Genomic DNA, 57671 nt, shown 5'->3' with positions numbered 1-57671 from the left:
CAGGAAGTGAGCACGGTTCAGGCGTTGCTGAAAGCTACAGGGGGACAGGCGGGAGTCGATTCATCCGTCTTAGTCACGTGGCATCATCTAGTGAGCGAATGTTGGCAAGTCAGTCTCAAACTGCGATCGCAGCAATCGAGTTGAGTTTTGCAAACTCTCTCTTTTTTGGGATACCAGGAATCAGAAAAATCTGAGAAACTGTTAGATAATTAGAAAACGATTTTTCATAATTGCAAACCGGGAGCCGCAGCGCTTCCGGTAAATTCTCTTTTGTCAATCTCTATTGGCGCGAGGCGTATGATTCTGCACCTACTTTATATTCTGGCTTTCACAGCATTGGCTTTCTTGGCAGTTGGCAATTTAATCCGGAATTTAATGACGTTGGGGGTTGAGTCGCAGCGTCAGTATCCTCCCGTCAAACAGAATCGTCCGACCCCTCATCCAGAGCTACTCGATGAGCATGGTCGCATGATTGACGAACCGCTGCTGGTCATGCGATCGATGAGTGTGGAAGATGCCCGTGAACAGCTAGATGCCATCTATAAGTCCTCGCCAGGGGGGGAATCCGCACAGTCGGGTGATGAATAGCTAAATTGAGAAACGCCATAATTATCAGTAAAGGTGCGGTTACGATCGCGCCTTTTCTATTCTGATGAGGAAGGAGCGATGAAGTGGGATAGTTCCTGGTTGAATCAAATTCGGGATGGGATGGCAGAAGCGACGAAGCGCGTCTCGATTGAACCTATGGCAAAGACGCTACAGAATTGGTTCAAGGTCGATGAAGCAGAAGTCGAAGAGATTTTGAAGAAAGTCAGATCGGAACTACCGACGACTGAAGCATTGCTGGTGGGCAAACCGCAATCAGGAAAATCTTCGATCGTTCGTGGTTTAACAGGCGTTTCGGCTGAAATCATTGGTCAAGGCTTTCGTCCGCATACCCAGTACACTCAACAATATTGCTATCCCACTGAGGATTTACCGCTTGTCATTTTTACAGATACGGTCGGCTTGGGAGATGGAACGCAAGCAACATCGGAAGTGATTCGCGAATTAGTCGGTGAATTGCAGCCGAGTGAATCTGAGACGAATGCCAAAATTTTACTACTGACCGTTAAGATTAACGATTTTGCAACAGATACGCTCAAACAGATTGCAGGTCGAATTCGGCAAAAACGCCCAGAAGTGCCTGTTTTACTGGTTGTCACTTGTCTGCATGAACTCTATCCACCGGATGTGAGCGATCATCCTGAGTATCCACCGAATTTTGCGGAAGTCGATCGTGCGTTTACACGCATTCAAGAAGACTTTAAGGGCTTGTTCGATCGTGCTGTCTTGATCGATTTTACGTTGGAGGAAGATGAGTTTAATCCAACCTTTTATGGATTAGAGCCTTTGATGGATACGATCGCGGAATTGCTGCCAGAAGCTGAAGCAAGAACCATTTCGCAACTCTTGAACGATCGAGATGCAGGTCAGCAAATTAGCGGTTTGTATCGAGATGCTGCGCGACGTTATATCTTGCCGTTTTCCGTAATGGCAGGGGCAGCAGCAGCGATTCCTTTACCGTTAGCCACAATGCCCGTGTTGACTGCGCTACAAGTTTCGATGGTGGGAGCATTGGGACAGTTGTATGGACAGACATTAAGCCCTTCACAGGCAGGTGGGGTCGTTAGTGCGATCGCGGGTGGATTTGTAGCACAAGCGATCGGGCGCGAATTGATTAAATTTGTGCCGGGGTTTGGCAGTGTGATTGCGGCTTCGTGGGCGAGTGCCTATACTTGGGCGTTAGGCGAAGCAGCATGCGTGTATTTTGGGGATTTGATGGGTGGTAAAACGCCTGACCCGAAAAGGATTCAAGCTGCAATGCGGGAAGCTTTCAGCGATGCGAGACATCGATTTAAGACATCGAAGGGATAAGTCAAGTGAGTTAAAGATCAGTAGTTTGCAGGCGTTCGACTTCTGAAAGTCTCGGTTAGAATTTTCGTATCTGTCACGTTATCGACGAATGCATCTTCGCTTCTCGCAAGACATTGAATCTCTAATTAAGCGGCTATCCGAAGAACCGTTAACGATCGCGGCTATTCTCTCCGAAACTTCAGAACGCGGATTTGGTCTCGTCATTGGACTAATGGTGATTCCTTTTCTCTTTCCTGTGCCGCCCGGGCTAACGGGAATTCCGGGTACGGCTTGTGTTTTGCTAGGTGTTCAAATGGCATTAGGAAGGCGTACCCCTTGGTTGCCCAAAAAAGTCGCCCGGTTTCGATTTCCGACGAGCTTTGCTAAACAGCTATTGCAGAATGTGCGACGAGTCACGCGCATTTTAGAGAAAATTACTCGTCCTCGGATGCGTCGAATTGCAGCGAATCCAAAAATTTGGCAATTCAATGGAATGTGCATCACTTGGCTTTCTATTTTATTAATTGCACCAATTCCTTTGACCAATCCATTTCCCACGATCGGGATATTACTCCTCGTTGTCGCCATGCTCGAATCAGATGGATTGTTAATGTGCGTGGCTTATGGACTGACGACTGTGATTACAGGAATTTGTGCCACGATCGTTTACTTACTTTGGCGATCGCCAGAATTCATTCAGCAATGGCTATAAATTCAGCTTCAAGCAATGTTGATCATTGAGTTGTAGAGGGTTGAGAGCTAGACAGTCTAGCACTGGAGAATTGAGAGTCCAACACAGTCACTCTCACCCTCTACTCGTATCAGCAAACCTAGTAAAATTCATCCTTCCAGATGAAACAACCAGAAGCTAAGATACGAGGTAAGTGTAGCCGCTTAAACTGCGTTCATAGTTCTGAAGCAGCAATTGTGACTCTTGCAAGGTAATTCGATTGTCTGCTAATGCGAGTTCAGTCTGAAGTCGAATACTTTCGATCATGTCTTCAGGATCATATTGCACATAACCCAGCACTTCTTTCATCGTGTCGCCGCGTACCACATGCTGAATTTGGTAGCCTTTGGGCGTGAGTTGGATGTGAACAGTGTTTGTGTCACCAAACAAGTTGTGCAAGTTGCCCATAATCTCTTGGTACGCTCCATTTAGGAACATGCCTAAGTAGTAAGGTTCACCAGGCTTTAAAGTATGCAACTCTAGCACAGGTTTCACATCCCGCAGATCAATGAATTGATCAATCTTGCCATCACTGTCACAGGTGAGATCGGCGAGCGTTACACGGCGCGTCGGTTCCTCGTTCAAGCGATGAATCGGCATGATCGGGAAGAGTTGATCGATCGCCCAACTATCGGGAGCCGATTGGAAGACTGAGAGATTCATGTAGTACATGGATGCCATGATCTGCTCTAGGTCTGCCAAGTCGTCAGGAATATAGTCAAGCTGCCGCGAAAAAGTAACAATTTTATGGCAGCACGACCAATACAACCGCTCGGCTCTAGCGCGTTCAGTCAGACTCAGATAACCGAATCCGAATAGATTAACCGCTTCGTCTTTGAACTGCGTGGCATCGTGATACATCTCTAAGAAATTATCAGAGTTGATCGACGTGTAAGTTTCATAGAGATTTTGCACGATTACATGTTCATTCTCCTTCGCAGGTTCTGGAATCTCAGACGAGACATCGCTGGTTCCCAGAATGTTGAAGACTAAAACGGATTGATGCGATGCGATCGCTCTGCCACTTTCGCTAATCAAAGTCGGAACGGGAAGATTCGCGATCGTACAAGCATCTTTCACGGCTGCCACGACATCATTGGCATAGTTTTGAGTCGTGTAATTTTTGGATGCGTGGAAATTCGTTTGCGACCCGTCATAGTCCACACCCAATCCACCCCCAACATCCATGTATTGCATGTTGGCTCCCAGTTTGCAGAGTTCCACATAAATTTGACTCGCTTCTCGCATCGCTTCTTTCAAGACGCTAATCGCTGAGATTTGAGAGCCAATGTGAAAATGCAGCAGTTGCAGGCAGCCAAGCATATCGGCTTCTTTTAACCGATTGACGGCATGAATAATTTCAGGAATGGTTAAGCCAAACTTAGCGCGATCACCTGCCGAAGTGCCCCAACGCCCAATCCCTTTGGCATTCAACTTGGCACGCACGCCCAAAATCGGTTCGACTCCAAGTTTTTTGCTCGCTTCGATCGCAAATTCAACTTCTTCGACTTGTTCAAGAACAATGATCGGCGTTTGTCCTAATCGTCGCGCCAACATTGCGGTTTCAATGTATTCGCGATCTTTATAGCCATTGCAAATGAGCAGAGCTCCCGGCGTTTTGAGCGATGCCAATGCAATCATCAGTTCAGGCTTTGAGCCAGCTTCTAATCCAAACTGATGCGGTTGTCCGAATCGCACCAGATCTTCGACCAAATGGCGTTGTTGATTGCATTTCACAGGAAACACGCCCCGGTAGACACCGGGATAGCTGTATCTTGCGATCGCTTTCGCAAATGCCGAATTAATCCGCTCAATTCGATCTTCCAAAATGTCTGAAAATCGAATCAGCAAAGGCAAGCCTAGATTTCGCTGTTTCAATGCGTTGACCAAATCGAACAAGTCTAACGATCCGCCACGATTCCCTTTCGGCGAGACGGTGACGTGTCCTGCTGCGTTAATTGAGAAATACGGATCGCCCCATCCTTGAATGCGATAAAGCTCTTCGCTATCTTCGATCGTCCATTGTTTCTTCGGTTGAGGCGGTTCAACGGGGCGCGATTTACCGTTCGATTTGCCGTTCGGCTTGCCCTTTGAGTGATTGCTTGACGCTTCCAACTTCTCTTCAGGCTGTAGATTTTCCGGTTTGGCAGTAGCTGCGCGCTCTCCCATCGTGGCTGCTCCTCACTTTGCGATTCTTAAGCATTCAGTGTATCGCGGAGTTTACGAAATCGAGGTCTTTCGCACTACGTAATTTGGGGAGTGGGGGGAGTGGGGAGATTGACTCCTACTCCCTACTTCCCAATTTCATCCCAAACCCCCAATCTGGGCTAATCTAGGTTTGGTAAATTTCACGTCATTCTTGGGAGTCCAGCTTGGAACGCACATTTTTAGCCATTAAGCCTGATGGCGTACAACGTAAATTGGTTGGTGAAATCATTCGCCGCTTTGAAACAAAGGGCTTTACTCTCGTCGGATTGAAATTCATGAACGTTAGCCGTGAGTTGGCGGAGAGCCACTACGGTGTTCACCGTGAGCGTCCGTTTTTCGGCAGCTTGGTGGAATTTATTACATCCGGCCCTGTGGTCGCGATGGTTTGGGAAGGTGACGGTGTGATTGCAGGCGCACGGAAAGTCATTGGTGCGACAAATCCGCTGACGGCTGAACCTGGCACGATTCGGGGAGACTTTGGTGCAAACATTGGACGGAATTTGATTCACGGTTCAGATGCACCCGAAACGGCTCAAAGCGAAATTGCGCTGTGGTTCAAAGACGAAGAATTAGTGAATTGGTCGCCGACGATCATCGGTTGGATTCACGAATAATCTCGGCTTGACTTGAGAAGTCCAACTTGTTCAAAAAGTTGGACTTCTGTAGATTTTGACGATCGCGCTAACTCACTAAATCCGGAAACACTTCTTGCACTGCCGGGTGAATCAAATGATGGTTCTGGACATTTAGCCCCTTCGCTAAGGCAGGATCGCGATCGAGAGCTTCCATCCGATGATTTGCCAATTTCAACACATACGGCAGCGTACTATTATTCAAAGCCTGGGTCGCCGTCCAAGGAACCGCACCCGGCATGTTGGGGACACCATAATGCAAAACGCCTTCTTCAACATAGGTTGGAGCCGTGTGTGAGGTCGGATGCAGCGTTTCGATACAGCCACCTTGATCAACAGCAACATCGACAATGACCGAACCCGATCGCATTTTTTTCACTAATTCTCGCGACACTAAGATCGGCGCTTTCCGTCCTGGAATCAGCACTGAACCAATCAGTAGATCCGCTTGAGGAACTAATTCTTCGATATGACTCGAATTACTGTAAAGCAGTTCAATTCGCGATCCAAAGACGGATTCTAAATACGACAAGCGATCGACATTCACATCTAAAATTGTCACCTGCGCGCCCATTCCCGTTGCCATCCGCGCTGCTTCGGTTCCAACAATTCCTCCACCTAAAATCACCACTCGTCCCGGTTTAACGCCGGGAACGCCTCCAAGCAAGACACCTCGCCCACCTTGCTGTCGTTCCAGATATCGCGCTCCAAATTGCACCGATAAGCGACCCGCAATGATACTCATAGGGGTCAACAGCGGCAGTCGGCGATCGCTCAGTTCCACGGTTTCATACGCGATCGCACTCACACCTGAATTCAGCAAATGTTCGGTTAATTCGTGACTAGCTGCCAAGTGCAGGTAGGTGAATAGAATTTGTCCTTTCTGTAAATAGTCATATTCCGCTTTCAAAGGTTCTTTGACCTTAATCACGAGTTCACGATCCCAGGCTGCTTTGGCGCTATTGACGATCGTGGCACCGACTTGCACATAATCTGCATCACTAAAGCCCGAACCCTCACCTGCCTTTGACTCGATCGCGACCGAGTGCCCCTGTTCGATCAGCACCCTCACACTACTCGGACTCAAACCAACTCGAAACTCTTGATCCTTGGTTTCTTTAGGGACACCGATTTCCATAGCCATTCTCCAGTCGTACTTCTAGTGTAGTCTTCCAACCTAGAGTCAACGGTTGTTTAACATGCAGATCCCATTTATGCAATTCGCTCGCTAAAATACAGATAAAGAATTGTTAAGCGATTCAACCGCTTTGACTCGTAACAATTTTTACCCCTAAATCTAGGATAGGTTTTGTTTACCATGACGCAGATTCAACCGACCGTAACCCCCAAGCTTGAAAATCCGAAATTTGGCTTCAATCAGTATGCAGAACGCTTAAATGGACGTGCCGCAATGATCGGATTTGTGGCAGCGCTGATTGTAGAATTTGTCACGGGACAAGGCGTTTTGACCTGGCTCGGCTTGCTCTAAGATGTGAATCTTGACTCGATTTGGTTTTGTCCCGCCACTCGATCGAATCGATGAGAGAGCGGGACTTTTGCTAGTTAGATTTACCCAAATCTGAGAACCAAAAATTTTGAGTCCCCTAGAATTGCGGATTTATGAGTAAAATAAGCTTACAAGCCGTAAAAAAACTTAACCTATAGCCTCTGAGTCGGCAACTACATGACCTCAGCAACATCCCTATTTTCTCCGGTAGAAGCGGATCTACGTTTACTCACCGAGAATCTTCAAAACCTCATTGGTGCGCGTCATCCGATTCTGTACGCTGCCGCAGAGCATCTATTTAGCGCTGGCGGGAAACGCATCCGACCCGCGATCGTGCTCTTAGTCGCTCGCGCCACGATGCATGGGCAGGAGATTACTCAACGCCATCGCCGCTTAGCTGAAATCACTGAAATGATTCACACGGCAAGCTTGGTGCATGACGATGTGATCGACGAATCCGCAACCCGACGCGGTATTCCAGCGGTTCATAGCCGATTTAGCAATCAAGTTGCAGTACTTGCTGGAGATTTTCTTTTTGCCCAGTCTTCTTGGTACTTGGCGAATTTAGAAAACATCGAAGTGATCAAGCTGCTCTCTGAGGTGATCAAGGATTTTGCAGAAGGCGAAATTCAGCAGGGATTATTTCGGTTTGATATGGGAATTACGATCGAGTCTTATCTCGAAAAGAGCTATTACAAAACCGCATCTTTAATTGCCAATAGTTCAAAAGCCGCCGCAATTCTCAGCGATGCTTCTGAAGTCGAGGCACAAAATCTCTATCACTACGGGCGTAATCTCGGTTTAGCGTTCCAAATTGTCGATGACATTCTCGATTTCACAGGCTCAACCGAATCTCTTGGCAAACCTGCTGGCTCAGATCTCAGAAGCGGCAATCTCACGGCTCCAGTTCTGTATGCCTTAGAAGAAAAGCCTTATCTAGAAGATTTAATCGATCGAGAATTTGAACAAGAAGATGATCTCGAACAAGCTTTAGCACTGGTTCGGGATAGCCAAGGGATTCAGAGAGCGAGAGAACTGGCATCGCATCATGCTAAATCCGCGATCGAACATCTGGCAGACTTGCCAATGTCTGAATCTCGACAGGCTTTGATCAAACTTGCTGACTATGTATTAAGCCGCTTGTATTAATTCACACAATCGAAATGCAGGTACAGGGTAGAGCTATCTACCCTTTTTTTGTGCTGAAAATCTTACTTTTGATAGATTCTAACTTTTTAGTATTTTGTCTAGCCCAGATATTATCTTGTTTGATTTCTAACCCCTGAAAGATGAAAACGAAGTGAAATGTTACTAACCTAAACACAAGCGAATATGAAAATTCACATTCTGTTTCTGTTTATCGTGTTTTGGTAAAAGAACTATGGCTATTTCAGGACAGCGCCCTCGGATTGCATTAATTTCGGTTCATGGCGATCCTGCGATCGAGATTGGCAAAGAGGAAGCGGGCGGTCAAAACGTCTATGTGCGGAACGTTGGAGAAGCGCTGTCCCGGCAGGGATGGCAAGTCGATATGTTTACTCGTCGATCGGATGCCGACCAGCCTGAGATTGTGCAACACACTCCCCATTGCCGCACGATTCGATTAACGGCTGGGCCGCAAAAATTTATTCCTCGTGATGAATTGTTTGGCTACTTGCCTGAATTTGTCGAAGCTCTGCAACAATTTCAGGCTGACTCAGGATTTCAATATGATTTAGTTCATACTAACTACTGGCTGTCTTCCTGGGTCGGTATGACCTTGAAAAAGCTGCAAGGCGTGAAGCAGATTCATACCTATCACTCTTTAGGTGCAGTGAAATATCAGTCAATTTCAGCGATTCCTATGATTGCGAAGACTCGCTTAGCGACTGAGAAATTATGTTTAGAAACGGCTGAGCGGATTGTCGCAACGAGTCCACAAGAGAAAGACCACATGCGATCGCTCGTTTCGACGCACGGCAGCATTGATATTATTCCTTGTGGCACGGATACTCGACGCTTTGGTCATATTTCTCGAATTGAAGCGCGGCGCGCGTTGGGATTAGAGCAAGATGCCAAGATTGTGTTGTATGTGGGTCGCTTCGATCGCCGAAAAGGAATTGAAACCTTAGTTCGTGCGGTGGGCCAGTCTAAACTGAAAGACCAGAATTTGAAATTGATCATCGGCGGGGGCAGTCGTCCTGGACAGAGTGATGGCGCGGAACGAGAGCGTATTGAAGGCATCGTCAATGAACTCGGCTTGCAAGATATCACGATGTTTCCGGGTCGTTTAGGAGTTGAAAATCTGCACTTGTATTATGCTGCTGCCGATGTTTCGGTAGTGCCGAGTCATTATGAGCCGTTTGGATTAGTAGCAATTGAGGCGATGGCAAGTGGAACGCCTGTTGTCGCTTCGGATGTGGGCGGATTGCAGTTTACCGTCATTCCTGAAATCACAGGCTTGTTAGCTCCGGCAAAAGATGATGCGGCATTTGCCAAGGCGATCGATCGAATTTTGGCAGATCCAAACTGGCGTGATCAGTTAGGTCAGGCAGGGCGAGATCGAGTTGAGAAGATGTTTAGCTGGGATGGTGTTGCTGCTCAGTTAGGCAAGGTGTATCAACAGGTGCTCAAAGTTCCGACAAAAGCACCAGCAGCAGCGATCGCATAGCTCAGAAATCCGAGTGTTTTGAGAAACACAATGGCTAAAGTGGGCGGCGGCGGTAGATAAGCCTGAAGCGAAGCACAAAAGCTCTCTACCGTCTGCTCCAACCATGTTGTTCGACCGTGCCTTATTAACTATTACTGATTTACCAAACCTTGCAATTCGTTAATGTTGATATCAATTCCTTGACGCTTCAGATATTGACCCAAATTAATCTGGATGAATAAATCTTTGAGTTCTTCCGCAATCTCTGGGGGCGGACTGCCAGATAATGCGGTGGCAATTAGTCGTTCTGCGGCTCGTAATTCGCCACACTCGATCGCTAAAGATGCAGCGCTACGGTGGAGGACAGATCGAGTCGGTTCGGCATCGAGAACGCTAGCAATTAAATTAGCAGCCTGGGTTTCTTGTTCAAACGCTTGTCGGGTCAACTGTGTTGCCTGTTCGATCTCGCCTCTCAAGCGGGCGACTGCGGCTGCTTCGGCTAAATCCATTGCTTGTTGATGGAGCGTTTGAATCTGGTTCATTGGAGTAAGGCTCCTTCGGGATTCCGTTTCGCGCTAACGACAGAAAGCGGGCGGCTGAATTCTACTACTATGATATAAGCTGGCAACCCTTCTGCATCAGATGCGCCAGTTTGTTCGATTTTCTGCTTGACTCTGGCATTGATTTGACTCCGATTGCCCTTACGAATCCCAGACACTTCAAGCCGAGCCATGCGCTGAAACGGCAGTGTTGCGGTTGAATCTTGGCTTCCCAACCAGTAGTCAAATCCAGTGCCCTTACGAGAACGTTCAATCACCGTCAGATTGGTTAATTGCAAAATTAATAGAAATGCAATGCCATAAGCCGCTTGCTCGGTTGTATATTCCTCATCATTCCAGCATCGCCTTGCTTGTTCTGTAACGGGTTGCCAATTCAACTGGAACTGAGTGGAAAATTCTCCTTCAACTTCGAGAGTTACTCCTGGCTCATGGGCTTCATCCGTTAGACAAATTGCTCCTGCTTCTGCGATCGCTGCTCCGAAAGCGGGTGTAATTGCGGGAAGTCCTTGGTGAAGGATCTGCAAGTTTAAGACTTGAATTTGGCTCAAAACGCTGTTGTCCCATAAAAGCTAGAGGCTCAATTTTACTTTCAATCGATAGAGTTTGTGTCGCTGCCTTTGGCTCACACTTTTCACGTTTGCCACAATTTTGCCCTGGTTTCCCGGTTCGACTTGCTGCCGAATACCAGGCTCATAGGGTCTGCTGATTGGCGGAAACACTCGAAGCATGGGCAGGTTAAAGAATGTACTGATAACAGATTTACTTCTTTCTGTCCGATACAGTTTGTCCCCAAGCTTCATGTCCCTCCGACCATATTTCCATGACTTGATTTGAGAAATGACAAACTTTCTCTTCCTCACTCATTAGTGAATAACTACCAGAGGTTTGAAGATAGAGGAATTTTTCAACTTGTAGTCTTTGCTGAACATTACGAGAATTGATCCAAGTTTTTTGAGAAGTTGTTTGACTGAGCAAAGTTGTAGAAAGTGCAGCAAGACCACTCACGGCAGGCACAATCCATTCCCAATCACCGAGCCTTTTACTAGCAGCTAAAGCGGAGAGTAAAGTGACCATAAGTGTAAGAGAGATGCTGAATTGTTTAAGAAGCGTGAAACGACGCTTATCCTTATCAGCGATGTATTTGAACCGCTGGATTAACCGATCGCACTCTATTAAGGCTTCTTCATGTTTTTGCTTCAGCGATCGCATAATTGCTCAGAAATCCGAGGTTTTTGAGAGACATAACAATCACACTCATCGAACGCAGATTACCTCTGCAGTCCCATCAACTGTTCGTACGTTTCGATGCAGTGTGATTGTTAGTTGTCGTGCCGCAATTCGCCATCTCTATCAAGGTTTGCAAGCTTTAGAATGAGCCGCATTAAGTTACCTGTTAGGTAAATCATAAACTCTACTTCATCAAGGGAAAAAGCTTCATTATGCTTGACAGCATCATTCTGATATTGATGATATGGGTTTAGGAGTCCCTCATACAAATTAACTACTTGGGGATGCAGACCTTTGCTTCTGAACCAAGTCTTAAGCTCCTTCTTTTGCTTCTCCAAAGGAATCTGGTTCTTGAGAACTTTTTTTAGAAGTTGTTCAAGTGCAAATCGTAACTCATCAAGCAAATTTCTGTATTGGCTTGTTTCACCACGCAAATAAAGTTTCAACGCTCTCTCAAAAGACTCCGCAACCTCTGGATAGTTCTCAAGCTCAGAAAGAGTAGAGTCAATAATTCCTCGATCTAAAAACTGATCGCCGCTAGGATAAACAATAAACTGTTTACCTCTTTTATGAACTGCAAAACCAGCACTAGGGGTTAGCGCCGATAATCTCTTGATCTCTTCTACTATCTTTGAAGCTCTAGCTTGTGTTTCATCAAAATTTTCTTCTAACGCCCAAAAAATAAATTGAAGTACCTTAGCTAAATCTTGTAGAGTTTCGCAGCTATCAACACATTTGTATACATATGTATCTCCAAATCCTTTTTCTGTGTAAGAAACAGACTGCAAGCGTTGAATTACACCTTGTAGTATAAGCGGTTCTACTAAAGAGTCGTGATATCTCGCTTGTGCTTTTTTTACATAAGGCTTGTCCGCTTTATCGAGATTGAATATTTCAAAAAAGCGTTTATCGACATCTTGCCTTTCAGTCAGGTAATCACCCATCGACTTATCGATAACACCAATCAACCTATTCTTGAACTTCAGAAACTCCTCTTCATAATTCAAGTTGATATTCCAGCGTCTATAATGATTTCTCAGTCGCTTTTCAATTTGCATACTGATTCAGCCTAGTATTGCTTAACTTCAAACTTTAGACTCTTTGATATTAACGCAAGAGAATAAATTACTCCTCCCATAGCTCAGGAGAAGAATTTGACAACTGACGACCACGATAAGCGGCTACAAGTGAACTAGAACGAAGTGCAGAGTGTTCAAATCGCCGTTTCATCGACCTGTTAGCTTGCGTCACGGGTAGCTAGTACAGTCACGTTCAGGAATTCTGTTGGTTAACGCTCTTTTCGAGCATACAACTTACGAACTCTAGTGTTGATGAACGAATTTAGTCCATTTCCTTTTGCTGCAAGGATCTTCATCTGCTCTATGTTCGCTGATCCAGCACTGCTATTAGTGTACAAGTAAATTGCGCCAGTACTAAACTGAACACGAATAAAATCTACCCCAATTTCGTATGCGCTGACTCCAGAATCACCATCAATGTCTCTGTAACGTTCCATAAAACTGACTCCTTACACTTTTAATACAGAGCGCAACAACGCAAAATAGAATGCTGATTGCCCTTCAAAAACTAAGGCTTTAGCTGAAACAAAACGAATGTAAGATCTATATCTATATATCTAGTGTATGAGTCCATCGTGGAACGCCGCTATGTGATAGGTAATTGACTAGATTTTGGTCGCCATAAAACTGAATGCGGCCGTGTTGTGCGAAGGCAAGTGCTGATTGATCAACCTTTAAGCCCGCTGCTCTGGCTTTACTTGTTAGTTGAGGCAACAGTATACTGTTGCCTGAGTTAGTACCCGATGTAGATTTTGCTTCAAACACAGCAAAATTGATCCAACCGCCTGATGTTGCCCGTTCTCGAAGATGCGCGAAATTTACCTGCATAGCTCACTCCTGAAACCCTATATGTAGCGTTCTAGACCGTACTCAAATTCATATGTTGCGTTATGCACGATGATAGCTCCTGCGACAGTTCATGAGAACTATATGGTAGTACGGATAACCGAATATATTTTGCAAGGCCACAAATCGCAGCTAATTTAGTTCAACAGATAGCTCTTGCTATTTTCTAAATTGGGATATCGAGTAGAAGAATTGCGAGGTTTCTCGCAGGAACGAAGTCGGCATAACATCCGCCCAGGGCGATTTAGACTGCCTAGAGTCGGGATAACATCTAAAACTGGCATATTAGACCGACTCTTTCTGCCTATTGCCAGGATTTGGAACATTAGACCGACTCATAATAATGCTGGAAAGAGTAGGGAGTAGGGAGCTACCCAAGAAACAACTCCCCACTTCCTACTTCGCAACGATTAAATCAACGAAACATGTGCCGCGACAACTCGCCAGCCATCTAGAGTTCGCATCCAAGTCTGGCTCTGACGCCCTGATTTACCCGATCGTACAAATTCCGTATTCGCCGTTGCAAAGTCCCGCCCGTACGTTGTAATCACCGTATTTTTCAACGCGCGATCGAGTCCGGCGGGCGATCGACCTGCGCGAAATTGTGCGATCGCATCATAGCCATACAGATTCTCAGTGGCTCCATATCGAATCGTATAGGGACTGTTCCAAAAAAGCTGATCCAGCACTTCTACATCATTCGTGATCAGTGCTTGCTCATATTGTTGAAACACCGCCGTTACTTCTGCCAAAACTTCAGGAATATCGATCTCCATTGTTCCTCCACCCTAAAGACTACGCTCTGCTGTAGATTTCATTGTGTCTTGAATTGGATACGGTTAAAGTAACGTATGCTATCCTCCCGTATGCAATTAGTCGTTGAAGAGCTTCCCAGTGACCCGATCGAGTCAGCCGAAGTCGTTGGCTTGAAGTATGTCACAGATGAAATGCCTGGAATTACGAGAAAGCGATCGGGGAAAAGCTTTGCATATTTTGATCTGGATGGCGATCGCATTCGCGATGAGAAAATCATTCAGCGCATTAATTCTCTAGCCATTCCGCCTGCCTATAAGAATGTCTGGATCTGCCCATTGGAAAATGGACATTTGCAAGCGACGGGACGAGATGCAAAGGGACGAAAGCAATATCGATATCATCCACTTTGGCGAGCAATTCGCGATCAAAATAAGTTTTCTCGCATGATTGCATTTAGTCAGGCTTTGCCAGACATTCGACGACGATTAGAGAAAGATTTAGCATTACCCGGATTACCAAAGCAAAAAGTACTCGCTACAGTTCTGAAGTTAATGGAGCTAACCCGGATTCGAGTCGGCAATGAGGAATATGCGAAAACCAATAACTCGTATGGGTTGACCACACTACAAGATGATCACGTGAATGTCGCTGGCTCGAAGATTCAGTTTCAATTTCGAGGGAAAAGCGGAGTTGAACATGAAATTGAAGTGAGCGATAAGCGGCTCGCAAAAGTTGTAAAACGATGTCAGGATTTGCCAGGTCAAGAGCTTTTTCAATATCTAGATGAGCATCAGCAAACCCAAGACATTACTTCAAGTGATGTAAATGATTATTTGAGAGAAATTACAGGTCAAGATTTTACTGCCAAAGATTTTCGGACTTGGGCAGGCACGGTTTTAGCTGCTTCTCATCTCGCTGAGATTGGCAAATTTACGTCTCAAACTGCGGCGAAGAAGAACATTACACAAGCCATTAAGTCGGTATCTGCTTACTTAGGCAATCGCCCTGAGACTTGTCGAAAATACTATATTCACCCAAATGTGTTGGAAGCTTATCTCGATGAATCGTTGCATGAAGTTGTAGCAGAATATCAATCGATCGTAGTTGACGATCGACATGCCCTGCAATGTGATGAATTGATTGTTGTAGCGCTATTAGAAGCAACTCAGCGAAAGAGCTAGATTGAAAGTGTACTGGTCAGCGGCATGAATTTTGCAAAGTGGAGAGATGGGGAGAGCCTAGACTAAAATTGCTCCCTATTTCCCTACTACATTGCGATCGCATTCTAAAATTTTGACAGTTCAGATACAGCTAACTAAAGCTGTCAATTCGCTTGCAAATGCTGTAGCCATGTTTCTAAATCCTTAGTTTCTTCAGCACTAAAGTTTCCTGTAATCATCGCAGTGCCGCCAGTAATTCCAGTCTGAGCGTATTGGGAGGAAACAGTCGGAGAGCTTATCAAACGATTGTTGAGAAAAATGCCTACTGTTCGCCCAGTTCCTGCTAATTTCTTCGTCAGCGCTGTAAAAGCCTTACTTCCCTTCGCATCAAAGGTCACGACGATAGACGGCGTTGAGTTCGGGCTTGAATCGAAATGGGCTTTCGTTACATTCTTTTCGGTTAGAGTCGGTTTCTCGAATAGCAAGGAAATTGCCTCATTACTGAGTTTGAGTGCAGCGGCATTGCTTGCGATCGCGGCTTGATTGCCGGATTTCTTCAGGTCAGTCTGTTTTTTGAGGAGTTCTTGCTGAACTTGCCGCTCGATTTGTAATTGTGCTTCAGTTCCTAGCTTCTGTTCGCGAAAGGCAAGCTGAACCTTACTCTGTTGAATCTCGGGTTGCGCTGCTGTCGCTGTGGGCGTGGAGGGTATCGTTGCTGAATTGTTAACCATACATGCAGACAGTTTAGATGCGGTGCCTAGCAACAAGGCAACAAGCAGAATTGATCTGAGGTTTGCCATAGAGCAAGAATTTGCAATGTTGAATATGGAGAAGTCACCCAATCATGAAGCGAGCAATCTTTTTGCCTGCTTATACTTTACTGTCTGGTGAGTAGGTTGCCTATTAGCTGAAGGGGTACCATTTTTTGATCGCCATCCATTGCCGTACTTTGAAACTGGCTCAACGATCGATCGAACTCGATTTCATTTCTAACGAAGGATTAACCCATTTTTTCATATCGATTGGAGGGGTTTGTTAGAGTCTCAATGAGATCGCGATCGCGCTTCCAGATTTGAAAACACAATCGCAATTAGGTCAATCTGTTCGCGGGGATGAGCAGTTACTTTCGTCCCGTTATGCTTTCTCAAAAATCATAATGTGCTGCTGTGGCAACCCATTGCGAGTCTCAACATACTTTAAGCCCGCAACACTCATTTCTTGTCTGACCTGCTTTTGAGTCATTTTGTGCAATCCCTTAATCATCACAAATGGATTCTCGCCTCGATACTCAACTAAAACCACGCGTCCTTGAGGTTTAAGCGATCGCGCAATCGCCAACATCATTTCCTGAGGAAACTCAAACTCATGATACGCATCCACCATTAATGCTAAATCCACACTGTTCTCAGGCAAATTCGGAGTCGTCTCGCTGCCTAAAATCGGTTCCACATTAGAAAGCTTTTTCTGATCTTTTAGATAATTTAGAATCTCTAACATCTCCGGCTGCACATCGACTGCATAAACTTTTCCCTGAGGAATAGCAGATGCAATTCGGAAACTAAAATACCCCGTTCCGGCTCCAATATCTGCTACAACACTGTTCGGTTTAAGCTGCAAAGCTGCAATCACCTTTTGCGGTTGTTCCTCGGTCTCGCGGCTCGATCGCTCTAACCATCCTGCGCCCTGATGCCCCATCACCTGAGCAATCTCACGCCCCATATAGATTTTGCCAATTCCATCCGGATCATGATTGGCGCGCACTTCATACGCATCCGCCCACACAGGCGAACTTAGACACATCCAAACCGCGAAAATTGCTGCCAATCTTCTCCAAAACATTGTCCTACCTCGATACGGATTCTCTCTTCTAGAGACTGTAAACTGTTGTCAGTTTTGTAGCAATCAAGAGTGCCGTGTTCCTGACTAAACGTTCCATCCTGCTCCAATTCGCGCTGGCAATGACGATCGCTGTATCGATCATCTTCTGCACTGCACCTTCTCGCGCCTTCCAAGCCCAACTCACACCGAAATCTCCGGCGCTTGGAGATACGATTTCACTGATTACCCAATCTCAGACTGCTCCGTCTGTTCGTTTTAACGGTAAGACCTATCCCTCGTTTGATCTGGGCAACAATCGCTATCGCACACTCTTACCGACCACTCCGCTCGATCGTCCAGGTCGGCTGTCGATTCAAGTGACTGCTGGAACAGATACACAAACGATTCCACTCACGTTGAGAAATCGATCGTTTCCGACCCAAAGCATCTGGCTTCCACCGGGTAAAGATAGCAATGGCGATGATGCTGAGTTCGATCGGGTTGATGCTTTTAAAGCGATCGTTTCTCCAGAAAAACTTTGGTCAGGTAAATTTTTACGCCCGAACCAAGGCGAGGTTAGCTCTGGCTATGGAATTCGCCGCTATTACAACGGAGTCTTTGCGAAAGATTACTATCATCGGGGAATTGACTATGCAGGCGGACAAGGATCAGCGATCGTTGCTCCTGCCGCAGGTCGTGTTGTGCTCATCGGACGCGAATCTCAAGGCTTTCGAGTGCATGGAAACTGCGTCGGACTCGACCACGGTCAAGGAGTCGAATCGATTTACATTCACATGAGTCGAATTGATGTTAAAGAAGGCGATTTCGTCAAACCTGGGCAGCGCATTGGTGCAGTCGGAGCAACTGGGTCTGCAACGGGTCCTCACTTGCATTGGGGCGTATTTGTCCATAGCTTAGCTGTAGATCCGACTCCTTGGCGAACTGGCACGTTTGAATAAGCAAACTGTACGACATCCAAAATTGCAGAATCTACCTTTTGACGATCGCTTGCTTCTAACTTGAGCCAGATTAGTCTTTCCTGTCCTTCCCGATAGAGTGCAATAGACCTCTAAACGGGAAGTTTTTATTATGTCTAAACTAGAAGATGCGATTGAAAATGCTAAAGAAGCACTGCCTAACATTACGCCAACTCCGCCTGGGTTAAAGGCAGAGTCTTCTGTTCACGATCTCAAGTCTCGTCTAGAGTGGGGAGAGCCTGCTTTGACGATTCTCGATGTTCGTCCTCGTGATGTTTACAATCACGGGCACATCATGGGTGCAATGGAATTTCCAATGGATCAGTTGGTCGAACTGTCCCAGAAGAATTTTGAATACAAGCGCGATATTTATGTCTATGGCGCAACTGATGAAGAAACAACTGAAGCAGCAAGAATGCTACGTCAAGCAGGCTTTGTGAACGTTGCAGAACTCAAAGGCGGACTGGAAGCTTGGAAAGCGGTTGGTGGCTCGACAGAAGGAATCGACGAAACTCGGGCTGAACCGGGTGCAAATGCTTACAACGTGGTGACGAATGTCAAGAACCATTTTGAGCGGCAAGAGATCGACTTTCAAAAGCCATAATTGCTAGGCTAGAACGAGAGCACTCTAGCTTTCTTGGAGGCTAGAGTGCTCTCATTTCTTTCAGCAGATCTCTCAAATTAGGGAGATTCAGGGCGTGAGAGATCAACATCTGTACCTGTGAAAATGAAGTCAGTCCTATGTGTGGAAGATTTACACAGACCCACTCTGCCGCCGAACTCGCAGCCATGTTCGACCTCGAAGAAACTCCCGATTGGCAGCCTCGCTACAATATTGCGCCGACTCAACCGATTCTCGCGATCGTTACACCGCATCATTCAAAATCTCTACACTGGGGCTTAATCCCATCCTGGTCAAAAGATCCAACGATCGGTTCTCGCCTGATCAATGCCCGTGCCGAAACGGTCAGCGAAAAACCTGCTTTCCGAACTGCCTTTAGGCGGCGACGTTGCCTGATTCCCGCCGATGGCTACTACGAATGGAAAAAGCAATCTGAGAAAAAGCAACCGTTCTATTTCAGACTCGAATCTGGTGAGCCTTTTGCTTTTGCTGGCTTGTGGGAGCACTGGAATTCTCCCGAGGGAGACGAGATCGAAACTTGTACGATCATCACAACTGAAGCAAACGAACTTGCTGCAACCGTTCACGATCGAATGCCCGTCATCTTGAGCGAAGATTTCTACGATCGCTGGCTCGATCCGGATTTCAAATCCCCGCAATCGCTGCTCCACCCCTATGTTAGCGACAAAATGATCAGCTATCCCGTTTCAACGGCAGTCAATCGCCCAACCCACGACACACCAGATTGCATTGCTCGATTGAATTGACGCTCGTAAATCTAAACCAGAAAATCATCCTCAAGAAGGCGAAGCAACTAGATGAGTTGAAGCATTAGAATTCTCGATCGCTTTCACCGGAATCAATTGCACGGCACAGGCCTTCAGTTCTGGCTGCTTAGAGTCGGGACAAGCAATCTCATGAGTCAGGGCGTTCGCTTCTGCGTTTTCTGCCCACAACGCCCCCCAATGCATCGGAACAAAGACAGTCTTAGGCGTAATCGCTTTCGTCACTTTAGCCGGAAATCGGGCTGTACCTCTTCTCGATCGTACTTCCACCCAATCATCCGATTGAATGCCCAACTTTTCAGCATCCCGCGGATGAATCTCAATGAATGGATTCGGATACATTTGTCGAATCTTCTCGATTCTTCCAGTACGACTCTGAGTATGCCAATGCCCATACAATCGACCCGTCGTAAGCACAAACGGATAGTTGTCATCGGGTGGCTCTGCAAGCCCACGTGAGTAGACCTGAGAAAAGCGCGCCTTCCCGTCTGGCGTATGGAATTTTAGATCGGTATAAAGCCGTTTTGCTTTTTCTACTTTTTGTTGCGTCGGTTCAGCTTTGCTTGAAAAAGGCCATTGTGTTGCACCCATTTCTCGTAAGTAAGTATGGCTCAATCCCGACTGATCACAAGGGCGATTGCGAGTAAGCTGCACAAACTCTGCATAAACTTCAGCCGCATAGTTAAAAGCAAACTGCTTGCGATAGCCTAATCTCCGTCCAACCTCTGCGAAAATCTCCCAATCCGATCGAGCTTCACCCGGCGCAACTCGAAACTGAGGGCACAACGTCACACGACGCTCGGAATTCGTCATCACGCCTGTCTTCTCACTCCATTGCGTCGTCGGTAACAACACATGAGCATAGTCCGCCATCTCAGTCGGATAGTAACACTCCTGATAGACCGTAAAAGGAGATTGACGTAATGCAGCTTTCGTTCGCTCAATGTCGGGCATACTCACTGCCGGATTCGTTGCTGCAACCCACAACATTCCAAGGTTACCTGTTTCGAGTCCAGTGATCATCTCCCAAGCTGTTAGGCCGGGATTAGACGAGATTGAGCCTGTTGGGAGTTGCCAGAATGTCTCAAGTTCAGCACGATGCCCTGGATTCGTAACCGATCGATAACCCGGCAACAGATGCGATAGTCCACCTGCTTCGCGTCCCCCCATCGCATTCGGTTGTCCTGTCAGCGAGAAAGGACCAGCCCCAGGTTTACCAATTTGCCCAGTCATTAAGTGAACATTGATAATCGCTCGAACTTTGGCGGTTCCTTCTGACGACTGATTCACTCCCATTGACCACATGGAGAGGACTCGCTTTGCGCTGCTCCAGTAGTGAGCCGCAGTCAAAAGCTCGGTTTCAGCAATGCCGCATCGAATCGCAACGACATCAGGTGGATAGTGGCGAATCACTTCCTTAAATTCTTCAAAACCATTCGTATGAGATTCAATAAAAGCTTTGTCTAAATCGCCCCATCTCAGTAAAAGATGAGCAATTCCATACATTAAATCAATATCTGTTCCTGGATTAATTGCGAGATGGAGATCAGCAGCAGCAGCAGTCTCAGTGCAACGAGGATCGACGACAATCAGCTTCACATCGGAGTTTTTCTTGTGGTAGCGACGAAAGCGATTAAACACGATCGGGTGACACTCTGCGGTATTTGTGCCAATCAGAAAAGCGCAATCAGTTTGTTCTAAATCCTCATAGCAACAAGGCGGTCCATCGGCTCCAAAGCTCTGAAGGTAGCCTGCAACAGCCGAAGACATACACAGGCGCGAATTTGCATCAAAGTTATTGGTGCCTAAACAGCCTTTCATCAGCTTTTGAGCGATGTAGTAATCTTCAGTTTGAAACTGTCCTGAAGCATACATGCCGATCGCATCGACTCCTTGGGTAAACTTTACTAGACGAATGCGATCGACAATTTTCGTCAACGCTTCTTCCCAAGTCACTCGACGAAAAGGCTGATCCAATGCATCCCGCATCATCGGAAAACGCAAGCGATCTTTGTGCAGGGATTCAGCGATCGTTGCACCCTTCACACAGACCATACCCTGGCTAGAAGGATGAGTGCGATCGCCTCGGACATTCCAGAGTGGCGTTCCGTCTTTATCTCGATTGACTGCTTTCCCCGGAATCGCAGGCGGCAGCACCTCCAAACCGCAGCCAACCCCGCAGTATGGACAGAGCGTTTTAGTTGGATCAGCCATTAGTCTATAACCCCTTAGTTCTCAAGTTCTGCCTTTCGTTCGCGATAAGACTTCAAGCTGCGAACAGGCAATCGATTGAAATAACTGCAACCCGTTTTCTGTGTAAGTATAAATCTCTAATCGTTCTTCTGGTAAGCTTTCAAACACAATTTTTTCACTGGGAAAAACCATACGATCGAGCGCAAGCTGAGTAGTATGTAATCGAATTTGCTGAATGCTATGAGAAGTATTGATGTAGTAGCAAAGAATCGAAGTCATGAATGTAATGGGGGGGATCACACCCGTAAAGAGGACAATCGAACAGAGTCAAATCACTGTGTACTGCTGTAAGCATGTTTCGGGCAGCCGTCTTTGAAGAAAAACTGTCAGATGCGTCTAGTCTGTTTCCGGTTGGGAGAATCAGGCTGTGTGAATAGTTACGGGTTGAGAATCTTAACCATTGTATTCAATCCATCACTCTAGCAATCTCTTGCAAGAAGATGCATCAATCTGAACAAGGCAGAAGAAGCTAGAATCTCTTATTGACAAAGAATTTAAAGAAATTGCTATCCTATACAGTCAAGCGTTTCTGATGTATAAATTTTAGCGATTCTAGTTTTATTTTAATTTGAGGTTTGACCGTACTGAGATCGGCTAGATGCCGTGGGGTTTTAGAATAAATTTTAGACTCTCAGTACGATCGCAAAAGTGTTGAGGAATTAATTCCTACTCGTCATCATGAGCGTATTTCCCAAACAGGAAGTCAAGTGCATAGTTTCGCAACGTGTAGTACTTTGGATCTTCCATTAAAGCAGCACGTTCGCGAGGACGCGGGAAGGGAACTTCCATGATTTCGCCAATTGTTGCCGCAGGACCATTGGTCATCATCACGACGCGATCGGCAAGAAACAACGCTTCATCAATATCGTGGGTAATCATCAAGACCGTCACTTTATGCTGTGACCAAATTTGGAGCAGTTCTTCTTGAAGTTCTTCTTTTGTAATCGCATCCAATGCTCCAAACGGCTCATCAAGAATCAGCACTTCTGGATAGATAGACAAAGCACGCGCGATCGAGACTCGTTGCTTCATTCCACCCGATAGCTGCTTGGGCTTTTTGTTGGCTGCTTCTTCGAGTCCGACCATCGCCAAATGTTTGTTGACGATATCAGTTTTCTCTGCCTTAGATTTGTCAGGATAAACGGCGTGAACTGCAAGATAAATGTTCTCGAATGCTGTTTTCCAAGGAAGTAATGCATAGTTCTGAAACACAACCATACGATCGGGACCTGGCTCAGAAACCCGCTTGCCCGCGACTCGGACTTCACCAGCAGTCGGCTGACGAAAGCCAGAAATCATATCTAGTAAAGTGGATTTGCCACAGCCAGAGTGACCAATGACGCAGATAAATTCGCCTTCATTAACGGTGAGATTGACATTCTCAAGAATGACTGCTTCTCCGCCGTCTTTTTTAGGATAAACCTTTGAAACTCCCTCAACTTCGACTAGGGGAGTGAGTGGATTTGCTTCAGTGTGTGGGTTTGGAGTTGAGAGAATTTGCATAAGGAGTGAGTGGGTGAGAGGTCAGAGAGATAGAGGGTGGGGAGTGGGGAGTGGGGAGAACTCCCCGTTCCTACTACGCTGCGATCGACGTTTTAATCGGTTCTGCAACATCGATGATCACCTCTTCGATGCGAATTTCACGATGAATCGTCAAGCTATTGAGATAGCCAATCGGATCATCTGGATTGAATTCGACACCATCAAAGAGTTGGAACGATCGACGATCGCCTTCGTGATCCGGCAGACCTAATTCACGTGCAGCTCGACCATAGAGATCGACTCGGCGGACTCGTTCTAGGACTTCGATCCAGTTTTTCGGGAAGACAGTAATGCCCCACCGTGCTAACTGAGTCAAGATCCATAAATCTTCTACACCATTTGGACAGTTCGCATTGTCCACATGGAACTGATTGAATCGTAGTAAGTTGACCGGAGGCTCACCCGTTCCGGTGTCATAGGCATCAATGAATCCAGGACGCGCAAAGTCCGCTGCGGCACCCACATATTGAGGACGGGCAAGTAAGGTAAGAATCTCTTCACGATTTCGACGATCGTCACAGTACTCGCAAGCTTCGAGCATAGCTTTCACCAGAGCATTGTGAGTTTCTGGATGCTGAGATGTCCAATCTTCACGGACTCCTAACACTTTTTCAGGGTGTCCTTGCCAAATATCTAAATCGGTGGCTACCACATAGCCTGCACCTTCTTGGATCGCACGAGAATTCCAAGGCTCGCCAGCACAGAATCCATCAATGTTCCCGGCAACTAAGTTCGACACCATTTGAGGCGGCGGAACCACCGTGAGATTGAGATCTTGATCTGGATCAATGCCTCCAGATGCCAGCCAGTAACGCAGCATCAAATTGTGCATCGAAGTTGGATAAACCACACCCAACGTATGAGTTTGATCCTGGGTTGCTTCTAGCACCTGTTTGAAGTCAGCGAGGGTGCGAACGCCTTTGTCTAAGAAAGCCTTGTTCAGGGTGATCGCATTCCCATTGCGAGACGTGACCATTGCGGTCACAATCGGAAGAGGGTCGTAACCACTGTTACCTAGCGTCATTGCAAGTGGCATCGCAGCGACCATTTGAGCCGCATCTAAGCGATTGCTGCGAATTCCTTCAGCGATCGCTTTCCAACTCGGTTCACGACTGAGCGTGACATCCTCAAGCCCATGCTTTTTGAAGAATCCTTTCTCTTTCGCCACAATCAGCGGCGCACAATCTGTGAGCGGAACAAACCCAATTTCGAGATTGACCTTCTCTAAGCCATTCTTGGCAACGGCAGCAACAGCTTGGCGTTTGCGTTTCTTGTCTCGTTTCTGCTGATTTAAGAAGTAGATCATTTCATTCCGTAGCGCATAGTAGCTCGGATGATTCACCACTTCCAGACGGTTGCGAGGACGAGGAATGGGAACGGTTAGAATTTGCCCAATATGGGCTTCTGGGCCGTTGGTGAGCATCACAATGCGATCGCTGAGCAACAACGCTTCATCGACATCGTGTGTCACCATTACACAGGTCAAATTGTTCTCCTGAGCAATGTTCATTAATTGCTGCTGGAGATTTCCTCGCGTCAGTGCGTCTAATGCCCCAAATGGTTCGTCTAACAACAAGAGCTTCGGGCGAATCGCTAACGCTCTCGCGATCGCCACACGTTGCTTCATCCCACCGGATAGTTCTTTCGGCTTTTTATCGGCTGCATGGCGCAGTCCCACCATATCAATGTGACGCTCGACCACCTCATGCCGCTCAGACTTAGATGCGTCTTTCATCACCTTGTTGACTGCTAGCGCAATGTTCTCGCGCACGGTCTTCCAAGGTAAGAGCGAATAGTTTTGAAACACCATCATGCGATCGGGACCAGGTTCGGTGACTTGCCGACCTTCGAGAATCACCCCTCCTGTCGAAGCATGATCTAATCCCGCAATGATATTCAGCAAGGTAGACTTGCCACAGCCAGAGTGACCAATAAATGAGATAAACTCACCTTGGTTAATCTTCAGTTCAATGTTTTTCAGAGCAATGTACTCGCCGCCATCTTTGAGCGGGAATACCTTATCCACGTGGTCAACTTCTAAGAAAACAGACATAGCAAAAATCAGGTGAGGGTTGAGTGATCAGTTTAGTTATCAGATGTAATCAGTGAACCGAGCCAGCCAACTAAGCGATCGAGCACTAATCCAACTAAGCCGACCAACAAGACACAGATGATGATTTGGCTCATGCTGTCCTCGTTGCCTGCGTTGTAAGCATCCCAAATCTTAAAGCCGATGCCGCCTTCTGCTTTCAGCATTTCTGCTGCCACAATTGCCAGCCATGCTAAACCAATCCCAATTTTCAGTCCACCAAATACATAAGGCACAGTGGACGGAACCAAAATACTCAAGAAATACTCTTTACCCGACAGCTTCAAGACTTTAGCAACGTTGTTATAGTCTTGCGGAATTTGCTGCACACCGACTGCGGTATTAATCACGATCGGCCAAATTGCTGTGACAAAAATGACGAAGATTGCGGCTGGATTGTTGTCTTGGAAGACTCCCAACGAGATCGGCAACCATGCGAGCGGAGGAACGGTTCTTAAAACTTGCACGATCGGGTCAAGTCCGTTCCGCATGAACTTACTGACACCGAGTAAAACGCCGAGTGCAATTCCTACGACAGCCGCAAGCGAGTACCCGATCGCGACTCGTTCCAAACTAATGAGAATTTGCAAGCCTAACCCTTTATCTGTCCCGCCATTGTCGTAGAACGGATCGAGAATCAATCTCCAAGTCTGTTCAATGACTTTGATCGGACCGGGCATCTTGGATTCTGGACTCAGACATAGCATCTGCCAGAGCACCAGCGCAATGCCGACGCAGACAATGACTGGAACGAGGGCACCACTATACTTTTTCAGAGTTTCTGAGAATTGGGACGGTCGAACGGGACGGAGAGTCGGGTTGATAGTCATAGGAGAGAGGAAAGAACGTTGTAGGACAGTCAGCAGCAATGAGGGAGAGGCGAGCAAGATGGCAAATCTGACTCGCCTCGTCTGAAGTTATGCTTTTTTGATTTTGAGGCTATCCAAGTAAGCTTTTGGATTTGCAGGATCAAAGGTCACTTTGTCGAAGAAGGTTTCTATGCCACGAGAATCGGCATCTTTGGGAATTGCTGCTTCTTGACCGATCGCTTTGGCTGCTGCTTGCCAAATATCCGAGCGATTCACTTTGTCAACTAACGCTTTGACATCGGTATCGGCTTCAAACTTGCCCCAACGCATATTTTCAGTGACGAACCAAGCGTCATGGCTCTTGAACGGATAAGCTGCATCCTCACGCCAGAATTTCATCAGCAGATCGCTGTTCTGCAACGTGCGACCATTGCCCATATCGAAGTTCCCTTTTGAACGTTCAACAATGTCTGCAGCAGGCGCTTTCACATACTTGTCAGCCGACAAGATCTTGCACATTTCTTCTTTGTTCTCGTCCTTGTCACACCACATTTGAGCTTCAAGGACTGCCATCATCAGGGCTTTTGTTGCTTTAGGATTCTTGTCTACCCAATCAGCCCGCATTGAGAACGATTTTTCTGGATGGTTCTTCCAGAATTCGCCTGTGGTAATCGCGGTGTAACCCAATTTCTTGCTAACTAAGCGCTCGTTCCAAGGTTCACCCACACAGAAGGCATCCATCGTTTTGGTTTCCATATTGGCAACCATTTGAGCGGGTGGAACAACCACAAGGTCAACATCTTTCTCAGGATCAATGCCACCTGCTGCGAGCCAGTAACGAATCCACAGATCGTGAGTTCCCCCTGGGAAAGTCATAGCACACTTGAATTTCTTACCTGCTGCTGCTGCTTCCGCGATTTTTGCTTTCAAAGGAGAGCTATCGACTGCAAGCTTGAGATCAGCATAGTCATTCGAGACTGAAATTCCTTGACCGTCAGTGTTCAAACGGCTCAAGATGTACATCGGCACAGGCGTATTACCCTTGGTAATTTTACCTGCGGACATAAAGTAAGGAATCGGAGTCAAAATGTGAGAACCATCAATTCCACCTCTCTCGGAACCCAATTCCAAGTTGTCACGCACCACTGCCCATGAGGTTTGCTTAGTAACGGTCACATCCTTCATGCCGTACTTCGCGAAGAATCCTTTCTCTAACGCAATGATCAATGGAGCCGAATCGGTCAGGGCGATAAAGCCTAATTTAGCCGTTGTGACTTCTGGTGCATCTGCCGCACTGATATTTGCAGCAGGAGAGGCAGCAGGAGAGGACGCACCGCTAGAAGCACTTTTATTTAGACCTGTGCTACAACCATTCACAATCACTGCGCCTGCTGCGGTTGCGCCTGCGGTCAAAATGAACTTACGTCTTGAAAGATTAGAAGACATGGATCGTCCTTTTTAGAGAATGTACTGAAGGAAAAGGAAGCACAGCAAAAAGCTGGCGCATGTGAGAACAATGAGCGGAGCGAACAAACTTAGGGATCAAGCATCGAGCAAGATACGACCGACAGGACGAGCAATACAGGTGAGAATCTGACCCGAAGCGCGATCGTGCTCATCGAGCACATCGGGTTCGCTGTCATAGCTGACTTCACCTTCGAGTAAGGTGCATTTACAACTTCCACACGTTCCTGATCGGCAAGAACTTTCGATCGCGACTTCGGCTTGGTCTGCAATGTCTAGAATCAAATCATCCTGGGTGCAGGTGATTTCTTTTCCTGACTGAGCAAAACGAATCGTTGCTGGAGCTGCGATTTCTGTTGGCGCTTTTACAACAGGTGGCGCACTCAGCACATAGTCAAACTCTTGTGCATTAAGCTCTTGCACGGTTGTTGATTTCCCGTTCGGTGTTTCCACCGTGGGACGATCGAGCGTGATCAAGGCGGTCGGATTTGGACGAGCGGATTCGGGCAGGTCTGACCAGAGACGCGCACCAAATTGCTCGATCAAAATCTCTTGCAGAATCGGTTTGAGATCTTCACAGGGAATGCTTTTTCTCACACAGGTTCCAAGTTCAGCATGTTTGCCAACTTTGCCCCCCATATAGAGATCCACGCCTTCGACTGTTTTGCCATCTTTGCGGACTTTTGTGCCCATCAGTCCGATATCTGCAACTTGAGGTTGTCCACAAGAGTTCGGGCAACCTGTCCAATGAATGCGCACTGGGCGAGGACAGTACAGGTCTTGTTCTAGCTCTTGCATTAAAGCAACCGCACGATTTTTAGTTTCAATCAGTGCAAAGTTACAAAACTGTGCACCAGTACAAGACACTAATGCCCGTGAAAGATTCTGAGGCTCGATCGAGAACCGTTTGACAATGGGTTCTCTGAGCAATGCAGAAACTCGTGAATCCGGAACATTCGGAATGATCACATTCTGCTCGACAGTTAAGCGAATTTCACCACTGCCGTAAACTTCAGCGATCCGAGCTAAATCAAACAAATCTTGCGCGTATAACCGTCCCACTGGAACATGCAAGCCCACATAGTTTAATCCAGGCTGTTTTTGGGCATGAATCCCAATGTGATCTCGCTTGTCCCAAAGGATCTCGTCTTTGGCAGCAGCAGGCGTAAAAGCATATCCCAATTGTTTTTCAACAGCTTCGCGGAACGGTTCCAAGCCCATCTCATCAATCAGCCACATTAAGCGAGCTTTTTGACGATTTGCTCTCAGTCCCAAGTTCCGATAGACCGTTAAAATTGCTTCGCAGACCGCAACGACATCGCGCGGGTCAACCCAAGCATTGAGTGGAATTGCAGCTTCGCAGCGTTTCCCAGAGAAGAATCCGCCAACTAGGATATTGAATCCTAATGTGCCATCTTTGAAAGCGGGAACGAAAGCAATGTCATTGATTTCAGCATGAACTGAGTTATCGCGGCACCCTGCGATCGCAATATTGAATTTCCGAGGCAAGTTACTAAAGCTCGAATTACCACGACCATTGTTCGTGATCATGTCTTGAACTTTGCGAACTAGCCCGCGAGTATCAATTAGCTCATCTGCATCAATGCCAGCAACAGGCGATCCGGTAATGTTACGAACGTTATCCATCCCGGATTGAATGCTCGTCAATCCAGCTTGGTCAAACTTACGAAAAATTTCGGGAAGGTCTTCAATCCGAATTCCTCGCAGTTGAAAGTTCTGGCGAGTCGTGATGTCTGCATTGCCATCATCTCCATAGCGCTGAAGGATTTCTCCGAGCACCCGAGTTTGTCCGCTCGTGATAATGCCATTCGGAACCCGCATTCTCAGCATAAATTTGCCAGGAGTTACGGGGCGAAAGAACACACCGAGCCATTTCAAGCGATGATCACGATCGGTTTCATCCATTGCTTCCCAGCCGAGCCGAGCAAAGTGCTCGAGTTCTGCTTTCACCGCAAGACCATCTTTCTCTGCTTTGAGTTTTTCAAACTTATTGAGGGTCGGTGCTGCAAGGGTGTCTGTCATGGATTGAGCCTATGAATATAAGGTGTTCCAGAGCGAACACAAATCGATATCAACTGCGGAACCGTTTGATGATTCGCGGTGATTACTGAGTAAAGGTAATCGGGATCACAGAGGACATTCGTATCTGTTGTTACAAAACTTTTCATAATATGACGTTTCTGCATAAAGTCGATTCGTTTTCGTCATCTGTCGGCGGGAAGAGGGGGAAGGGCGTACTTTAGAAATAGTTGTAATTTGGTGGGGAGCGGGGGAGGAGTGGGAGATAGAAAGGATTTACCCTACTCCCCACTCCCTACTCACTACTCCTCTATCGTTCTTTAGGAGAACCTCATGCGTCGGAGAACAGTTCTATCGTGGGCAAGCGTTGGATGGGTCATGAGTCGAGTTCCGGCAGTGTTGACTGCGTTTTTAGCAGCTTGTCAGGGGGGGCAGAAGAGTGCGAGTGGGATGCAGACTGTGGGCAAGGTGGCAGAGTTAGATCAAAAAGGCTTTTTACAGACTGAGTCACCCGCACCGATCGCTATTGTTCGTAATCCGGCTGATCCGAAATCTCTGTTAGCTGTGAATCCAACCTGTACCCATCAAGGGTGCTTAGTGGCATGGAAGGCTGAGCGTAAAGCGTTTGAATGTCCTTGTCATGGCTCAGCTTTTGCACCCGATGGCTCGGTACAGAAAGGTCCTGCAACCGCAGCTTTAGCCAAGTACGAGGCAAGCATCGATGGAGAAAATGTGGTTGTGAAACTGTAGTGAAACTTTAGGTAGAGGACGGCTCGATCGCTTTGTTCCACCGTTAGATCAGATCGAATGGAGATGTGATTATGACTCAAATGGCAGAAAAAAGCGGCAGCGCAATTAGCGATCTCGAATATGATTTGCTCACCGCCTTGCACAATAAAGCAGAAGCGGTCAAAGCTTATGAAACTTACATTCAAGATGCACAACAGATGAATTCTCAGCCCTGTGTGCAACTGTTTCAGAAGTTAAGAGAGCAAGATCAACAAACGGCTCAAGAGATTCGTCATCACCTTCAACAAGTGATGCAAAACGGCAAAATGTAAAACTCGCTTTCTTCTTCTAATTCTGGAAGCAGAAGCGAGCAGCTAGTCAATTTCAGCCGGATGGGAAGATAGAAAACAAGAATCATTTCCAGTTTTCCCTTATCTCCCCATCCCCCACTTCCCCATAAAACTCCGACCCTATGCACAATCCGAATCCTCCCGATGCTATTCTCGGAACCCCTACTTCTCGATCGCCCCTTTCTGTGGCAAAGTAAACATCGTGAGAACTGAGATGTGCTAGGGCGAATATTGTGCAGAAATTCAGCTACACCGAAATTTTGGAACGCGCTCAAACCTCGGCTCGTCGCGCGGACTGGGAGCAATTAAGCTTAGACTTACAACTGCTCCTTCTAGGAGATGAGTCTACTCAAGGAACAGCACTTTCTGACCCGAATGTGACACCTGCACTTCTGAATCTAGCCATGCAAGTTCTAGAATCCGGAAGTTTCCAAGAACGTTGGGACATCGCAAAAGTCTTTCCGAATTTCGGCATTGATGCACTTCGGCCCTTAATTGAACTGCTCAAAGATGAAGAAGCTGATCCGGAGTCTCAGTGGTTTGCGATCCGCATCTTAGGAAACTTTCATCACCCTCAAGTGGTTGAAACCTTGATTGAGGTCTTGAAGACTTCGCACAGTGAAGAACTCAATTCAATGGCAGTTTCAGTGCTCGCAACTTTAGGGAGTACGGCTGTGCATGTGATTGAAGAGTTATTGCATGAAGATTCGACTCGATTGTTTGCGACCCAAGCATTAGGACAAATTCGGCGATCGCAGACCGTGCCCTTGCTGATGCAAGTCGTGAATGACTCAGATGCTCAAGTGCGCGCGATCGCCATCGAAGCCCTCAGCAGCTTTCATTCTCCTGAAATCACTGCCCTCTTGATAACGGCGCTCAAAGATGTTGCGGCTCCGGTCAGAATTGCCGCAGTATCAGGACTGGGATTTTGTGAAGGGCGAGATTTAGTCAAGCATCTCCGCCCGTTATTGTTTGATCTGAATTTAGAAGTGTGTCGTCAGGCGGCGATCGCGTTAGGTCGCCTTGCGACTCCCGAAGCTGCAACTGCTCTGTATGAAGCTTTGAAGTCAGAGTATATGCCAGAAAATCTCGCGATCGACTTAGTTCGTGCTTTAGGATGGATGCCGATCGTGGATGCACTCATCTATTTAGAATGTGTTTTCATGACAACTTCTGATGAAGGAATTCAGCTTGAGATTGTTCAAACTTTAGGGCGAGTTGGAGAGAATTTACGATCGCAAGCGACTGCCATTTTATTAGCCTGTCCTACACGTACACCAACCGTTCGACAAGCCGTGGCGCTTTCTCTGGGGCAATTAGGCGATCCGAATGCGATCGATCCCCTGATCGCGATGCTAGCAGATGCTGATGAGGGCGTACGACTGCATGTGATTTCTGCTTTGAAAACATTAGATGCAGAAGTCGCGTATCAAAAATTAGGTCAGATCGAAGCACAAGAATCAGACTTGAAAACAGGAATTGCGATCGCCCTGCAAGAATGGAGCTACTGAGGTCGAGAGAACGCTAGAAACTACTGCTTTTGGCTCGACACAACTCATCAAAAGGGTGAGGAAGCCAGAGTCAGCGAACCTTATTGTGAAGACATATTCGTTCTTTACTAAGGATCGACAAAAGTACTATGGCGCTTCATAAGATTAAGGATTTTGACCCCGACTATCGGACGCATTTTGATAATGATGATGTAATTGGGCTTGATTTATATTCTGGCAACGACAAGATCGGTTCAGTTGAGGATGTTCTCGTTGATGATAATGGTGCATTCCGTTATCTCGTGATCAATACAGGTGTGTGGATTTTGGGTAAAAAAGTCCTGATGCCGATCGGACAAGCTCGAATTGTTTATGGCGAACGTCGAGTGTATGCCAACGGCTTAACCAAGGCTCAAGTCGAAGATTTACCCGAATACGACCCGGATCACTTGGTCGGCTACGACTACGAAGAACAAGTCCGCGATATCTATCGTCCGAATACAGTCGCAGCGGGCATGACTGCAACCGACATGACCTACGACCAAGACAGCTATCGCTACGAGCACGATCCAGCGTTGTACAATCTCACCGAAGATCACGACACTTTACGTCTGTATCAAGAGCGCTTAATTGCCAATAAAGCTCGTCGCAAAACAGGTGAAGTCGCAGTTGGTAAACATGTTGAAACTGAAACCGCACGGGTGGAAGTTCCAGTCGAGAGAGAGCGCGTTGTCATTGAGCGATCTCCTGTTACAGGTGAATCAACTGTGATGCCGGGTGAAGCAGATTTCCACGAAGGCGAAGTCGCACGGGTGGAAGTCTATGAAGAAGTGCCTGATATCCAGAAAGAGACATTTGTGCGCGAAGAAGTCCGCGTGAAAAAGGTCGTCGATCATGAAACAGTAACCGCAGAGGATCAGGTTCGCCGAGAAGAACTCGATCTCGACATTGATGGCAATCCGAATGTCGATCGACAAATCTAATTTTGGCTAAGTAACCTGAGTGTTGATGTGAAGAGTAGGGAGGAGGGAGAGATTTACCCCCATCTCCCCACTCCCCACTTAAGAACCCACAACCCCAACAGATCACTCCCTCTACCCAAATCATGACCTCTCAACCTCACAGCTTACTACCTAGCGAAGAAATCGATCTCACCCCTGAACAAGCCATTCGCCTGTTAGAAGAACGATTAATCGTTCGGTCTGATAAGCGGAAGGTTGGAGAAATCGTGGTGCGGAAAGAAGTTGAAGTCCGCATGGTCGAAGTTCCCGTCCGTCGCGAAAAGCTGATCGTTGAGCAAGTTCAGCCCAAGTATGAGCGACTTGCAGAAATTGATCTCGGACAAACAACTGAAACCGCAGGTTCAGGAGCCATCGTCTCTGGCGAATTCGACTCTCCCCGTGCGGTCAGCGATCTCTTAGATGCGATCGCAAGAACTCCGGATCACAGTTGTGCTGAAATTCGTGTCGAAATCAAGCTCAAAGATTCTAAGCATCAAGAGACTTATCAAACTTGGTTCGATCGCTGCCGTAAATCCTAGGAGACATCTATGACGACTGAACTTGAAGCACGTCCCGAAGTAATTGATCAAGAACTAATTGAAGCGCGTCGGCTGATGGCTTGGGAACGCGATCGCGCTCAGATTGAGGACTTTTTCAATGAACCCGGAAAATATGTTCGTGCATTCTGGCAAGAATATAAGCCGATTATTTATGTCTTAGGTGCTATCTTTACCGCTTTGGTTGCCCTGAAAGTTGTGCTCGGACTCATTGGATTTGTGACTGGGCTACCTCTGATCGGTGGACTGCTTGAACTGGTTGGAATTGGCTACTCTGTATGGTTTGCGAACCGCTACTTGCTCAACGCCGAAACTCGTCAAGAACTTTCCCAAAAAGTAGACGAACTCAAGCAAGAGGTAGTCGGTGCTGCAAGTTCGACTCAAGAAAAGATGCTCGATTCGATCGACACCCAAACCGTTGAATAATCTTATCCCCCTATTTTGAACATCACTATGCTGCTACAAGAGAAAGAAACAGGTAATTTAGTCGAAGTGCTCGATATCCAACTGCTGATTGACCCGAATGAAGAAACGATTTCAGCAAAAGATCAAGCGGGTCAAGAAGAACAAGACCCAGAAAAATTTGCGAAAACGAATTTAGTCTTTCCTTCGGGAGAAGCTCTGCCCCAATGTTGGGTTGATGCAAATTATCGCACTCGATAAAAGCTGTACAAATTCATAAACGTTTGAGAGAGGAGGAAATTGAGCGATCGCTCAATTTCCTCCTCTCTCATCGCATCAGCTACTGATCTAGCACTGCCTCAACAAATGCCCACTTATCTGCAACTTCTTCAATGATTTTTGCAGTCGGTTTTCCGGCTCCATGCCCTGCTTTCGTCTCAATCCGAATCAGCACAGGTTGCGTTCCCTGATGCGCCGCTTGCAGTGCCGCAGCAAACTTAAAGCTATGGGCTGGCACAACGCGATCGTCATGATCTGCTGTAGTAATTAAGGTTGCTGGATAGCTCGTTCCTGCTTTGAGTTGATGCAGCGGTGAGTAAGCATACAGTGCCTTGAATTCTTCTGGATCATCAGGAGAACCATAATCGCTTGTCCATGCCCACCCGATCGTAAATTTCGGAAACCGCAGCATATCTAATACACCAACCGCAGGAAGTGCCGCACCAAATAAGTCCGGACGTTGCGTCATACAAGCGCCGACCAGTAAACCGCCATTACTTCCGCCAGAAATTGCGAGCTTACTAGCAGACGTGTAGGCATGCTCGATTAACCATTCTGCTGCTGCAATAAAATCGTCAAACACATTCTGCTTATTGAGTTTTGTTCCTGCTTGATGCCAAGCTTCACCATACTCACCGCCTCCGCGCAGATTCGGGATTGCATAGACCCCTCCGCGCTCCATCCAAACGAGATTCGCGATCGAGAAACTCGGCGTCAGTGAAACATTAAAGCCACCATAGCCATACAGACAGGTGAGATTGTTTCCATTCAGTTCTAAGCCTTTTTTATGGGCAATGAACATCGGAACCTGAGTTCCATCTTTACTCTGATAAAAAACTTGTTGAACTTCGTAGTCGTGAGGATCGAACTCAACTTGCGGTTGTCGGAATAGCGTACTTTCTCCTGTCTCTAAGTTGTAGCGATAAATCGTTGTGGGTGTTGTAAAACTCGTAAAGCTATAGAACGTCTCAGTATGACTTCGCTTTCCACCAAATCCTCCCACTGAACCAATCCCAGGCAATTCGACGACTCGAATCAATTCACCCTGAAGATTCAGGATCTTAATTTGGCTACAAGCATCTTTGAGAGATGACACAACGAATTGATGACCAAAAAGGCTGACATTATCAAGCGTTTCCGAAGTTTCTGCAATCACTTCTTGCCATTGGTCACGCTGAGCATTTTCTAAGTCGATCGCAATCACTCGCCCGCGTGGTGCATCAAGATTAGTTTGAAACCAGCACAGACTTCCTTCAGAGTTGATCAAGTGATAGCTAGCTTCTAGCTGATCGATCAAAGCAACTACCGGAGCATAGGGAACAGTCAAATCTTTGTAATAGATCAAATTCTTCGGCTCTGATCCGAAGCGGACTGTGATGATCAAGTAATTCCCGTCCTCGGTCACCTCGCCATCTATCAACGCTTCTTTCTGCTCAGGAAGCTCAAACACTAGAACATCCTCAGCTTGGTCTGTTCCGAGTTGATGGTAGTAGAGTTTATGAAAATAGTTGATGTCTTCAAACTGTGTCGTTTCGCTCGGTTCAGGATAGCGAGAGTAGAAGAATCCTTGATGATCATGTGTCCAAGCAACACCGGAAAATTTCGCCCACTTGACTCGATCGCTTTGATCTTCTCCCGTCTCCACATCGCGTACATACCATTCTTTCCAATCAGATCCCGAAGTAGAAAGAGCATAAGCCATCCATTGACCGTCATCACTAATCGCAAGACCAGACAGCGCGATCGTGCCATCGTCTGAAAGCTGATTTGGATCAAATAAGACTCGCGGCTGATCTTCTAGCGAATTCAATGTATAAAGTACACTTTGATTTTGTAAGCCGTCATTTTTGAAATAAAAATAGCGATCGCCAGCTTGAAACGGCGTGCCATATTTCTCATAGTCCCAAAGCTGAGTCAACCGTTGTCGAATCGATTCGCGCTGCGAAAGCTGTTCGAGATAGCGAAACGTCAATTGATTTTGAGCCTCAATCCAGGTACGACTTTGCTCAGAGTCGGGGTCTTCTAACCAGCGATACGGATCTGCAACTTCGAGTCCGTGATAGATGTCTTTCTGCTCAACGGTGGGAGTGATGGGATAGGGAAGCATAAGCAAGGATAGTGGGGGAGTGAGGGAGTGAGGAGTGGGGGAATAGGGAGCAATCTGAGCTTGGGTTCTCTCCATTTCTCCACTCCGGAAAATCAATGCAGTTAACTAAGAGAATGTTTGGAACGTATCGTTCATCGCATTCACCCGCCCGTGATTGAAAATCCGGGCTAGTTGAACGAAGTCCACTAAAGGGACGAAAAACCAATTACAATCAGGTCTTCAGTCCTTTTCAAAGGACTTCGCACCGTTAGCCCGGAATTCTATTCCAGGGCGAGATAGAACGGGGCGAGGAAACTGTTGATACGGTTCAAACGCTCTCTAACTAACTAGTCTACCTATCTAGACTTTAAGAAATCCCGAACAACTGCTTTGATATCTTCTTTCTTTCCATCCACACGGAAGTTCAATTCCTGCATGGTTTTATCAGAAATCAAGCCTCCAAGCTGATCCAAAACGTCTTTGAGTTCTGGGTGTTTCTGCAAGGTTTCTTGTCTGACAACTGCGGCAGCCTCATAGGGTGGGAAATAGCGTTTATCGTCTTGCAACACCGTCAGATCCAGAGTCGAAAGCAGCCCGTCAGTTGTATTGCCAGCCACGATATCCACTTGTTTATCGTTGAGCGATCGATACAAGAGTCCCAAATCCATCACTTTTGGCGGCTGAGTAAATTTGAGATTGTAATGCTTGGCAAGTCCTGGAAATCCATCTTCACGATTGAGAAATTCAGGACCAAATCCCGCCCGCCATTTTGGAGTTTGAGGCGCAGCTTGGGACAATGTTTGTAGCTTCAATCTGCGAGCATCTTCGCCTCGAATCACCATCGCAAAAGAATTATTAAAGCCAAACGGCTTTGACCAGAGCAGCTTAAAGTCGCGCTTAAATCGACTCTCGACTGTTTCACGTGTCTTTTTGGGATCGCTGTTTGCTCCAAGCTTCAAAATCGCGTTATAAGCCGTTCCCGTGTACTCGGGATAGATATCAATTTCACCTTTCTGAATTGCCGTCAAACAGATAAACGTTCCACCTAAATTCAATCGACGATCGACTTTCAAATTTGTTTTCCGCTCAATCTGCTGCGCCAGCAGTTCACCTAAAATATTCTGCTCTGTAAAGTTTTTCGAGCCAATAACAATGCGATCTCCCCCGGGCTGACAAGCCACGATCAAACCCGTTAAACAAACAGCGAGGAGTGCAAATGTAAAAAGTTTTTTCAGCTTCATTTTTTAACCGTCAATCGTCGTTCAACCCAACCTAAAATCCAATCTGCACCTAACGCCATTATTGCAGCCGGAATCGCGCCTGCAAGAATCAGTTGATTATCTACAATCGCGACTCCTCGAAAAATAAATTCTCCTAATCCTCCTGCCCCAATTGCCGATGCGATCGTTGCCAATCCAATCCCAATCACAGTTGCCAGCCGAATACCCGACAAAATCACACTCATCGCCAATGGAATTTCAACTTGTAACAGCAATTGACGATCGCTCATTCCCATGGCTCGTCCTGCTTCTCGAACAGCGGGATCGACCGAGTTAATCCCAACAAAAGTATTGCGAATAATCGGCAGCAGCGAATACAGCACCAACGCCACGATCGCAGTTTTCTCTCCAATTCCCCCAATGATCGGAATCGGCAACAGAATGCCAAACAGCGCCAGACTCGGAATCGTCTGCATCACATTGGCAAACCCCAAAATCGGTTTCGCAAGTCTCGAATATCGCGTGATCAAAATTCCCAACGGAATGCCGATGAGGATTGCGATCGCCATTGCCACTGCCACTAAAAATAAATGCTCTCCACTTCGCTGTAAAATCTCCTCGCCATACCGCGTCCAGAATTCCATCTCAATTCCTCTCAGTCTCTCGCGCTCAAAAATGCTCTGGCTTCTGGATGCTGAGATCGCTCAAATTCAGCCGGAGTCGCAATTTCTATCAACCGACCAGCTTGCATCAATCCAATCCGAGTTCCCAACTTAAACGCCTCACGGATATCATGCGTGACAAAGACGATCGTTTTCCCTAACTGCTCTTGCAACCGCTGAAACTCTCGCTGAAGTTCGACGCGCGTAATCGGATCAAGTGCCCCAAACGGCTCATCCATCAGTAACAGCGGCGGATCTGCCGCCAAAGCTCTCGCGACTCCAACCCGTTGTCTTTGTCCACCCGATAATTGATGCGGATAGCGATCGCTAATACTTTTTTCCAATCCGACGAGTTCTAACAAGTCCATCACTCTCGATCGAATCCGCTCCGGCTGCCAATTTTCCAGGACAGGCACAACTCCAATATTCTGTGCCACGCTCAAGTGCGGAAAGAGTCCAACTTCTTGAATCACATATCCAATTCGCCGCCGCAAGTGGATCGGGTTCCAAGATTGAGTCGATCGACCTTCGACTCGAACTTCTCCTTGCGTAGGGGTCAGAAGATGATTGATCAGTCTCAGGGTCGTTGTCTTTCCGCAACCACTTCGACCCAGTAAAACAATTGTTTCACCAGAAAAAATTGTAAAGCTGAGATCTGCAATCAGCAATCTCTGATTTAGTTGATAAGAAACTTGGCAGAACTCAACAACACTCATTTAAGATTCGGTTAACTTGCGTTTTTTCATTGAAATTCAGTCTAGATCACCCAGCCGGGTGAAGCCTATCAAGGAATATCCTTCTAACCTAGATTAGTCTATTCCAGCGATTGGAGTGCTACATCCTTGTTCAAGGATCACATGGCAAAACTCAACCTATCTCAGGTTGGTCACTCATTGTTCGCGATTGCGATCATCGCGATCGTGTACTACTTGAGTGCACGTTTTGCCTTGAGCATCGCCCTCCTCAATCACTGTGCTCTGGCATCTGTGCTCTATCCCCCGATTGGAATTTCACTGGCAGCTATTTTACTGATAGAACATCCTGTTTGGCTCGGTGTCTTTTCTGGTGCAGTCATGTCTGGGCGATCGCTCGATCAAGTCAATTGGCTGACAGCATTCCTAGCAGCAACGGGCAACACGCTAGAAGTTATCGTTGCGAGCCAATTGTTGAAACAAGTGGAATTTAGTAGATTACTTCGTCGTGTACGAGACGTGTTGGCATTAATTGGATGTGGAGCCGTTCTTGCCCCCACGCTGAATGCAACCATCACAACTCTGACTTCGGCTGCGATCTCCCAACCGACGGAGCTTATGAATCATTGGTTTGCAAGTTGGCTTGACCGTTCAGTTTCGATTTTGGTTTTCACACCCGCGATCGTGGTGTGGGGAAATCAAGAACTTCGTGTACCGCCCTCTTTTCGCAACAGATTAAAAAAGTTGCAGCCCGTTCTCGTGGGTCAACGGACGATCGAGTTTTACATCTGGTTAGGATTGATGGGAGTGTGGAATGGGCTAATGTTGACCACTTCAACCGGAACAGCCCCAATTGTGCAGGGAGCAGCACTGCTTTTACTGAAGTATTCACCATTTCTGTTTGTAGTTTGGGCAGCACTGCGGTTTGGACAGCAGAGAACGATGTTGTGCTTTCTGATTGCATCCTTGAGTTCGATTTGGGGACTGACCCAGATCCAGCAGGGAAATTTTCAATCTTCACTGTTTCAGATCCAGATTGCGATCGCAATCATGGCAATCATCACCCTGGTTTTAGTTGCAACGATCGCGGAGCGCAAAACAGTCGAAGCTCAACTAAGGCGCAGAATTGAACAAGATCAGTTTTTAGCTGAAAGCACATTGAGAATTCGGCAATCTTTAGATGTCAAGCAGGTTTTGAATACGACCGTCGCAGAAGTTCGAGCGTATCTGAACGCCGATCGTGCTCATATTGCTGTGTTTGATGAACAAGGGTTTACCGATGTTGTTGCCGAATCAGTTGCACCCGGATGGAACCCGATGCTAGGAACGCGATCGCCTCGACCAATCTTGGCGGATATTGCCGTTTTATTTGAGCAGCAATCTGTGCGAGTCAACCCAAATTCAGACATGACTCAGAACGAGTTTCTGAAGCTTTATTATGCAATGTATCAGGTCAAAGCAAGCATTGGAATCGCAATTTGGCAAGAAGGACGGTTGTATGGTGTGTTAAATGTGCATCAGTGCGTTGCACCGAGGAATTGGCAGGATTTTGAAATTGAATTGCTGACTCGGTTAGCGACTCAGGTAGAGTTGGCGATTCAGCAGGGACGTCTGTATGAAAAGGTGCAGGGATTTGCCAGCGGATTAGAATCTCAGGTACAGGAGCGGACTGCACAGTTGCAGCAGAAAATGATCGAATTAGAGACGTTGAATCAGGTGAAGGACACGCTGGTTCATGCGGTAAGTCATGATTTGAGAACGCCTGTGTTAGGAATGTTGATGGTTCTGAAACGGTTGCAAACGAAAGCAGAGGAAACCATTTCACTCTCGAAATCCGTGCTCGATCGCATGGTCGAAAGTGGCGATCGCCAATTAAGTTTGATTAGTTCCTTACTAGAAAATTATTCGCAGGAACCACATAAGTTGAGTTTGAATTATCAACGTGTGTCGATCGTGGAATTAGTCGATCAAACGTTACACAGATTAGAGCCATTGCTCCATCAAAATCAAATTTGCTTAGAGAAGCAGATTGCGCCTGATGTGCCACAGTTCCTAGCTGACTCAATCCAGTTACAGCGCGTGTTAGAACATCTGATTACCAATGCTATGAACCACAATCTTCCAGGCATCAATTTAGCAATTCAGGTAGAGAAGGCTGAGAATGAGATGAAATGTACGATTTCGGACAATGGAATCGGAATTCCACCCGATCAGTGCAATTTGCTGTTCGATAAGCCTTTCCTAAGAGGATCGCAAAATCATCATCGCACTGGGTTGGGATTAGGATTATTTCTTTGTAAGCAGGTGATTACAGCACATCAGGGGCGAATTGGTGTGAACTGCGAAGGGAAAGGCGCAAATTTTTGGTTTACTTTGCCTTTAGGGTAAGGACTTACGATCGTTTCTATATGAAACACGATCGTTCCTCAATTCGATGAACTTTAAAGTTTTTGAGGGATAGATTGTGTCAATGGATCATCCAAGAGTTCATCAATGCAGTTCTTCTAGAGAACTTTTTGGAGAAACGATCGAAGATGTTGCTGTTCGGTAGAAATTGCTCCAGTGATTTTTATATTTGCTGGACAGGCACGTGGGTCATTACCGCCAAACTCTTGTTTTCATCACATCAAAATGGAAATCATATGTCCAAACTGGGAGTTGCAATCGTTGAGCGATCGTAGTGGTTGTCGCATCGAAGAGGGTAATCGCTTGGTCTGGATATTGTTGAATCAGTTGAGTTGCATTTTGGTAATCCGTGATCGTCGGTTGAATGAGATCGGCACCATTGAGGATTTCATCAATGTACCGAAACCCAATACGGATTCCTAAGCGTTTTAGGATAAGACTATGCGTTTCAAGGAACACAGGATAAGAAACAAGGACAGTTAGATTTTGGGTTGCTAAGCGATCGAGTTCTGCAAGAGCTTGAGCATGATAGGTATCACTCGGATCGTAAGCGGCATAAAGTGGGCCTGTGTCAGCAAGCACGCGAGTCAAACCAAATGCTCCTGATCGAGGTTAGCAAGCACTTGATCATGTTCGATCGAGGTATTGTGATATCCACTACCTTGTTCAGCAGGAGTAATTCTTAGGCACTTCTTGGGTTGAGAGAGATAACCCCGCTCGGTCAGAAAATTTTCTAAGGCGGTTTGGAGAACATTGGGAAGATCGGTTGGGTCAGTTTGATCTTGGATATAATCGGCGATCGCTTGGGCGAGATGATCCGGTAACTCTATGTTCAGTTGCATAGGCAGAAGAGAATCGCGGTGTTATTTCATTATGGCTTGCAGTCTGAGATGTCAATACTTTATATGGGGTGTGCTTCAGAAAGTGATCGCTGTTACTTACTCCTGATTGTTCTCCAAGTTTAGAGAATTAGTTTGAAGTTCTTGAAGGATAGATTGTGTCATCGGGTCATCTGATAGCTCATCTATGCGATCGCTTTCAATGGCTTTTTGGAGGAGCGATCGAAAGTTCTTTGTCGCTTCCTGTCTCCAGTAATGGCTTTCCTCTAAGTTGGTAGACAAGATTGGTAATGATTGCAGATAAAGAGATTCTGCTTCACTACAGCGCCCTTGCAAATCGTAAAGGAGCGCCAGATTACTGGCAATCCTAGCGGTTAAGGAATAGTCAGCGGGAAACTTTTCTCGCAAAATGCTAAGTGAGCGGAGTAGGAGTGGTTCTGCCTCAGAGTACCGTCTTTGCAACCGGTAGAGCACTGCTAAGCCATTGAGATCATATACCACTTCAGGGTGGTCGATGCCCAACTGTTGTTCCAAAATTGAGAGGGATCGCACCAAGAGCGGTTCTGCCTCGCTGTAGCGTCCCTGGGAATTGTAGATCATTGCCAGATTGCCGAGGCTAGATGCCACATCAGGATGCATCGCCCCCAACTGCTGTTCCCGAATCGAGAGCGATCGTACCAAGAGTGGTTCTGCCTTACTGTAGCGTTCTTGAGAATGGTAGAGGAATGCCAGATTGCTGAGGCTGGTTGCCACATCGGGATGCATTGCTCCCAATTGTTGTTCCCAAATCGAGAGTGAACGAGCATAGAGCGGTTCTGCCTCACTGTAGCGTCCTTGGCAGTTGTAGAGGAATGCCAGATTATTGAGGCTGGCCGCCACCTTAGGATGCATTGCTCCCAATTGTTGTTCCTGAATTGAGAGGGATCTCACCAAGAGTGGCTCTGCCTCACTATAGCGTTCTTGGGAATTGTAAAGCATTGCCAGATTGCTGAGGCTAGTTGCTACATCAGGATGCATCGCTCCTAATTGTTGTTCCTGAATCGAGAGGGATCGCGCCAAGAGCGGTTCTGCCTCACTGTAGCGTCCTTGGGAATCGTAGAGTAATCCCAGATTGTTGAGACTGAGTGCCACATCAGGGTGCATCGCCCCCAACTGCTGTTCCCGAATCGAGAGCGATCTCATATGGAGTGGTTCTGCATCACTATAGCGTCCTTGGCAGTTGTAGAGAAATGCCAGATTATTGAGGCTAAGTGCCACATCCGGGTGCATTGCCCCTAACTGCTGTTCCCGAATCGAGAGTGATCTCATATGGAGCGGTTCTGCATCACTATAGCGTCCTTGTGCGGAATATAATTCTGCTATCCAATTCAGGCAAGTTGCTAGATTCAGCAATTGCTCTGGTCTTTCCAACAGTCCAGTCGCTGCTTGCAAATGAGCAATCATCACAGTCGATTCCTTGATGAGCGATCGCTCCGGCTTCTCCTTAACTCTTTCCGCCTCAGCAATCACCACCTCATAAAACTTCCGCTTCAATTTCTCCACATCTGCTCGTTGCTCTCGCTTCGACGCAAAAAATTCCCTCAACAATTGATGCAGTTGGTACATTTCTTGATCCACGCGCTTCAGCAGATTTGCACCAAGAAGCGTCTGATCGCGAAGGTCCTCCAACTCCTCCGCATCGACCTCCAGCAAACACTGTTCTACCAGCTTCCACGGAATCTCAGCCAAGGCAAACAGGCTCAAAACGGCTGCGACTTGCTGTGCAACCTCATTCAAAGATTGCCAACTCAACTCAAACGCCGCTGCAACTCCCAACGATGCCGTCATTTCCGGTTCCGCTTGCTTAAACGCTCTCGCTTCCAATCGTTTTTCTTGCAACCGTTGCCACAAAAGCTCGATCGATAAATCCCGCTTCTTCGCCAAATACCGCCCAACCAACTCCAACCCCAACGGCAAATAACCTAACCACTCACACAGTTCTTTCGATCGCGCTAACTCCTCATCAACCCGCGAATCTCCCACCAACGATCGCAATAATTCCAGCGCTTTCCCTTCCGATAACACATCAAGCTGTAATTCTTGCACCGGAGATCCGAAGCGCGATCGCGAAGTCATCAGCACTTTAAACCTAGATTCCTGTGGCGGCAGAAACGATTCAATATCCTCATACTTCTGCACATCATCAAAAATTAGCAATGCTGCTCCCTCTCGCCAGCGTCGCCAGCACCAGCGCACCTTTTCGACTAATTCGAGATCCTCTGGCGGAGTCAAATCTAAATACGATCGTACAAAGCTAATAATCTGAGTTCCGACTTCCTCACGTGCCCTCAGCCAGCACAATCCACCTGGATAAGATCCTTCGCGACAGTGTTTCCGAGCATATTGCAGCGCTAATTCTGTTTTGCCAATGCCGCCCATTCCCGCGATCGCAGAAATTGCCACCGTCGAACTTTGTTGCAACTGCTGATGAATCTGTTCAAGCTCCACCTCTCGTCCGACAAAGTTCATACTTCCATACGGCAAGTTCTGAATCAGATTTGGGGGATAAATAGGTTTTGCTCGATCGCTGATCGTCCCCGATTGCCTCGGAAATTGCGGCTGTTGATCAGGTTTAGTGCGTCCATTTTGCACCGCTTGTAAAACTAAATCCCGCGCTGATACCTCATCAACTTCGACTAAATCAACATAGACGATCGTTGCCCACATTCCAGTCAGCGAACAGCCTCCAATTCGGATGGGAATGAGCGATCGCTTCTCCCCCGTTGGATCTTGTGCAAAAGCTGATGCCCATTCAGGCTGGGTAAATTGCGAACTGAGATAGTTTTCAGATAAAACCGCGATCGTTCGTTCTGCCTCGGATGCTGCTCGTTGCATATCCAGCACAAAATTCCCACCTGGACGAAAATCCCAGGCTTGAATCACGACAGTATATCCCGATTCTTCCAAGAGCCAAGCAATCCACTCAGCCCAAGCTTTGTCATGCCGATTGTAGCTGACAAAAAAATCCTTCTTTTCGTCCGTACTCATCGGGGCAACTCAGAGACAACACTGTTTCTTTTCTACCGCAGAAGAAGTCCGGAGTCCGCGAATTGTCACAGCTCCTTTAGAAACGATTTATTTTGCTGCTTGAATCTTCTGGATCTGCTGAGTGAAATAATCAACTCGATAATTAATTTGTTTCGCAACTTCTAACCCTTGCTGAAATGCCTTTGCAGCCTCCCCTGGCGCATTTCGTTGCAGTTGAATCTGACCAATCTGATCTAGCGCATCCATCACTCCATAGGTGTCATACGCCTGCTGCTGCACACCCGCTAAATAGTTATAAACCTGAAGTGCTGCCTCTAATCGATTGTTCGATCGATAAAGCACCCCTAATTTTTTCAACGCATCACTCGCATATGCCAACTGTCCCAAAGGCTGTGCAAGCTCAAATGCATCCTGATATACCCTTTCTGCCGCATCTAATTGCTGGCTCGCAACAAAATTATCTCCCTGTCTGATCTTCAAAGCCGGAACGAACAAAGCTTGCTGCGGATTCTTTTGATAAATCTCAATCAACTGCTGCTGATACGTCACCGCTTGAGCTGATTGCTTAGCTTGTTCGTGAATGTAAGCAAGCTGAGCTAAATTTGTCACAATGTTAGGCGCATCATTGCGCGATCGCGCCAATTGCAAAAGCTCCTCATACGTCGCGATCGCAGGTGGATAATCAAACCAGCTTAAATGCAATTGTCCGATCGTATTGAGTAAGCTCACTTCTGCCACGGAGTCTTTTCGCGTTCGGGCTTCACTCAACATTTGCTGATAGACTTCCAGCGCCAGTCCCGGCGATCGCACTTGTTGATAAGCAATACCCAACGCAGGGAAAATCTGAGCGCGATCGGGCAGACTGACCTGCTGTTGATTTTGCAGCGGTCTTTGAACTTGGGTTTGAATCGCGGACAGACGATTGGTAATCACTCGGACTTGGGGATTTAGATTTTGTCGCCAAGCGATGTCTCCTACTCGACCCAAAGCCTGCACTTCTTCTAAAAATCCCAGCGCCCGTCTGAGTCTTAATTCTCGGTTCCAAATTTCAAACGATCCTAGAACATCTCCAGCCCGTAGTTTTGCGATCGCTTGTGTATTTAATTCATCTAATGCTTTGCGTAACGTTTGGCGTTCTGGCTCCGACAAAGGGCGATTTAGCCCTCCAGGCAACAGCGGATCAGGAGCCGTCAACTCCAGCGGATTCGGCGGAAATTTATCCGGTTGTTTGGGCGGTTCAGCCGCATTCACACTGAAGGTCAATGAAACAACTCCGGCAATTGCCATTCCACTGAAGCCCCACCAGTCAAATCTTGTCATAAATTTATCTCTAGAAGCGATCACCCTATCTACTTAATAGAATTCCAGACTCTGGAAAAGTTTCAGCCAAAAATTTGCGATTTGCTGGAATTAAACGAAAATTCATAATTTCCGCGCACTGAAGATTTTACAGTTAGGCTTAAGATTTGTACTGGACTAGATGCGAAAATCGATCGCGCTATTTCTTGATGAATTTATCCATTTGGTTTGGGTGAGGAATCTGTGAGAGTTTTGGTTGTTGGCAATGGTGGGCGAGAACATGCCCTAGCTTGGAAGTTCTTGCAGTCCCCGCAAGTGCAACAGGTGGTCTGTGTTCCGGGAAATGGCGGGACGGCTTCTCTGAAGAATTGCCGAAATTTAGCGCTTTCTGTAGATGACTTTGAAGGTATTGCCCGATATGCCTTAGTCAACAACATTGGAATGATCGTTGTCGGGCCAGAATTACCGCTATCGCTCGGCATTACAGATTATCTCAAAGCGCAGGAATTAACCGTCTTTGGACCAACCCGAGAGGGGGCACAAATCGAGTCGAGTAAAGCCTGGGCAAAAGACTTGATGAAAGCCGCAGGCATTCCCACTGCGCGGGCAGAAGTTTTCACAGACGCAGAATCTGCGATCGCTTATATCCGCTCTCAAGGAGCGCCGATCGTGATCAAAGCCGATGGCTTAGCTGCCGGAAAAGGCGTCACCGTTGCTATGACGCTCGAACAAGCTGAAACTGCGGTCACTGCTTGTTTCTCCGGACAATTTGGCGCAGCAGGTAGCCAAGTCGTGATCGAAGAATATCTGCAAGGTGAAGAAGTTTCGATTCTAGCCGTCACCGATGGTCTAACGATTCGTCCCTTATTGCCCGCTCAAGACCATAAGCGAATTGGCGAGAACGATACTGGCGAGAATACAGGCGGCATGGGGGCTTACGCTCCAGCCCCGATCGTCACTCCAGACTTAAAACAGCGCATTCAAACAGAAATCCTGGAGCCAGCCATTCAAGCGTTGCGCGATCGCAATATCGATTATCGAGGCATCCTCTACGCTGGATTGATCATCACACCCGAAGGCGATCCGAAAGTGATCGAATTTAACTGTCGATTTGGCGACCCCGAAACTCAAGTCGTTCTGCCTTTACTAGAAACGCCGCTGGAAAAACTGCTCTATGCCTGTGCCAAGCAGAAATTAGCAAACTTTCCAGAGATCGAATGGAAATCAGGAGCAGCAACTTGCGTAGTGATTGCTTCAGAAGGATATCCCGGCAATTATCCGAAAGGCTTGCCGATCAACGGAATTACAGCCGCAGAAGAGACGGGTGCAGCCGTCTTCCATGCCGGAACCCAAATGAAGAATCAACAAATCGTCACAGATGGAGGTCGCGTGTTTGGTGTAACGGCGATCGCAGACACCTTTGACCAGTCGATCGAGCAGGCGTATCGAGCCGTCGATCAAATTCAATTCGAGGGGATGTACTTCCGTCGAGACATCGCGCACCGAGTCCGAGGAAAAAGTATGTGAAGCGGTAGTTTTTCAACATCCCTGTGAGCAGTTTGACAGTGGGGAGTAGGGAGTCACCTAGACTTACTCCCTACTCCCCACTCTTTTTGGGACTTACAACTCCACCAGAATTGCTATCGTTTTATACCGCGTTCCACTTCCGAAATTTCGCGGCACTGCATCACTTAGGCAAAAGTTTCAGATTCCCTAAACACAGTAAGATTAAAAGACAGTAAGGCGTGAAACAAACTATTAAGTTTCAACCTTCGTTCTTCATTCTTTAGAATCTGCCCGTGTCCTCCTTTATCACACCGATTCGAGACGTTTTACGACGCTGGTGGTCAGGATTTAGCCTCCAGACAAAACTGATGGCGGCGGCAACTTTAGTCGTTTCGATCGTCATGAGCGGTCTCACATTTTGGGCAGTCAATACGATCCAGCTCGATGCCCGAATGAATGACACTCGCTTCGGCAGTGATTTAGGCTTGTTATTAGCCGCCAACGTTGCGCCATTGGTGAATGAAGAAAATCGCACCGAACTGGCTCAATTCTCGCATCGGTTTTATGGCAGCACTTCTAGCATTCGCTACATGCTCTATGCCGATGCCGATGGCAATATTTTCTTCGGCATTCCTTTCTCGGATTCCGAGGTTCAAAATTCCCTAACCATTCAGCGCAAAATTCAACTGCCTGAAGACTTTAATGAACGCACCAATCGTCCCATGGTGCGTCAGCACATTACGCCGGATGGTGAAGTCACCGATGTGTTTGTGCCCTTGGTTTTTGAGAACAAATACTTAGGCGTTTTAGCGATCGGAACCAATCCCAATCCAACCGTTGTCACCTCATCGCATTTAACGCGAGACGTCACGATCGCGGTTTTCGTCTCAATCTGGGTGATGGTCATTCTTGGTGCAGTCTTCAACGCGCTGCAAATTACTAAACCGATTCGGGAACTCGTGATCGGCGTGAGAAACATCGCTAAAGGAAATTTCAAACAACGAGTCGAACTGCCTGTTGGCGCAGGCGTGGAACTGAGCGAACTGATTGCCAGCTTTAATGACATGGCAGAACGCTTAGAACGCTATGAAGAACAGAACATTGAGGAATTGACCGCCGAGAAAGCAAAGCTTGAGACTTTGATTTCGACGATCGCAGATGGAGCCGTTCTGCTCGATGCCAACATGCGGATTGTTCTTGCCAACCCCACCGCACGGAGAATCTTTGGCTGGGAGAACAAAGCGATCGAAAGCGAAAACGCCATGTATTTCTTCCCGGTTGCCGTTCAAGTCGAACTGACGCGCCCGCTCTTTCAAATGGCGCGTGGCGAATTGCGAGAAGAAGCAGAATTTCGGATTACCGCGATCGAGCCGAATAACCGGACGCTGAGAATTCTTTTAAATGCCGTCGTCGATCCAGTCCGAGACAACGTGAAAGGAATTGCGGTGACGGTGCAAGACATTACCCGCGAAGTTGAACTGAATGAAGCAAAAAGTCAATTTATCAGCAATGTCTCGCACGAACTGAGAACGCCATTATTCAACATCAAGTCGTTTATTGAAACGCTCTACGAATACGGCGACGAACTCAGCGAAACTCAGAAGCTCGAATTTTTGGAAACCGCAAATCGAGAAACAGATCGCTTAACTCGCCTGGTTAACGATGTTTTAGATCTGTCTCGCCTCGAATCCTGCAAGATTTATCAATTTGAAGCGATCGACTTAGTACAACCGATCGAACAAATTCTCAGAACTTACCAACTCAACGCCAAAGACAAAGGCATTGAACTGATTAAAGATATTGAACCCGATCTGCCGCCTGTGTTTGGGCATTACGATCTGTTGCTGCAAGTCTTTGCGAATCTCGTGGGCAACGCTTTGAAGTTCACCGAGGCGGGTGGAAAAGTCGCCCTGCGCGCCTACTCTTTAAGATCATCTGAAGATCAAGTCCAGCAGTTCGTGAGAGTTGAAATCGGTGACACTGGCATTGGAATTGATGGCGCAGATCAAGAAGCAATCTTCGATCGCTTCTTCCGAGTCGAAAACCGAGTCCATACCTTAGAAGGAACAGGCTTAGGACTATCGATCGTCAAAAATATTATTGAGCGTCATCGGAGCCATGTCCGCCTCGTCAGCGAAGTCGGCTGTGGCACAACCTTCTGGTTTGATTTGGTGGTGTTTCAGGAGAATCCTGAGTTTGAAGAAATGTCAGTCACTCTGGACAGTCCAGCACTCCTTCAATCAAAACCAGGATAGATGCACAGCCGGACTTAGACCTTCAAGAAGCTGTAAATCGTTTGAGTTGTCAGCAAGTCACAGATCGTAGAAGGCAGACGATGTAACGGGAAGGTTTGACGATCGAGTTGAATCTGGAGTCCAACTAATGGATCACTTCCAGGTGAAACGAGGAACTCCATCTTCTCTAGAGACAGGCCCATCGTAATTTGATCCAACATATCGGCAACAGCGATCGTAAACGGATGCTGCGCAGACTTGTACCACTCGGCATCAGCGGCGATTTCATGCTCAAAGCCTAAATTGATGATCAATGACGATCGATCAAACAGCGCGAGCGCCATCGGTCGAGTTTCTTCCTGTAACATCAAATCCCGAGCTTTCGCCACATGCCGTAATTTCTCAAGCAGCGCATACCGCTCGGTCACAGAATTCAGATCATCTCTTAAATTGATCGAAATGGTTGCTAAGTAAGTGCGAAGAAATAAATGCCCTAATTTTTCTGCTTTCGTCGCCAAATAGCCAGAATTGTAAGTCGTCGCTTCTGTTAATAAAGGAACGCGATCGATCATTTCCAATCCATAGCCTTTAAGTCCTGCAATCTTGCGCGGATTATTGGTGACTAGACGAATCTGTTTTACCCCCAGATCGTTCAAGATCTGAGCGCCCACTCCGTAATCCCGCAAATCTGCTGGAAATCCTAGCTTTTCATTGGCTTCAACGGTATCGAGTCCCATGTCTTGCAGCGAGTAGGCTTTCAGCTTATTCACTAAGCCAATCCCTCGCCCTTCTTGTCTCAAATACACGACGACACCGGAACCGTTATGCTCAATCATCTTCAATGCAGCTTCCAGTTGCACTCGGCAATCGCAGCGCAATGACCCTAAAGAATCACCAGTCAAACATTCTGAATGGACGCGCACCATCACAGGCTGGTTTGAAAACTCGGCGGGATCACCTTTGACGATCGCCACATGCTCTGTATTGTCGAGCAGATTCCGATAGCCATAAATCTTAAAGTGCCCAAATTGGGAAGGTAAATCAGCAACCGTTTCTCGATGTACAAATCGTTCATGCTTTAACCGATAGCTGATCAGATCGGCGATGCTGATAATTTTTAAATCATGCTCACGGGCGTAGTCGATGAGCTGTGGCAACCTTGCCATCGATCCATCTGGGTTTTGAATTTCACAGATCACACCCGCCGGATATAAACCTGCCAAGAGAGATAAATCGACCGCTGCCTCAGTATGTCCTGCACGTTTCAGAACACCGCCGCTGCGTGCGCGGATCGGGAAGATGTGTCCAGGACGACGTAAATCAGTCGGACGCGTGTCGGGATCAAGAACAGCCTGGATTGTTTTAGCGCGATCGTCGGCGGAAATCCCGGTCGTGACGCCGATCCGAGGAGACGCATCAATACTGACAGTGAAAGCCGTCTGATTCGTATCCGTATTTTCTCGAACCATTAAAGGGATATCTAGCTCATCGAGCCGTTCTCCCGTCATAGCGAGACAGATCAGACCTCTAGCATAAACTGCCATGAAATTAATCATGTCAGCCGTGGCAAACTGCGCGGCGCAGATGACATCCCCCTCGTTCTCCCGGTTCTCATCATCGACAACAACGATCGCTTTTCCGATTTTCAAGTCGGCGAGGGCATCATCGATCGAATCGAAGGTAAACGGTTGGGTATAGGTTGGTTGAGACGATTTAACAGAGAAGTTCAAGGCGACCACACCGTAAAGTTTCTTGAAGCGGACTTATCTTTGATTGTAATTCTTTTGACTACGGAACTCATCGTCTAATTGTAATTCTTTTTACGCAGAGGGATGGGCAGGAGGCAAGCATCGCACGCTACACTTCTAAAAATCAATACGTAGGATATTGTACAGATCCGTAAGATTTATGAGAAAACCAGTGAGTATTCACATTCGTCAATTCTCTGAAGTCGTATCGAGCGAAGCAGTTTTGATTGAAGTGTGACCATAGATTAAAAATGCAAGTGTAACGGCTGAAATCTGTCGAGATCGGCTTTGAGAATTTCACGATCGGCATTACAATGCAGCAAACATTAAGGTGATTCACAGAAGGTCGAAGGCTATGGGTGATTCAGAACGGATCTCCGTCGGGATTATAGGCGCATCAGGTTACGGAGGAGTTCAACTCGTTCGCCTGTTGCTGGATCATCCGCGCCTGGAGTTGGCTTATTTGGGCGGCGATAGTACTGCGGGACAGGATTTCTCTGCTCAGTATCCTCATCTTTTTTACGCAGTACAACAGCCGATCGAAGCAATTGATCTCGATAAAATTGCTGAACGTTGCGATGTCGTTTTTCTTTCTTTGCCAAATGGTTTGGCACTGAAGATGGCTCCAACGTTGCTAGAGCGCGGCTGTAAGGTTTTGGATCTGTCAGCCGACTATCGTTTTGCGGATTTGTCAGTTTACAAGCAGTGGTATGGCGGCGATCGTACCGATGATGCCGTCGCTGAAACGGCAGTCTATGGCTTGCCGGAGTTGTATCGCGATCGCATTGCTGGAGCGAATTTAGTCGGTTGCCCGGGATGTTATCCGACCGCAAGTTTGTTGGCGTTGTCTCCTTTGCTAAAGCAGGGATTGGTTGATCCAGGAACTGCAATTATTGATGCGAAGTCTGGGACTTCTGGCGGCGGGCGAGTTCCCAAGACTGGCTTCCTACTCGCCGAGGCGGATAATTCGCTGGGGGCTTACGGTGTGGCGCGGCATCGTCATACCCCAGAGATTGAGCAGATTTGTAGCGATCTGACCGGGCATGATGTGCTTGTTCAGTTCACACCGCATTTAATCCCAATGGTGCGCGGGATTTTATCCACGGTTTATGCAACGTTGCGCGATCCAGGATTGGTGCGGGATGATTTGCTGACAATTTATGGGGCATTTTATCGATCGTCACCTTGGGTGAAGTTGTTGCCCAGTGGAACCTATCCGCAGACCAAATGGGCATGTGGAACAAATCTTTGCTATATCGGCATTGAAGTCGATCAACGAACGGGCAGAGTGATTGTCATGTCCGCGATCGACAATCTAATGAAGGGACAGGCAGGGCAGGCAATTCAATGTCTCAACATCATGATGGGATGGGATGAAACTCTAGGATTGCCGAAGTACAGCTTTTATCCTTAATGCAGTGCTAGGTGAACTCTATCAATCAAGACATTATTCGGAAGTTGGATGATCTTTAAACAAGCGATCGTGTTGTGGATCATAAAGTCGCGATCGCGCGTTTAAATTCACGCCTTCAGACCCATAAGGAACAGTTGCAGCACTCAAGGCAGGACTAATCACATAAAGGGTTGTCCGAATTAGATTTTCCTGTTGGGTCACTTCTGCCATTTGAGCAAGGGGAACGACTCGAATTTTTTCATCTTCCCAACCTAAGCGAAAACAAATTGCAACCAGCGTTTCGGCTGAATAGTGTTGCAGAAGTTTGTGCTGAGCAGTTTCAACATGGCGCGCACTGAGATAGAGACAAAGCGTTGAGCGATGGGCTGCCAATGACGAAAGTTCTTCGGATTCTGGTACCTGAGTCCGTCCGCTAATGCGAGTCAGAATGATCGACTGCACTAAGCCTGGAACGGTAAATTCAACTCGCAACCGCGCAGCCGCTAACTGATAAACACTAATGCCTGGAATGACTTCAAACGGAATATCCGCATCAAATAGTGCCTGCATTTGTTCTTGGATAGCACTGTAAAGACAAGGATCGCCGGAATGAAGCCGGATCACCGATTTGTGCGATCGCACTCGATCAATCAGAATCGGCAAAATCTCTTCTAAAGTCTTATCTGCTGTCGGAATCACCTCAGCATCAGCCCGAATCCCCTCAAGAATTTGAAGAGGAACTAAGGAATCAGCGAATACGATCGTATCTGCCTGAGCTAAAAGTTTTTGCGCTTTTACCGTCAGTAAATCGGGATCGCCTGGTCCTGCACCGACAATATAAACTGCGGGAGAGAGAGGGATATCATCCATAGCAATTTTCACCGCGAAAAAGCAACGATCGCATTCTGTCCCCCGAATCCAAAACTAAAACACAGAACATTTTCTAATTTTGCGGTCTGAGCCGATCGCGCGATCGCTAACTCAAACTCCAATTCTCGCAAACCTACATTCGGTGGCACAATTTGCTCTTGCAAAGCCATCAAACAAAACGCCGCTCCCAAAGCACCCGATCCACCCAAAGTATGTCCGGTCGCTCCCTTCGTCGAACTGACCCAAACCGAATCGGAAAAACAGCGCTGAATTAACTGGGCTTCATTGCGATCGTTCAATTGGGTAGACGTTCCATGAGCGTGAATGTAGTCAATCTCTTGGGGTCGAAGCTGACTCCGCTCCAAACAGTGTTGAACCGCAGCGATCGCGGCTCGGCTCTCAGGTTCCGGCGCGCTGACATGATACCCATCCGCTGTCAGTCCAGCCCCCAAAATTCGTCCATAGATTTGGGCATTTCTTTGAGCGGCTAACTCCGCCGACTCCAAAATCAAAACTGCCCCGCCTTCTCCTAATACTAAGCCTTGTCGATCTACATCGAACGGAAACGCTCCCTCTCTCGCTAAGGCTCCCATCCGTTCAAATCCAATCAGGGTCAGAGGAGTAATGGGTGCTTCGATCGCTCCACAAATGACACGATCGCACTGTCTACTGCGAATCAATTCCGCCGCGCGCGCGATCGCCCAAAGTCCAGTCGCACAGGCGGCCATCGGAGCCAACACAATCCCTTGAGAGCCGACCATCTGAGCCGTCGCGATCGCCGCCACATTGGGCAACGTATTCAACCAGTTTGATATCTCCCCTTGCCCTGCCGCTAACTTTTCCCACTGCATCTGGTTGCCACGACTTGACCCCAGCACAATCCCACAGTCCAACAAAGGTGATTCTAATCCTGCATCCTCGATCGCATCTGCTACAACCTGTCGCGTCAACGTTAAAATCTCACTCGGCTGTTGTTCAATCAATGCGATGGGTTTCGGCTCCACACACGAAAAAGGCTGGTAGAACTGAATGCCTGATCGCATTTCTACCAACCCTTTCCAACTCGACATTAGATTTCCCAACGCTGAGACTAAACCAATCCCAGTAACAACGACATCCATTGAGTAGTTCGCAAGGTTAAACGTGAAAAACGAAGTTGGGGAATGAAGAAACCACTCCCAACTCTTCATTTTCTCACTAGGGTGAAGTCGTCGGACTTGGAGAAGGACTTGCGCTTGGACTCGCCGCTGGACTCGCCGAACCTCCCTTTAAATTTTCTAATCCCTGAGTGACCTTCGCAGATTCAATACGATCGCCCTGTTGAATCTTATCCACCGTCTCCATTCCCTGGGTCACATATCCAAACACGGCATAATCGCCATCTAGGAATTGCAAATCTGCCAACGCGACATAGAACTGTGATGAAGCCGAATCCGGAGACTGCGATCGCGCCATCGCGACTGCTCCACGAGTATGTCTAAGTTTCGGTGGAACATTCACCCCAGCTTCTCTAAATGTACGGCTATAAATCGGCTCTTTTGCATCTCGGGGCGTAATTTCCAATGGAATGTCTCGCGGTTGCTGAGTTGCTGGATCAATAAATCCACCTGTTCCCAAACGATCGAGCGGTACATTCGGATTCTTACTTTGAGGATCGCCACCCTGCACTACAAACGGTTGAGGTTCCCGCACTACACGATGAAACACCAATCCGTCATAAACCTTGCGGTTTACCAAATCGACAAAGTTTCCGGCTGTAATCGGTGCACTGGTTCCATCTAATTCCATTGTGATGGGCGCACCTTTCACCGTCATCACCACGGTTGCTTTTCCTTCTAAGCGAGGCAGTGTCGTTGCCGTTGGCGAACTTGTTGCTGGTGTAGAAGGGCTTGGAGTAGGCGATCCGGTTGGAGCGGCAGAAGTTTCCGGTTGAGAATTACACCCAACTAAGGCAAACATTGTGATGACCAATAAACATACAAGCCAATTCTGGAGTTTTGTCTGCATTTCTAGATACCTATTCCAACAAAAAGCCAACTAACATCTTACGCACATTCGCGCAAATGAAGCATAAAAAAGCTTGTAGATTCCACACCCACAAGCTTTTCTATACATTCATCAGTTTCTATCAACAGAATTCATCATCTGTAAGCTGCGTCAACGTTTGCTACAGCATCGTAAATCCGCCCTTATAAACCTTCTAAGGGAACACTTAAAAACTTCGCCAATCCTGCTGCTTCGTTCTCTAATTCTGCTAGTGTCATCGGCTGTCCGACGCGAGTCAAAGGAATATCGCGCATTCCTTTCACTTTCAAGTACAGCGATCGTCGAGGATTGACCCCTTCTCTCAGCGTCACTTTCACTGCCTGAACATCCGAAGTCTTCAAATCAACTTCAACCTTACGATCTTTTCCAGGAAAACCCCAGCGAAAGATTTTGACTTCGCCTTTCTCTTTGTTAAATTCGTTGTAACCGCCGCCTAAATCCCAAGAAATCGTCAACCATAAATAGGTTGCCAACAATAATCCAGCCGTGCCATAAAAGCCCATCACGAGTCCTTGCGGCACGAAGACAAGCTGAGTCGGATCAGAAAACGGCAAAAAATTCGTTTTGGTATAGCTAGAAATTGAAGCTAGGAAGAATCCAGTCGCTCCTACTGAAACAACCGTTGCCCAAAAATAGTTACTGAACCGCCGCGCACCTAAGACTGGCTGCCTCAAAACAAGGCTTTCTGAAGATGATGTGGTTTGTGCCGCCATAGCGCTTTTACTACCTAAAAAACTTACAAAATCTCAAATTCATTGATCGCGTCAAACCGTATCCCAGCCCGATCTACAATCTTACAGACAATCTTAATTAGTATACCGCCTGCAACACTTCGTTAAGTACAAGTAAACATAAGTATAGTTACTCATTGACAATCGAGCGTTCTCATAAAGCGATTCAAAGACTGAAATGCTGAAAAGCCTGATTTGTTTAGCGATCGCAAAAAAGTACAAAAAAATTATGCTGAGATTCGACGTGTCGGTTTGTAAATTTTCTAATTTCTCTTATTATATATAGGCATATAAACTCGTTCACTCTAGACAGCCAGCAGTTTTTATTAAGCTAGAGGATTTTGATTCATGACCATCGCAGTAGGTCGCGCGCCGCAGAGAGGAGTCTTTGACGCTCTCGATGACTGGCTCAAACGCGACAGATTCGTCTTCGTCGGTTGGTCGGGCATCCTGCTCTTCCCCTGTGCCTTCCTGG

At 47.0% G+C, this 57671-nt stretch carries 54 protein-coding genes and 1 pseudogene (1 of these 55 running past the window's edge); 24 read left to right on the top strand and 31 right to left on the bottom strand.

Translation table 11 applies throughout. From position 1 onward, the window contains the following. The 4 genes from J0L70_RS24575 to J0L70_RS24560 all read left to right on the top strand — a co-directional run. On the top strand, nucleotides 1-144 hold the end of the coding sequence (locus J0L70_RS24575; RefSeq protein WP_017288908.1) for a DUF2605 domain-containing protein. 174 nt of this gene lie to the left of the window's left edge; only the last 144 of its 318 coding nucleotides appear in the window; its start codon lies off the left edge, out of view; its stop codon occupies nucleotides 142-144. Between the two features lie 153 nt (nucleotides 145-297). Continuing rightward, nucleotides 298-588 (top strand): DUF2973 domain-containing protein, encoded by a 291-nt coding sequence (locus J0L70_RS24570; RefSeq protein ID WP_017288909.1) that lies wholly within the window; start codon nucleotides 298-300, stop codon nucleotides 586-588. 78 nt (nucleotides 589-666) lie between these two features. Then, the gene (locus J0L70_RS24565) at nucleotides 667-1917 is read left to right on the top strand and encodes a YcjF family protein (protein WP_287456281.1); all 1251 of its coding nucleotides are present in this window, start codon (nucleotides 667-669) and stop codon (nucleotides 1915-1917) included. An 88-nt stretch (nucleotides 1918-2005) separates the two neighbouring features. Continuing rightward, a complete protein-coding gene (locus tag J0L70_RS24560; protein ID WP_017288911.1) occupies nucleotides 2006-2608 on the top strand; it encodes an exopolysaccharide biosynthesis protein in 603 nt (200 codons plus the stop codon). A 156-nt stretch (nucleotides 2609-2764) separates the two neighbouring features. On the opposite strand, the gene speA is transcribed toward J0L70_RS24560, so the two are convergent. Further along, nucleotides 2765-4795, bottom strand: a complete 2031-nt coding sequence (speA, locus tag J0L70_RS24555; RefSeq protein WP_017288912.1) for a biosynthetic arginine decarboxylase — start codon at nucleotides 4793-4795, stop codon at nucleotides 2765-2767. A gap of 203 nt (nucleotides 4796-4998) precedes the next feature. Here speA and ndk point away from each other — a divergent pair, with 203 nt between their 5' ends. After that, a complete protein-coding gene (ndk, locus tag J0L70_RS24550; RefSeq protein WP_017288913.1) occupies nucleotides 4999-5448 on the top strand; it encodes a nucleoside-diphosphate kinase in 450 nt (149 codons plus the stop codon). 67 nt (nucleotides 5449-5515) lie between these two features. Here ndk and ald read toward each other — a convergent pair whose 3' ends face one another. Next, nucleotides 5516-6604: an alanine dehydrogenase gene (gene ald / locus J0L70_RS24545; protein WP_287456280.1), complete on the bottom strand. Its 1089-nt coding sequence runs from the start codon at nucleotides 6602-6604 to the stop codon at nucleotides 5516-5518. 180 nt (nucleotides 6605-6784) lie between these two features. Between ald and J0L70_RS24540 the strand changes: the two genes are divergently transcribed. The 3 genes from J0L70_RS24540 to J0L70_RS24530 all read left to right on the top strand — a co-directional run bounded on the left by J0L70_RS24540 (nucleotide 6785) and on the right by J0L70_RS24530 (nucleotide 9623). Continuing rightward, nucleotides 6785-6955, top strand: coding sequence for a CAB/ELIP/HLIP family chlorophyll-binding protein (locus tag J0L70_RS24540; RefSeq protein WP_017288915.1), 171 nt, complete (start codon nucleotides 6785-6787; stop codon nucleotides 6953-6955). Between the two features lie 195 nt (nucleotides 6956-7150). After that, a complete protein-coding gene (gene sds, locus J0L70_RS24535; RefSeq protein ID WP_017288916.1) occupies nucleotides 7151-8122 on the top strand; it encodes a solanesyl diphosphate synthase in 972 nt (323 codons plus the stop codon). A gap of 232 nt (nucleotides 8123-8354) precedes the next feature. Further along, nucleotides 8355-9623: a glycosyltransferase family 4 protein gene (locus J0L70_RS24530; RefSeq protein ID WP_287456279.1), complete on the top strand. Its 1269-nt coding sequence runs from the start codon at nucleotides 8355-8357 to the stop codon at nucleotides 9621-9623. 131 nt (nucleotides 9624-9754) lie between these two features. Here J0L70_RS24530 and J0L70_RS24525 read toward each other — a convergent pair whose 3' ends face one another. From J0L70_RS24525 to hpxZ, 7 genes are all read right to left on the bottom strand, one after another. Beyond that, the gene (locus J0L70_RS24525; RefSeq protein ID WP_017288918.1) at nucleotides 9755-10144 is read right to left on the bottom strand and encodes a hypothetical protein; all 390 of its coding nucleotides are present in this window, start codon (nucleotides 10142-10144) and stop codon (nucleotides 9755-9757) included. After that, nucleotides 10141-10710, bottom strand: coding sequence for a hypothetical protein (locus J0L70_RS24520; RefSeq protein ID WP_287456278.1), 570 nt, complete (start codon nucleotides 10708-10710; stop codon nucleotides 10141-10143). The genes J0L70_RS24525 and J0L70_RS24520 overlap by 4 nt, the downstream gene beginning before the upstream one ends. 21 nt (nucleotides 10711-10731) lie before the next feature. Then, on the bottom strand, nucleotides 10732-10890 hold the full coding sequence (locus J0L70_RS24515; protein WP_287456277.1) for a hypothetical protein: 159 nt from the start codon (nucleotides 10888-10890) through the stop codon (nucleotides 10732-10734). A 31-nt stretch (nucleotides 10891-10921) separates the two neighbouring features. After that, nucleotides 10922-11371, bottom strand: coding sequence for a DUF4231 domain-containing protein (locus J0L70_RS24510; RefSeq protein WP_287456276.1), 450 nt, complete (start codon nucleotides 11369-11371; stop codon nucleotides 10922-10924). A gap of 110 nt (nucleotides 11372-11481) precedes the next feature. Further along, nucleotides 11482-12447, bottom strand: a complete 966-nt coding sequence (locus tag J0L70_RS24505) for a hypothetical protein (RefSeq protein ID WP_287456275.1) — start codon at nucleotides 12445-12447, stop codon at nucleotides 11482-11484. A 230-nt stretch (nucleotides 12448-12677) separates the two neighbouring features. Then, a complete protein-coding gene (locus tag J0L70_RS24500) occupies nucleotides 12678-12905 on the bottom strand; it encodes a hypothetical protein (RefSeq protein WP_287456274.1) in 228 nt (75 codons plus the stop codon). Between the two features lie 819 nt (nucleotides 12906-13724). Then, complete coding sequence (gene hpxZ / locus J0L70_RS24495) at nucleotides 13725-14090, bottom strand: oxalurate catabolism protein HpxZ (RefSeq protein ID WP_287456273.1); 366 nt, start codon at nucleotides 14088-14090, stop codon at nucleotides 13725-13727. Nucleotides 14091-14165: 75 nt separating this feature from the next. Between hpxZ and J0L70_RS24490 the strand changes: the two genes are divergently transcribed. Then, complete coding sequence (locus J0L70_RS24490; protein WP_287456272.1) at nucleotides 14166-15251, top strand: DNA topoisomerase IB; 1086 nt, start codon at nucleotides 14166-14168, stop codon at nucleotides 15249-15251. A 143-nt stretch (nucleotides 15252-15394) separates the two neighbouring features. On the opposite strand, the gene J0L70_RS24485 is transcribed toward J0L70_RS24490, so the two are convergent. Next, a complete protein-coding gene (locus J0L70_RS24485; RefSeq protein ID WP_287456271.1) occupies nucleotides 15395-15961 on the bottom strand; it encodes a SecDF P1 head subdomain-containing protein in 567 nt (188 codons plus the stop codon). Nucleotides 15962-16364: 403 nt separating this feature from the next. Further along, entirely contained in the window at nucleotides 16365-17069 is a 705-nt protein-coding gene (locus tag J0L70_RS24480) for a class I SAM-dependent methyltransferase (RefSeq protein WP_287456270.1), read from the bottom strand. Nucleotides 17070-17143: 74 nt separating this feature from the next. Here J0L70_RS24480 and J0L70_RS24475 point away from each other — a divergent pair, with 74 nt between their 5' ends. The 3 genes from J0L70_RS24475 (at nucleotide 17144) to J0L70_RS24465 (ending at nucleotide 19414) form a co-directional block, all read left to right on the top strand. Continuing rightward, nucleotides 17144-18007 carry a M23 family metallopeptidase gene (locus J0L70_RS24475; protein WP_287456269.1) on the top strand — a complete coding sequence of 288 codons (864 nt, stop codon included), beginning with the start codon at nucleotides 17144-17146 and terminating at the stop codon, nucleotides 18005-18007. Nucleotides 18008-18137: 130 nt separating this feature from the next. Continuing rightward, nucleotides 18138-18629, top strand: coding sequence for a rhodanese-like domain-containing protein (locus J0L70_RS24470; protein ID WP_287456268.1), 492 nt, complete (start codon nucleotides 18138-18140; stop codon nucleotides 18627-18629). A 137-nt stretch (nucleotides 18630-18766) separates the two neighbouring features. Beyond that, entirely contained in the window at nucleotides 18767-19414 is a 648-nt protein-coding gene (locus tag J0L70_RS24465) for an SOS response-associated peptidase (RefSeq protein WP_287456267.1), read from the top strand. Between the two features lie 30 nt (nucleotides 19415-19444). On the opposite strand, the gene J0L70_RS24460 is transcribed toward J0L70_RS24465, so the two are convergent. The 7 genes from J0L70_RS24460 to J0L70_RS24430 all read right to left on the bottom strand — a co-directional run bounded on the left by J0L70_RS24460 (nucleotide 19445) and on the right by J0L70_RS24430 (nucleotide 29632). Next, the gene (locus J0L70_RS24460; RefSeq protein ID WP_287456266.1) at nucleotides 19445-21646 is read right to left on the bottom strand and encodes a molybdopterin oxidoreductase family protein; all 2202 of its coding nucleotides are present in this window, start codon (nucleotides 21644-21646) and stop codon (nucleotides 19445-19447) included. A 21-nt stretch (nucleotides 21647-21667) separates the two neighbouring features. Further along, on the bottom strand, nucleotides 21668-21904 hold the full coding sequence (locus J0L70_RS24455) for a DUF1830 domain-containing protein (RefSeq protein ID WP_017288930.1): 237 nt from the start codon (nucleotides 21902-21904) through the stop codon (nucleotides 21668-21670). Between the two features lie 447 nt (nucleotides 21905-22351). Further along, nucleotides 22352-23188 carry a nitrate ABC transporter ATP-binding protein gene (locus tag J0L70_RS24450; RefSeq protein ID WP_017288931.1) on the bottom strand — a complete coding sequence of 279 codons (837 nt, stop codon included), beginning with the start codon at nucleotides 23186-23188 and terminating at the stop codon, nucleotides 22352-22354. 73 nt (nucleotides 23189-23261) lie between these two features. Beyond that, the gene (locus J0L70_RS24445) at nucleotides 23262-25280 is read right to left on the bottom strand and encodes an ABC transporter ATP-binding/substrate-binding protein (RefSeq protein WP_287456265.1); all 2019 of its coding nucleotides are present in this window, start codon (nucleotides 25278-25280) and stop codon (nucleotides 23262-23264) included. A gap of 32 nt (nucleotides 25281-25312) precedes the next feature. Further along, nucleotides 25313-26146, bottom strand: a complete 834-nt coding sequence (ntrB, locus tag J0L70_RS24440) for a nitrate ABC transporter permease (protein ID WP_287456264.1) — start codon at nucleotides 26144-26146, stop codon at nucleotides 25313-25315. A gap of 87 nt (nucleotides 26147-26233) precedes the next feature. Beyond that, on the bottom strand, nucleotides 26234-27571 hold the full coding sequence (locus J0L70_RS24435; protein WP_287456263.1) for a CmpA/NrtA family ABC transporter substrate-binding protein: 1338 nt from the start codon (nucleotides 27569-27571) through the stop codon (nucleotides 26234-26236). 96 nt (nucleotides 27572-27667) lie between these two features. Then, nucleotides 27668-29632 (bottom strand): ferredoxin--nitrite reductase, encoded by a 1965-nt coding sequence (locus tag J0L70_RS24430; RefSeq protein ID WP_017288935.1) that lies wholly within the window; start codon nucleotides 29630-29632, stop codon nucleotides 27668-27670. 330 nt (nucleotides 29633-29962) lie between these two features. Here J0L70_RS24430 and J0L70_RS24425 point away from each other — a divergent pair, with 330 nt between their 5' ends. The 7 genes from J0L70_RS24425 to J0L70_RS24395 all read left to right on the top strand — a co-directional run bounded on the left by J0L70_RS24425 (nucleotide 29963) and on the right by J0L70_RS24395 (nucleotide 34419). Next, nucleotides 29963-30379 carry a QcrA and Rieske domain-containing protein gene (locus tag J0L70_RS24425; RefSeq protein ID WP_287456262.1) on the top strand — a complete coding sequence of 139 codons (417 nt, stop codon included), beginning with the start codon at nucleotides 29963-29965 and terminating at the stop codon, nucleotides 30377-30379. A 71-nt stretch (nucleotides 30380-30450) separates the two neighbouring features. After that, complete coding sequence (locus J0L70_RS24420) at nucleotides 30451-30690, top strand: hypothetical protein (RefSeq protein WP_017288937.1); 240 nt, start codon at nucleotides 30451-30453, stop codon at nucleotides 30688-30690. A gap of 251 nt (nucleotides 30691-30941) precedes the next feature. Continuing rightward, nucleotides 30942-32219, top strand: a complete 1278-nt coding sequence (locus J0L70_RS24415) for a HEAT repeat domain-containing protein (protein ID WP_017288938.1) — start codon at nucleotides 30942-30944, stop codon at nucleotides 32217-32219. 128 nt (nucleotides 32220-32347) lie between these two features. Beyond that, nucleotides 32348-33181, top strand: a complete 834-nt coding sequence (locus J0L70_RS24410) for a DUF2382 domain-containing protein (protein WP_287456261.1) — start codon at nucleotides 32348-32350, stop codon at nucleotides 33179-33181. Nucleotides 33182-33303: 122 nt separating this feature from the next. Next, the gene (locus J0L70_RS24405; protein ID WP_017288940.1) at nucleotides 33304-33738 is read left to right on the top strand and encodes a DUF2382 domain-containing protein; all 435 of its coding nucleotides are present in this window, start codon (nucleotides 33304-33306) and stop codon (nucleotides 33736-33738) included. A 9-nt stretch (nucleotides 33739-33747) separates the two neighbouring features. Further along, nucleotides 33748-34182 (top strand): CAAD domain-containing protein, encoded by a 435-nt coding sequence (locus J0L70_RS24400; RefSeq protein ID WP_017288941.1) that lies wholly within the window; start codon nucleotides 33748-33750, stop codon nucleotides 34180-34182. 27 nt (nucleotides 34183-34209) lie between these two features. Further along, a complete protein-coding gene (locus tag J0L70_RS24395) occupies nucleotides 34210-34419 on the top strand; it encodes a hypothetical protein (protein ID WP_017288942.1) in 210 nt (69 codons plus the stop codon). A 79-nt stretch (nucleotides 34420-34498) separates the two neighbouring features. On the opposite strand, the gene J0L70_RS24390 is transcribed toward J0L70_RS24395, so the two are convergent. The 4 genes from J0L70_RS24390 to J0L70_RS24375 form a co-directional block, all read right to left on the bottom strand. After that, a complete protein-coding gene (locus J0L70_RS24390) occupies nucleotides 34499-36544 on the bottom strand; it encodes a prolyl oligopeptidase family serine peptidase (RefSeq protein WP_287456260.1) in 2046 nt (681 codons plus the stop codon). 335 nt (nucleotides 36545-36879) lie between these two features. Further along, nucleotides 36880-37764: a glycine betaine ABC transporter substrate-binding protein gene (locus tag J0L70_RS24385; protein WP_017288944.1), complete on the bottom strand. Its 885-nt coding sequence runs from the start codon at nucleotides 37762-37764 to the stop codon at nucleotides 36880-36882. Then, nucleotides 37761-38387 (bottom strand): ABC transporter permease, encoded by a 627-nt coding sequence (locus tag J0L70_RS24380; protein WP_268242667.1) that lies wholly within the window; start codon nucleotides 38385-38387, stop codon nucleotides 37761-37763. Before J0L70_RS24380 ends, J0L70_RS24385 begins: the two co-directional genes overlap by 4 nt. 11 nt (nucleotides 38388-38398) lie before the next feature. Then, complete coding sequence (locus tag J0L70_RS24375) at nucleotides 38399-39121, bottom strand: ATP-binding cassette domain-containing protein (RefSeq protein ID WP_287456259.1); 723 nt, start codon at nucleotides 39119-39121, stop codon at nucleotides 38399-38401. A gap of 141 nt (nucleotides 39122-39262) precedes the next feature. Between J0L70_RS24375 and J0L70_RS24370 the strand changes: the two genes are divergently transcribed. After that, nucleotides 39263-41485 carry a sensor histidine kinase gene (locus J0L70_RS24370; RefSeq protein ID WP_287456258.1) on the top strand — a complete coding sequence of 741 codons (2223 nt, stop codon included), beginning with the start codon at nucleotides 39263-39265 and terminating at the stop codon, nucleotides 41483-41485. Between the two features lie 210 nt (nucleotides 41486-41695). Here J0L70_RS24370 and J0L70_RS24365 read toward each other — a convergent pair whose 3' ends face one another. The 4 genes from J0L70_RS24365 to J0L70_RS24350 form a co-directional block, all read right to left on the bottom strand. Then, nucleotides 41696-42094: a type II toxin-antitoxin system VapC family toxin gene (locus tag J0L70_RS24365; RefSeq protein ID WP_287456257.1), complete on the bottom strand. Its 399-nt coding sequence runs from the start codon at nucleotides 42092-42094 to the stop codon at nucleotides 41696-41698. Beyond that, complete coding sequence (locus tag J0L70_RS24360; RefSeq protein WP_287456256.1) at nucleotides 42091-42345, bottom strand: hypothetical protein; 255 nt, start codon at nucleotides 42343-42345, stop codon at nucleotides 42091-42093. Before J0L70_RS24360 ends, J0L70_RS24365 begins: the two co-directional genes overlap by 4 nt. Before the next feature lie 96 nt (nucleotides 42346-42441). Then, nucleotides 42442-45369, bottom strand: coding sequence for a tetratricopeptide repeat protein (locus J0L70_RS24355; RefSeq protein WP_287456255.1), 2928 nt, complete (start codon nucleotides 45367-45369; stop codon nucleotides 42442-42444). 87 nt (nucleotides 45370-45456) lie between these two features. After that, the gene (locus J0L70_RS24350) at nucleotides 45457-46689 is read right to left on the bottom strand and encodes a tetratricopeptide repeat protein (protein WP_287456254.1); all 1233 of its coding nucleotides are present in this window, start codon (nucleotides 46687-46689) and stop codon (nucleotides 45457-45459) included. 222 nt (nucleotides 46690-46911) lie between these two features. On the opposite strand from J0L70_RS24350, the gene purD reads away from it, so the two are divergent. After that, nucleotides 46912-48195, top strand: a complete 1284-nt coding sequence (gene purD, locus J0L70_RS24345) for a phosphoribosylamine--glycine ligase (protein ID WP_017288952.1) — start codon at nucleotides 46912-46914, stop codon at nucleotides 48193-48195. A gap of 272 nt (nucleotides 48196-48467) precedes the next feature. Further along, nucleotides 48468-50429, top strand: coding sequence for a two-component system sensor histidine kinase NblS (gene nblS, locus J0L70_RS24340; protein WP_036044704.1), 1962 nt, complete (start codon nucleotides 48468-48470; stop codon nucleotides 50427-50429). Between the two features lie 14 nt (nucleotides 50430-50443). Here the strand turns inward: nblS and ribBA are convergent, their stop codons facing one another. Beyond that, a complete protein-coding gene (gene ribBA / locus J0L70_RS24335) occupies nucleotides 50444-52147 on the bottom strand; it encodes a bifunctional 3,4-dihydroxy-2-butanone-4-phosphate synthase/GTP cyclohydrolase II (RefSeq protein ID WP_017288954.1) in 1704 nt (567 codons plus the stop codon). Between the two features lie 364 nt (nucleotides 52148-52511). On the opposite strand from ribBA, the gene argC reads away from it, so the two are divergent. Next, nucleotides 52512-53570: an N-acetyl-gamma-glutamyl-phosphate reductase gene (gene argC / locus J0L70_RS24330; protein WP_287456253.1), complete on the top strand. Its 1059-nt coding sequence runs from the start codon at nucleotides 52512-52514 to the stop codon at nucleotides 53568-53570. Between the two features lie 33 nt (nucleotides 53571-53603). Here argC and cobM read toward each other — a convergent pair whose 3' ends face one another. The 4 genes from cobM to J0L70_RS24310 form a co-directional block, all read right to left on the bottom strand. After that, nucleotides 53604-54419, bottom strand: a complete 816-nt coding sequence (gene cobM / locus J0L70_RS24325) for a precorrin-4 C(11)-methyltransferase (RefSeq protein WP_268242663.1) — start codon at nucleotides 54417-54419, stop codon at nucleotides 53604-53606. 8 nt (nucleotides 54420-54427) lie between these two features. Continuing rightward, entirely contained in the window at nucleotides 54428-55540 is a 1113-nt protein-coding gene (locus J0L70_RS24320) for a beta-ketoacyl-ACP synthase (protein WP_287456252.1), read from the bottom strand. Nucleotides 55541-55616: 76 nt separating this feature from the next. Further along, nucleotides 55617-56426, bottom strand: coding sequence for a peptidylprolyl isomerase (locus J0L70_RS24315; RefSeq protein WP_051077806.1), 810 nt, complete (start codon nucleotides 56424-56426; stop codon nucleotides 55617-55619). Between the two features lie 182 nt (nucleotides 56427-56608). After that, a complete protein-coding gene (locus J0L70_RS24310; RefSeq protein ID WP_287456251.1) occupies nucleotides 56609-57178 on the bottom strand; it encodes a photosystem I assembly protein Ycf4 in 570 nt (189 codons plus the stop codon). Nucleotides 57179-57544: 366 nt separating this feature from the next. Between J0L70_RS24310 and J0L70_RS24305 the strand changes: the two are divergent. Continuing rightward, nucleotides 57545-57671, top strand: a pseudogene (locus tag J0L70_RS24305) (photosystem II D2 protein (photosystem q(a) protein)); the annotation flags it as partial.

Origin of the sequence: Leptolyngbya sp. UWPOB_LEPTO1 (assembly GCF_017302695.1) — a bacterium.
Lineage (GTDB): Bacteria > Cyanobacteriota > Cyanobacteriia > Leptolyngbyales > Leptolyngbyaceae > Leptolyngbya > Leptolyngbya boryana.
The sequence above is the reverse complement of the archived record's forward strand: the minus strand, read 5'-3'. Positions and strand labels throughout refer to the sequence as shown.

What these genes read in the sequence shown, in the direction of transcription:
- J0L70_RS24570 (WP_017288909.1), top strand. Translation starts at nt 298, where the DNA reads ATGATTCTGCACCTACTTTATATTCTGGCTTTCACAGCATTGGCTTTC.
- J0L70_RS24565 (WP_287456281.1), top strand. Translation starts at nt 667, where the DNA reads ATGAAGTGGGATAGTTCCTGGTTGAATCAAATTCGGGATGGGATGGCA.
- J0L70_RS24560 (WP_017288911.1), top strand. Translation starts at nt 2,006, where the DNA reads ATGCATCTTCGCTTCTCGCAAGACATTGAATCTCTAATTAAGCGGCTA.
- speA (WP_017288912.1), bottom strand. Translation starts at nt 4,795, where the DNA reads ATGGGAGAGCGCGCAGCTACTGCCAAACCGGAAAATCTACAGCCTGAA.
- ald (WP_287456280.1), bottom strand. Translation starts at nt 6,604, where the DNA reads ATGGAAATCGGTGTCCCTAAAGAAACCAAGGATCAAGAGTTTCGAGTT.
- J0L70_RS24540 (WP_017288915.1), top strand. Translation starts at nt 6,785, where the DNA reads ATGACGCAGATTCAACCGACCGTAACCCCCAAGCTTGAAAATCCGAAA.
- sds (WP_017288916.1), top strand. Translation starts at nt 7,151, where the DNA reads ATGACCTCAGCAACATCCCTATTTTCTCCGGTAGAAGCGGATCTACGT.
- J0L70_RS24530 (WP_287456279.1), top strand. Translation starts at nt 8,355, where the DNA reads ATGGCTATTTCAGGACAGCGCCCTCGGATTGCATTAATTTCGGTTCAT.
- J0L70_RS24525 (WP_017288918.1), bottom strand. Translation starts at nt 10,144, where the DNA reads ATGAACCAGATTCAAACGCTCCATCAACAAGCAATGGATTTAGCCGAA.
- J0L70_RS24515 (WP_287456277.1), bottom strand. Translation starts at nt 10,890, where the DNA reads ATGCTTCGAGTGTTTCCGCCAATCAGCAGACCCTATGAGCCTGGTATT.
- J0L70_RS24510 (WP_287456276.1), bottom strand. Translation starts at nt 11,371, where the DNA reads ATGCGATCGCTGAAGCAAAAACATGAAGAAGCCTTAATAGAGTGCGAT.
- J0L70_RS24505 (WP_287456275.1), bottom strand. Translation starts at nt 12,447, where the DNA reads ATGCAAATTGAAAAGCGACTGAGAAATCATTATAGACGCTGGAATATC.
- J0L70_RS24500 (WP_287456274.1), bottom strand. Translation starts at nt 12,905, where the DNA reads ATGGAACGTTACAGAGACATTGATGGTGATTCTGGAGTCAGCGCATAC.
- hpxZ (WP_287456273.1), bottom strand. Translation starts at nt 14,090, where the DNA reads ATGGAGATCGATATTCCTGAAGTTTTGGCAGAAGTAACGGCGGTGTTT.
- J0L70_RS24490 (WP_287456272.1), top strand. Translation starts at nt 14,166, where the DNA reads ATGCTATCCTCCCGTATGCAATTAGTCGTTGAAGAGCTTCCCAGTGAC.
- J0L70_RS24485 (WP_287456271.1), bottom strand. Translation starts at nt 15,961, where the DNA reads ATGGTTAACAATTCAGCAACGATACCCTCCACGCCCACAGCGACAGCA.
- J0L70_RS24480 (WP_287456270.1), bottom strand. Translation starts at nt 17,069, where the DNA reads ATGTTTTGGAGAAGATTGGCAGCAATTTTCGCGGTTTGGATGTGTCTA.
- J0L70_RS24470 (WP_287456268.1), top strand. Translation starts at nt 18,138, where the DNA reads ATGTCTAAACTAGAAGATGCGATTGAAAATGCTAAAGAAGCACTGCCT.
- J0L70_RS24465 (WP_287456267.1), top strand. Translation starts at nt 18,767, where the DNA reads ATGTGTGGAAGATTTACACAGACCCACTCTGCCGCCGAACTCGCAGCC.
- J0L70_RS24460 (WP_287456266.1), bottom strand. Translation starts at nt 21,646, where the DNA reads ATGGCTGATCCAACTAAAACGCTCTGTCCATACTGCGGGGTTGGCTGC.
- J0L70_RS24455 (WP_017288930.1), bottom strand. Translation starts at nt 21,904, where the DNA reads ATGACTTCGATTCTTTGCTACTACATCAATACTTCTCATAGCATTCAG.
- J0L70_RS24450 (WP_017288931.1), bottom strand. Translation starts at nt 23,188, where the DNA reads ATGCAAATTCTCTCAACTCCAAACCCACACACTGAAGCAAATCCACTC.
- J0L70_RS24445 (WP_287456265.1), bottom strand. Translation starts at nt 25,280, where the DNA reads ATGTCTGTTTTCTTAGAAGTTGACCACGTGGATAAGGTATTCCCGCTC.
- ntrB (WP_287456264.1), bottom strand. Translation starts at nt 26,146, where the DNA reads ATGACTATCAACCCGACTCTCCGTCCCGTTCGACCGTCCCAATTCTCA.
- J0L70_RS24435 (WP_287456263.1), bottom strand. Translation starts at nt 27,571, where the DNA reads ATGTCTTCTAATCTTTCAAGACGTAAGTTCATTTTGACCGCAGGCGCA.
- J0L70_RS24430 (WP_017288935.1), bottom strand. Translation starts at nt 29,632, where the DNA reads ATGACAGACACCCTTGCAGCACCGACCCTCAATAAGTTTGAAAAACTC.
- J0L70_RS24425 (WP_287456262.1), top strand. Translation starts at nt 29,963, where the DNA reads ATGCGTCGGAGAACAGTTCTATCGTGGGCAAGCGTTGGATGGGTCATG.
- J0L70_RS24420 (WP_017288937.1), top strand. Translation starts at nt 30,451, where the DNA reads ATGACTCAAATGGCAGAAAAAAGCGGCAGCGCAATTAGCGATCTCGAA.
- J0L70_RS24410 (WP_287456261.1), top strand. Translation starts at nt 32,348, where the DNA reads ATGGCGCTTCATAAGATTAAGGATTTTGACCCCGACTATCGGACGCAT.
- J0L70_RS24405 (WP_017288940.1), top strand. Translation starts at nt 33,304, where the DNA reads ATGACCTCTCAACCTCACAGCTTACTACCTAGCGAAGAAATCGATCTC.
- J0L70_RS24400 (WP_017288941.1), top strand. Translation starts at nt 33,748, where the DNA reads ATGACGACTGAACTTGAAGCACGTCCCGAAGTAATTGATCAAGAACTA.
- J0L70_RS24395 (WP_017288942.1), top strand. Translation starts at nt 34,210, where the DNA reads ATGCTGCTACAAGAGAAAGAAACAGGTAATTTAGTCGAAGTGCTCGAT.
- J0L70_RS24390 (WP_287456260.1), bottom strand. Translation starts at nt 36,544, where the DNA reads ATGCTTCCCTATCCCATCACTCCCACCGTTGAGCAGAAAGACATCTAT.
- J0L70_RS24385 (WP_017288944.1), bottom strand. Translation starts at nt 37,764, where the DNA reads ATGAAGCTGAAAAAACTTTTTACATTTGCACTCCTCGCTGTTTGTTTA.
- J0L70_RS24380 (WP_268242667.1), bottom strand. Translation starts at nt 38,387, where the DNA reads ATGGAATTCTGGACGCGGTATGGCGAGGAGATTTTACAGCGAAGTGGA.
- J0L70_RS24375 (WP_287456259.1), bottom strand. Translation starts at nt 39,121, where the DNA reads ATGAGTGTTGTTGAGTTCTGCCAAGTTTCTTATCAACTAAATCAGAGA.
- J0L70_RS24370 (WP_287456258.1), top strand. Translation starts at nt 39,263, where the DNA reads ATGGCAAAACTCAACCTATCTCAGGTTGGTCACTCATTGTTCGCGATT.
- J0L70_RS24360 (WP_287456256.1), bottom strand. Translation starts at nt 42,345, where the DNA reads ATGCAACTGAACATAGAGTTACCGGATCATCTCGCCCAAGCGATCGCC.
- J0L70_RS24355 (WP_287456255.1), bottom strand. Translation starts at nt 45,369, where the DNA reads ATGAGTACGGACGAAAAGAAGGATTTTTTTGTCAGCTACAATCGGCAT.
- J0L70_RS24350 (WP_287456254.1), bottom strand. Translation starts at nt 46,689, where the DNA reads ATGACAAGATTTGACTGGTGGGGCTTCAGTGGAATGGCAATTGCCGGA.
- argC (WP_287456253.1), top strand. Translation starts at nt 52,512, where the DNA reads ATGGGTGATTCAGAACGGATCTCCGTCGGGATTATAGGCGCATCAGGT.
- cobM (WP_268242663.1), bottom strand. Translation starts at nt 54,419, where the DNA reads ATGGATGATATCCCTCTCTCTCCCGCAGTTTATATTGTCGGTGCAGGA.
- J0L70_RS24320 (WP_287456252.1), bottom strand. Translation starts at nt 55,540, where the DNA reads ATGGATGTCGTTGTTACTGGGATTGGTTTAGTCTCAGCGTTGGGAAAT.
- J0L70_RS24315 (WP_051077806.1), bottom strand. Translation starts at nt 56,426, where the DNA reads ATGCAGACAAAACTCCAGAATTGGCTTGTATGTTTATTGGTCATCACA.
- J0L70_RS24310 (WP_287456251.1), bottom strand. Translation starts at nt 57,178, where the DNA reads ATGGCGGCACAAACCACATCATCTTCAGAAAGCCTTGTTTTGAGGCAG.